Below are 41,516 nucleotides of genomic sequence, written 5' to 3' on the forward strand. Positions count from 1 at the left end.
CCGTCGGAAACCCGGCCGCTACCGCTCGCCCCGCTCAAATCCGGTGGCCGTCATGAATAATCCGGGCTAGGGCGTCGTCAGCAACGAGTTGAAGAGCATGTTCAGCGTCAGCTACCGCACGAGTAAACGATTCTGGCGTTCGACTGCGGAACCAGTTTTCGATTTCCGCAGGTGTGGGTTCTCGATCCTCGGTTTTCTTTAGATGAGCTATCCATTCGTATTTTTGGTCTTCAACGATGGCGTATGCCATCAGCCCTAATGTCCACGAATACACCGGCTCGGTGACCAATTGTCGGTGAGTATCTTGAGAGGTGTTTACTGCCATAATTGTCTTGGCCTGTATTGCTCTTGCGACCGAATCGACCGATTTGTGGTTATTCTACCGTAATTCAATCCTTAGGTTGTATAAATGCTCGCAGAGCCAGCGCAAAGCCTAAAGGGCCGCCTAAACTGAGCCTAAAACTTTTACCGCCAATTCCGCTAACCCATTGAAATAATTGGCGCGCCCTCCAGGATTCGAACCTGGGACCTACGGCTTAGAAGGCCGTCGCTCTATCCAACTGAGCTAAGGGCGCTCCGAGTGGCGTGCGCGCTTCTGTCTATATTGCACCCTGCGGAGAACGGGGCAAGAGGGCGCGGAATGGCGAGACTGTGACGGGAATGGCTTTTATTTGACGCCACCCGGGTTAGTCTATGCGGGCATTGGCGCGGGGAGCGAATAATTCTGATGAATTACCGAGACTTGGCGGCGGCCCTTATTGTGGCAACGGGCGTTATGGCGGTCGGCGGATTGAGCCGCGCGACCGCCGCAAATTCCGAGGCCGTGATGGCCTTTGAAGGGCACTGGAACGGCAGAGTCATTCTCGATTGCGCCGGGGTAACCGCGCCCATGGAGATCGTGATCCAAGGCGGTGACATGACTGGCCAGGTGATTGTGCGTGGCCAAGGAGAGGGCGACGGCACCTACACCATTTCCGGTTATATCGACCGGAAGGGGCGCATATCCGATGGGCGCCTGCGCGGGCCCGTCATCTTAAATATGCGCGGCAGCTTTTTAAATATGCGCGGCAGCTTTTCGGACCATGAGGGTAAGGGTCAATTTCAAGGGGCGGAATGCAGCGGCAGTTGGAAAGTTGCATTAGACGAGGCTGCGGCTGCGTCAACGCAGGATGAAATTGCCGCCGCACCGGCTTCTGCACCGGCGGATCAAGTATCTCCGGTGATAGACGCGCCGGGCGATATGACCACCGAACAGCCGGTTATCGAGCTTGCAGGACGGGTCAGCGACGCCTCGGCGATCGTCGAATTTACGGTAAATGGCGCCGCCGCGCCGCTGGAAGCGAACGGCAACTTTCGTCTTCAGCGCGGTGTGGCACTAGGACAAAGCGAGCTGGTGATCGCGGCGCTCGACGAATGGGGCAACCGTGCTGAGCGCCGTATCGTAGTCACGCGGCGCGCCCAGGGAGAATCCACCAACCGCGAGGCCAGCGCGGACAAGAACATCGTTACTGACAATGCTGCGCCAATGATATCCCTGCCCGAAAATTTGGAGACAGACGAGGCCGCGATCGACATTTGGGGCGGCGTCGTCGACGTCTCGCGCATTGTCGACCTTAGGATCGATGGACGTTCGGTGGCGATTGGTGCGGACGGCGCCTTTTCCATCCGCCGCGGCGTGCCGGTGGGGGTCAGCGAAATCCGAGTTACCGCGCTCGACGAATGGGGCAATGAAGCTGAGCAGCGCGTCCGTATCACCCGTCGCGCGCCGGTGAATATGGCGGTGGCCGACAGCCCGCCCAAAGAAAGCCAAATCGCCACGCTGGGCCAGCAGAATGATGATAAGCAAGCACCGCGTATCAATCTGCCGCCCAAGCTAGTAACGGAGGACCGGGAAATCGATATCGCGGGCAGTGTTTCCGACGATTCCGCGATCGTCGAAATGTTCGTCAATGAACGCCGCGTCACGCTTGGTTCGGATGGCAGTTTCCGCATCCGCGAGCGCCTCACGATCGGCATCAATAAGTTTGCGTTCAGAGCCACCGACGAATGGGGCAACAAGGCCGAGAAGCGTATCGACGTTGAGCGCAAGCAGCTTGATTTAGCGCTCGGCAGTTATCACGCCTTGGTTATCGGCAACAATGAATATCTAAACATGCCGAAATTAAAAACCGCGGTCGCCGATGCTGAAGCGGTTTCCCGCGTGCTGGAAGATCGCTACGGCTTTACGGTTACCACACTGATCAATGCCACGCGCTATGATGTGATTGGCGCCATGAGCGAACTCCGCGCCAATCTCGCTTACGATACCAACCTGTTGATTTATTACGCCGGCCACGGTGTCATCGATCCGGTGACCGAGCGCGGCTATTGGTTGCCGGTCGAAGCGGAGCAAAGCAATTCAGCGAATTGGGTGTCGAACGACGACATCACGGACATGCTCAAGGCGATACCGGCGCGCCACATATTGGTGATTGCCGATTCCTGCTACTCGGGCACGCTGGTCCGCGCCGCTTCGATCGATCTGGAGACCTGGGAAGATCGCCGCGACTGGCTGAAACGCGTCGTCGAGAAGCGCTCCCGGACGGCGCTGGCGTCGGGCGGATTGGAGCCGGTGGCGGATGCGGGGTCGGGTGGCCATTCGGTTTTTGCGGCGGCATTGCTTGGCGCGTTGCAGGAAAATACCGAGATCATCGAAGCGAATGAACTGTTCGCGCCGGTGCGCAAATCAGTGGTGCTGAACGCCAACCAAACCCCGATATACTCAGACATCCGCCTGGCCGGCCATGACGGCGGCGATTTCATCTTCGCCCCCAAATAACCCGCCGACCTCAGTCGGGCCAAATTGGCCTATTTTTCCGGACGCGACGCGTTTGCGTTCGACAGCACCCGGCCAGGAGTGCCACATTCGCGCCCGATGACTTCCACAAATTCAATGCCGCTTGGCGGCTCCCCCGTGCACGCCTCGCTTGGGTTGTCGCTGTTGATGTTGCTCGCGCTCGGGGCTCTCTGGGGCAGCATCACTGCAATGGCCAAGGTCATCACCATGGCGGGTGTGCCGGCACTGGGCTATGCGTTCTGGCAGACCTCTGGCGCGGCGGTTATTCTGTTGGCCGTTTGCCTGGCGCGCGGCCGGCCGCCCCCTATTAGCAAGGCGCATCTCCGCCACTATGTCGTCGTCGGAGCCCTGGGGAGTGCAATTCCGACGACCAATTTGTTTTATGCGCTGTCCAATCTGCCGACCGGGATCGTCGCGCTGGTGATTACCACTGTGCCGCTGTTTACCTATTTGCTTTCGCTTGCCGCCCGGTTAGAAGGCTTTGATTGGCGCCGTGCAATGGGTATTGGCCTTGGTTTCGCAGGCGCGTTGCTGGTGCTTCTGCCGGCCGGCAGCCTACCGCGCCCGGATATGATTCCTTTCGTCATTTTGGCTTTTTTGTCGCCGTTTTTCTATTCGCTCAATTCTGTCTATGCGATGAAATTTCATCCGCCTCAAATGGATTCGATGCATGTCGCCACCGGCATGATGATGACCTCCAGCCTGATGCTGTTGCCTGCGTCGCTCGCAACCGACACCTTTCATCCGCTGTGGCGGAGTTTCGCTTTAGCCGACGGCCTGATCCTGGTGCATATGGTTTTGGCGGCGCTCACCTTTCATATGTATTTTGTCCTGTTGCGTCGCGCCGGCCCGGTCTATTTCAGCCAAGTCGCCCTCATCGTCACGCTCGTGGCAGTCGGGTGGGGCGTGGTGCTGTTCGACGAGCGGCATAGTCTGTGGATATGGGCCGCATTGGCGTTGGTGTTTGCCGGCGTGGCCATGGTCAATTTGCGCCACAAATTCCAAGCTGCCAGAAACGGCGCAAAGCCCTAAAGGATTTTTGCCTGGCGCGGTGAGGCGCGGGGCTTTTCATTGCGAGCGAAAACGCCGAGCATTGCGGTGGGCGGCTCGATTCGTGCCGTCCGCTCCGGGGAGCCCGCGCTTTGAACGGAATTTTCTTCGCCCTCGTCCTCATTTCCTTCGCAACCGCGGCGGTGCGGCACCTGCCGTGGCTGGCCGGCGCTGAAGGCGGCGCGGTGCCGATGGACGTGTTGGGACAGGCGATGATCGCCTCGGCCAGCGACGCCGTCACTCTCGCCATCGGCTTGGTCGGCGTGATGGCGCTATTTCTCGGCTTGATGAAGGTCGCCGAACGCGGCGGCCTGTTGGTGATCATCGCCCGCCTAGTCCGCCCGATGATGGTGCGGCTTTTTCCCGAGGTGCCGCCCGAGCATCCGGCGATGGGCGCCATGATCCTCAATATGTCGGCTAATGCGCTGGGTCTCGGCAACGCTGCAACGCCCTTCGGCATCCGCGCGATGCAGCAGTTAGATAAATTGAACCCAGTTAAGGGCACGGCGAGCAACGCCATGATTCTCTTTCTCGCGATTAACACGTCGAGCGTAACTTTGCTGGCGACAGGAGTGATTGCGCTCCGCGCCGCCTCGGGCTCGGAAAATCCCGCCGGCATCGTGCCAACCACACTTGTCGCCACGATCTGCTCGACCGCCACAGCGATCATCGTCGCCAAGCTCTGCATCCGCTGGTTTCCGCCCGCCACAGCGGAACCGCCACAGGCGGGAAAAGCGGCCCTGGCGGAGGCTTCCACTACGGATGAATTTGATGACCTTGGTGGCGTGGCGGAGGGCCAGGAAATCGGCGACGGAGAGCAACTAGAGCGCGCCACCGCCCGCCCCTATCCTGCTTATGTCTCCTATTTGGTTCTCAGCGGGATCGCCGGCTTCATTCCGCTCACGGTTTTTTACGGCCGTGAAATCGCGCCCTGGATTATTCCCGGCCTGATGCTGTTGCTGCTCGGCTTCGGCATGGCGCGCCGGGTGCGCATCTATGAAGTGTTTGTCGAAGGTGCGCGCGAGGGCTTTCAGGTGGCGTTCCGGATCATTCCTTATCTCGTGGCGATCCTGGTGGCGGTCGGCATGTTCCGCGCGAGCGGCGCCTTGGAATACATCATCGCGCCGATCGGCAGAGTGACAGAGCATATCGGCATGCCTGCGGAAGCCCTTCCCATGGCGCTGTTGCGCCCGCTCTCAGGATCGGGCGCCTACGGTATTTTGGCGTCAATCATCAACGATCCAAATACCGGTCCGGACAGCTATACCGGCTATCTGGTCTCCACCCTTCAGGGCTCGACCGAAACCACGTTTTATGTGCTCGCGGTTTATTTTGGCGCGGTGCAAATCCGTCGCATCCGCTACGCGCTGATTCCCGCGCTATCCGCCGATTTGGTCGGCATAATCGCCGCGGTGGCTATCGTTTCACTGATGTATGGATGAATTATTTTCTAGTGCGGGAGCGAATTGCGCAATTCGTGCCGGCGCTGCAAGAGGCGACGGATGCGGATTGGCAGTGCGCCCTCATCGATGATATCGCGATCCGCCAATACTCGGATCAGGTCTTCAATAACGCGCACCAGCTCAAGGTCGGTTGCCGCCAATTGTTCGAGCGTTGCCGCAGAATCTTCCGCGTCCGCCTTTGCCATAATGTTCGCCTCTGAACTTGATCTCGACGGCTATTCTAACCCGATTGCCGAGGCGAGGGCGAGTCGCGGTTAAGGGATCTGTTGAGTTCGCCCAATTCGGCCAATTCGAACTTCAAGCTGCGACGGTCCGCTGCCCCGCCGCTGGCAACACGCAACTGCCGCTTCATGTCCTGTGTGATGCGTCTCAATACCGCGATGACCTCGCCCCGGTGTTTGTCGCTACCGAGCTCAAGAACGACCTCCTGATTCATCATGAGATCGGAATAGGCGGCATGATCGGTGCGCCCGAGTTTTGTTAATTCGGTGTCGAGCTCGCGCCAAGCCCCCTCCCACGCCGCATAGACGCTGGGGCGCGGGCGGCGGCCTTCGAGCGCTACCATGATGCGCACGAATTGCCACACAGAAATTCTCATCTCGCCTTTTTTTGCCATGTCGTCTTCTTTGGTTATCTTGCCTGAACGGACAGGATATCGCGGTTCCGCCGTACCCGCATTCGATATAATCTGACGCCTGGTTTTAATGGAGAAACGTTATGGATTTGGACAGCATATTCGCCGCCCTCGACCTACAGCCGGACTGCCGCCAAGGCGGCGATCGGGCGGTCTTTACGCCCATAGACGGCAGCGAAATCGCCCGCGTGACGAGCGATGACGCTGCCTCGGCCGCTCGCAAGGTCGCCGCCGCGGAAGCCGCCTTCGTTGCCTGGCGCGCGGTGCCGGCGCCGCGCCGCGGTGAATTAATCCGCTTGCTGGGCGAAGAATTGCGCACTCACAAGGAGGCGCTCGGGCGACTGGTGACGCTAGAGAGCGGCAAGATCCTTCAGGAAGGCATGGGCGAAGTGCAGGAGATGATCGATATTTGCGACTTCGCGGTCGGTCTGTCGCGCCAACTATACGGCCTAACCATCGCCTCGGAACGGCCCGGTCACCGGATGATGGAAACCTGGCACCCGCTCGGCGTCTGCGCCGTGATCAGCGCATTTAATTTTCCCGTCGCGGTGTGGTCATGGAATTTTGCTCTCGCCATCGTGTGTGGCGACCCGGTGGTGTGGAAGCCCTCGGAAAAGACGCCGCTCACCGCTCTTGCCTGCCAACGTCTGTTCGAACGCGCCGCCGGGCGCTTCGACGGCGAACTGCCAGAGAATCTGCTGCAGGTTCTGATCGGCGGCAAGGAAGTTGGCGCGGCGTTGGTGGATGACAAGCGGGTGGCCTTGGTGAGCGCTACGGGGAGCTGCGTGATGGGTCGGGAAGTAGCGCCCCGGGTCGCGGCGCGCTTCGGCCGCACGCTGTTGGAACTCGGTGGCAACAACGCCATGATCGTCGCACCAAGCGCAGATTTGGCGCTGGCCGAGCGGGCAGTCACCTTTAGTGCTGTCGGCACTGCCGGACAGCGCTGTACTTCGCTGCGCCGGCTGATCGCACAGGACAAAATCGCCGACGACTTGGTGGCGCGCTTAAAGGTGGTCTATGCCGGCGTTCCGATCGGCTCGCCGCTCGACGATGGCGTGTTGCTTGGACCGCTCATGGATGCGCGGGCCTTTGATGCCATGCAAGTGGCGTTGACGCGTGCGCGTAACGAAGGCGGCACGGTACCCGGTGGCGAACGGGTGCTCCAGGCGGACTATCCGCAGGGTTTTTACGTCACCCCGGCGATTGCCGAAATGCCAGGGCAAACGGCAATCGTCGCCGAGGAAACCTTCGCGCCAATTCTTTACGTCATGCGCTATGGCACTTTTGAAGAAGCGATTGCCATGCATAACGGGGTGCCACAGGGGCTATCGTCCTGCATCTTCACCAATGATATGCGCGAGGCGGAGCGCTTTCTGTCTTCGGAAGGCAGCGATTGCGGCATCGCCAATGTCAATATTGGCCCGAGCGGCGCCGAAATCGGTGGCGCCTTCGGCGGCGAGAAGGAAACGGGCGGCGGGCGCGAATCCGGTACCGAAGCCTGGAAGGGTTACATGCGCCGCGCCACCAATACCATCAACTACTCATCGGACCTACCGTTGGCGCAAGGCATCACATTCGGCAGCGGCTGAGAAACGGCGCCGGCCGCCCGATGTCGTCTTAGCCGGGCCGGCGCGCCTGCAGGCCATAGTCAGGTCCGGTATCTTCAACTATCGAACCCCAAGGCTTGTAATCGCTGGTTGATGATTTCCAAAAACCTGACGTACTCTATCCGCGCTTTTGGAGACCGAGCCTGGGCCCACATGGGGAATTCGCCCGACGTTATTCGGCGACAAGCGTTCGCCGGGCAAGAAGCTTCATCGTATCGACATAGCGCTTCTGCGGCCAGCCGCAGCCGCCCGTGAGCTGTTCCCAATTGCGCACGGAAAGCATTGTCCACAAAATGTCCGTTGCTTGGTTCGTGGAGTAGTCGGAAGTTAGCGTGCCGTCTTTCTTGAGCGCCTTTATTGCCGCTTCACAGCCCTCGCGAACAGCCTGCATACGATCGTTCCAGGCAATCGCCGCCGCATTATCAGTGTCTTGCATTGCAAGGAACGCTTTGGCGATGCCATGAATCTTCGGAATGTAGTTTCCCCACGCCTCGATAAACGCATTCAATCGCTCCACACCCGTTGACGCGGTTCGACTTGCAGCGAGCCCCTCATCGACGTTGTTGACCTCATCCAGATAGCGTGCGGTCGCGACGAGCAGCTCCGCACGCGTTGCAAAGTGCAAGTACACCGCCTGCCGGCTTATCCCTGCTTCCTTCGCAATATCACTCATGCGAACGCTTTTGCCGGGTTCAGCTTCGAGCAGCTTCCACGCGGCTTTCAAGATTTTTCCTCGGGTTTCGACATTTGAACTTGACATCATGTCAATGTAGCCCCATTTGACACGGTGTCAACTTTACACAGTGTCAAGCAGGAGAGAAAACAATGGCCATGAATGACGATATGAACAACCCCACTCGATCTAAGTCACCCACGCTCGTTCTCGGAGGGACCGGCAAGACCGGCCGCCGCGTTGTAGAGCGGCTCACACGTCGCGGCGTGCCGACACGTATCGCGTCTCGGGCCGGCGACCCGTCCTTCGACTGGGGCAATCGGCGTAGCTGGGACGCAATGCTCGAAGGCGCGACGGCAGCGTATGTCAACTATGCCCCCGACCTCGCCATCCAAGGCGCGACGGATGACATCCGCGTCTTTGTCGAAAAAGCCGTGGCGCATGGGGTCCAACGTCTGGTTCTCCTGTCCGGCCGCGGAGAACAGGAAGCACAACTATGCGAACGCATGGTCCAGGACTCGGGCATTGAGTGGACCGTCGTACGCGCAAGTTGGTTTAACCAAAATTTCTCCGAAGGCGCGTTTCTCGACATGGTATTGGCCGGCGAGATTACGTTACCCGCCGGAGAAGTCGGGGAGCCGTTTGTCGACGTTAACGATATAGCCGATGTCGCAGTCGCCGCGTTGACCGAGGACAGTCATGTCGGCCAAATCTACGAGGTCACCGGACCCCGACTCCTGAGCTTTGCGGACGCAGTGGAAGAGATTGCCCGAGCTAGCGGACGCGAGCTCCGATATAGCCAAATTCCGCAGGAGGCCTTTGCGGCGGGTATTGCCAAATCTGGCGCGCCCGATGACATTCAGTGGCTGCTGAATTACCTGTTTTCCACCGTGCTCGATGGTCGGAACGCCTTTGTGTGCGACGGCGTCCGTAGAGCGTTGGGGCGGGAGCCGAAAGACTTCGCAGAATATGCCCGCCAGATCGCTGATTCGGGCGTTTGGAAGGTGGCGGCATGAACGCGCTGATGCCCCTCGCCGGGACGATAGCGCTGCTCGGAGAGTACCGCCGAGTGACCGAGAGTCAGTTTTTCGACATTGGCGGGCTCGAAGCACAAATATCAACAAGTTCGGAGAATCTCGACCGACTTCAATCACCACACAAAGGAAAAACAGATGCCTGATGATTGGATTGTATATGCGTGTCTCGCTGCTGGCATCTGCAGCGGGCTTGTTGCCGGGGTCTTCCTGTCCTTTTCGGACTTTATCATGAGATCGCTTGTCGCTGCCCGCCCTGCCAGTGGCATCGAGGCAATGCAGATGATCAACAGGAAGGTAGTTCGAACGTGGTTCTTGGTGATGCTGTTGGGCATGGCCCCAGCTTCGGTCGCGCTCGCAGGCTATGCATATTTTAACCTGAGCGCCCCGACATCACTTCTGATTATCGCAGGCGCGGCGATATACTTGGTTTTCGTTGTTCTCGTAACGATGTTCTACAACGTTCCCATGAACAACCGTCTGAGTCACATGGACCCGTTCGCCGAGGAGAGCGTTAACTATTGGAAAATATACGGCGCGGTGTGGACGCGGTGGAATCACGCCCGAACGCTCGGGTCTCTGGCGTCAGCGCTGTGCTTCCTCTTTGCCAGCATCGCGCTGTCATGAAGTGGTTCTTTTGGACGTCCGTTTCGCGCGGCGAAGCAGATCCGCATAGCCGAGATCGGCCTGGGTTGGGCATCGCCATAGCCCGGCGCCGTGCCGCCAAACTCATGGGGGTCTGAGCGCCTGCCGCTTGCCGCGGGCAGCCTCTTCGGCGCACATTATGTAATTCTGAAAACCGGCGCGGGGACGCAAACGATATGAGCAGGCGGGCGATTTCCTTCTATAGCGAAGGCGTGAAATTACAGGGCGATCTATTCTTTCCCGACGGCGCGGGCGCCGATGATCGGCGCGCCGGCATTGTCCTTTGCCATGGCTATACCGGCGTCAAAGATCTGTTTTTACCGGACAATGCCGAGTGGTTGCGCCAAGCCGGCTACGCCGTACTTATCTTCGATTATAAGGGCTGGGGCGAGAGCGAAGGCGCGCGCCATCGCTTGGCGCCGTTCAGCCGCGTGGCCGATAGCCATGCCGCACTCAACTTCCTGGCCGCGCAGAAAGCGGTCGACGACAACCGTCTCGGCCTGTACGGCACGAGTTATGGCGGCGCCACCGTGATTTGGGCCGCCGCCCTGGACGCCCGCGTCGGCTGCGTCGTCAGTGTGGTTGGCGTCGGGCAAGGTGAGAAATGGATGCGCAGCGTGCGCCGTCCCGACGAGTGGATCGACCTGCTGGAACGCTCGGCGGCAGACCGCACTAGGCGAGCCCTGACCGGCGAATCAGAAATAATCGAGCGCGACGAAATATTGCTGCAGGACCGCGCCTCCGCGGAACTTTCAGCCGAAGCCCGGCGCGCCAACCCGGCGGCAATCAACACCCTGCCGCTCGAATTTGTCGATGAAACCTTGAGCTTTCACGCCGATTGGGTGGTCGACAAAATCGCCCCCCGGCCGCTTCTGCTGATCACGACGGATGACGACCGGCTGGTGCCGCCGGAGCAATCAGAAAACCTCTTCGCCCTTGCCGGCGAGCCAAAAAAACTCGTGACCCTGAACGGCTACGGCCATTACGACGTCTATACCGAGCCCGCTTTCAGCGAAGTGATGGCGGAAACCGGCGCCTGGTTCGCGACGCATCTTCCGGCTCGCGGATAGGCCAGCGAAGGCTCTCAGCGATGCCAAGCGGGAAGCGCTGGCCAATTAATCCCGTCGATTGCTGGCCTCTATGATCACGGTGGCGCGCGCGTCCAACTTTTGAGCGGCGCTATAATCGCCGAGCGCATCATAGATCAAGGCCAGATTGATCAAGCTGTTTACCACTTCCGGATGCTTGGGCCCGTATTTCTGAAGGCGAATATCAAGGGCACGGCGATAGAGCGGACGAGCCTCGGTGTAGTCCAATTCGGCCTCGTAGAGAGCGGCCAGATTGTCGAGCACTTCGGCATAGGCGACATCTTCGACGCTCATTTCCCGCCCTGCGATGGCAAGTGCTTCTTTGGCGTGAGGAATGGCTTCCTGAAAACGGCCCTGCGCGTAAAGCGAGGCCGAGCTGTTTAGCGCGCTTTCGAGATTATTTGAAGCGGCAAATGCTGAGCAGGAGAAGACAAGGGTAGCGGCGGCGAAGACGGCCGCAAAACGTGATGAAATCATGAAACTTTATCCCGGGCTGTTGACCCCCGCCGAGATTATCGTCCGACCAAATTAACTCCAATTGCTAAACAGTTTACTAACAGCGTCTACCAAAGCCGCTCCGACGCCAACGCCGCGCCTTCGGCCAACGCCTTAAGCTTGAGATCGCAAATCTTGGGATCGACTTTGCCGATGCCGGCGAAGGTGCCAAACCCGCAATCAACCCCGGCGATCACGCGTTCACGGCCGATGATTTCAGCGAACCGCTGGATGCGCTGAGCCACCAGTTCAGGATGTTCGACATAGTTCGACGTGCTGTCGATCAGTCCGGGGATAAGAATTTTGTCGTCGGGCAGACCAAACTCCTGAAGCACCGCCCACTCATGCGCGTGGCGCGGGTTGGCGGCCTCAACTGAAATCGCTGAAGGCTTGGCTTTGACGATAATATTCAAAATCTTTTCCAGCCCGATATCACAATGATGCGGACCCTCGTAATTTCCCCAGCAGATATGCATACGCACGGATTCGGCGGGAACATCCGACAACGCCTCGTTCAGCGCCTCGATGTTCTGTTCCGCTTGTTTGACAAATTCAGCGTCGGTCATATCGCTAAACGAGACATGGCGGCCCATGGCCAGGTCGGGGCAATCCACCTGAAGCAAAAATCCGGCGCGCACGATGGCGGTATATTCTTCTTTCATCGCGGCAGCCAAGGCGGCGAGATATTTCTCGTGGGTGGGGTAATAGTCATTGCTCTGGAATATCGCGATGACGCCTGGCGACGCGGCGTTGAGAAAGCCTTCCTGCGCTCCCGCCGCGTCCAGCGCGTCGCGGAAATTTTCCAGATCCGTTTCCAGCGCCAAAGTGTCGCCCACAGCCACCGGGCCGGTGCAGCGCGCGCGAACCACGCGGCGCACCGCTGCTGCCTGGCCCATACGCACGCGGTATTTTGGGAAACCGGCAAGATCGGCAAAATGGATCGGCGGGCTCTCCCCGGAGAAGCCGGTAAGACGGTCCTGGATATAGGTCGCATAGCCCGGCTTGCTGGCTTCGCCGTCGCTCACCACATCAATGCCGAGCGCAACCTGCTCGGCGACGACGTCGTGCACGGCACGGCGCATGCAGGCATCGTAGGCGGCATGGTCGTAAGGTTCGCCGGCATCTTTGGTGACGAGGAAATCCATCACGTCATCGGGACGCGGCAGACTGCCTACATGGGTGGTTAAAATTCTTTCAGTGCTGCGTCTCATACCGTTCCACCTGTTAATTCTAATTTTGCCCAACGGGGCGCGGCCAACATAGCGCAAGGCACAAGTCGTCGCCAACTCCCTAGCTAGGCATTTGACCCGTCCGTGGAACGCGATAGGTTGCGCCATGCAGGTGCGGCGTAAATTGATCGGTGGGAAAATTTGTTACGAAATCGTCGAGGCGTTTGATTATCGCGGAGAGGTCGAATATCGCTCCGTCGTCCAGCTCGGCACGGACTCAGACCCGCAGGAGGCGCTGCGCAAACACCAGACTTCGCTGATCGATGCCACCAGAGCCCTGAAGCGGTTGCAACCACTTCAGGACGCCGACCACGCTATCCGGCGAAAATGCGACACGTTGAAATCTCGCCTCAAGACCGAACAAGAGCGTATCGGTCTTTTGATCGACGCCATCGAACGGCTAGATGAAATCGGCGATAAGGAGCCGGAAACGGCGGAGCCCTAATCTCCGCTTAATCTCTGCCTAACCTCTATCTAGCCTCTGCCGACAAAAGGCATCTTGGTAGCCATGACAGTGAGAAACTGAACGTTGGCGTCGAGCGGCAGGCTGGCCATATACAAAATGGCGCGCGAGACGTTATCGACATCCATTACCGGCTCGTTGGCAATTTCGCCGTTCGCCTGTGGCACGCCCTGCGACATGCGCTGGGTCATCTCCGTCGAGGCATTGCCAATGTCGATCTGACCGCAGGCGATATCGTATTTGCGCCCGTCCAACGAAGTGCATTTTGTGAGGCCGGTGATGGCGTGTTTGGTGGCCGTGTAGGGCGCTGAGTTGGGCCGAGGTGTGGTGGCTGATACCGAGCCGTTATTGATGATTCGCCCGCCCATCGGCTGTTGGCTCTTCATCATGCGGAAGGCTTCTTGAGTGCAATAAAAAGCGCCGCTGAGGTTGGCGTTGACCACGGTCTGCCATTGTTCAGGGGTCAATTCCTCGAGGCCGATGCCGGGCGCGCCGGTGCCGGCATTGTTGAACAGCAGATCAAGGCGGCCAAAGCGCTCCTTGGCGGCAGCGAACAGCGCCGCGACCGACTTTGGGTCTCCGACATCGGTTTCCACCGCCAGTGCTCGCGCCGCATCAGCGCCGGCCGCCGCCAAAGTCTCCTCGAGGCGCGTCAGGCGGCGCCCAGCAAGCACCAGTGAATACCCCTCGCCAAGCAGCGCTAACGCGGCGTACTTGCCGATGCCGCTACCGGCGCCGGTGACAAGAGCGACTTTAGCTCCGGAATTCATGGCCCTTCTCTCCCTACACGCCAACCGTGAATGCTGTCGGCCTAATTAGCATGGTTGTGAATCAATCCGCCAGGGCCGCGCCGCGGCGGCGCACATGCAGCATCGTAAAGAGGGCGATCAGGACCACGCCAAGGAAAGGCAGGGCGATATAATTCATCACATGCCACCCGATCCATTCATGCAGCACACCCGATAGTAGGGCGGCGCACGCCACCGTGCCAAAAACCAAAAAATCGTTGGCTGCCTGGGTTTTGGCTTTTTCGGCAGGGCTATAGGCTTCGGTGACAAGCGTCGTGGCGCCAACAAACAAAAAACACCAGCCGACACCAAGCGCCATGCCGCCGACCCAAAAATAAGCGAGATCGACACCCGCCAAATTGATTACGACGCAGGCAGCGATCAGCACGGCGCCGGCGCTCATGATGCTGGTTGTGCCGAACCGCCGGATCAAATGGCCGGTGAAGAAAGCCGGCGCGAACATGGCGAAGACGTGCCACTGGATAACTTGCGCCGTGTCAAAAAATCCGTGCCCGGCGCCAAGCATGGCAAGCGGCGTGGCGGACATCAGGAGCGACATCAACATATAGCCGACCATGCCGCCCAGGGCCGCGACGATGAATACCGGCTGGCGCATGATTATGTGAAGTGGTCGCCCACCGCTGGCGCGTTCTGCCGCGGTGGGGCGGGGAATAACGATAAAGCGCAGGGTCAGCAGGCTGGCGACATAGAGAACCGCGACCATGACATAGACTCCGGCGAAGACATCGTCAGGAAGCAAATCCTTTGAATAATTAGCCAGCAACGGGCCGACGGATGCGATCACGCCGCCCGCCATCACAAGGGAGATGGCGCGGCTTTTGAAGGCTTCTTCCGCTGTGTCGGCGGCGGCAAACCGGTAATATTGGCCAAATCCGTTAAACGCGCCGACAAGCAAGCTCGCAGCGCAAAAAAGTACGAAATCGGAATCTCGGATGGCGATGACTGCAAGGGCGACACCCACCAGGCCAATACATAGACCAACCGTAAAGCCGTCACGTCGTCCGATGCGCTTCATAAGAAACGAGGCCGGCGCTGTTACCACCATCACCGCGACGAATTGCATGGCGAGTGGCAAGGTCGCCAGCGCCTTATCGTCTGAAAGATTGTGGCCAATCAGCGCGGCCGAGGTCACGATCGCCGACGTCGAGGTCATAAAAAAAGCTTGGCAAAGCGCCAACAACAACACATTGCGCCGGCGCGAAGCCCGCGACAAAACGACCGTGGCGTCATCCGCCGGGACGGTCAAACGATGGCGACCTGGCTGGGCCGGTGCACCCTATTGTGCCGCTTGGCCGGTCTTGGCGGGCGCCGGGACGAGCGGCGAAAGCTCAAACTTGGCTGCCGCCAGCCCGTCGGCAATGGTGCGCGCCAAATCTACCGCGTTGGGACCATCGCCATGCAAACAAATGCTGCGCGCGGTCATCGGGACCGCGTTGCCGTTCACACTGAGGACTTCGCCGCGCTCTAGAAAACGGGCGAGACGCTTTTTTGTATCGGCCAAGTCAGCACCATCGTTGGCGCGTTTGAGGATAAGTCCGCCGTCATCGTCATAGGACAGATCGAAATAAAGCTCGGTCACCACGTCGATCCCCATGTCAGCGGCGATGCGCGTCACGGCGTGTTTCTCGGCTGGCGCGGGAAAATAAATCATCGGCTGCGGGCAAACCTCGATCACGGCGCGAGCAAATGCTTCACTGAGCGGTTCACTGACACTTAACATCGAATACAGCGCGCCATGCGGCTTGACGTGGTGTAATTCCATGCCGTGCGCGAGCAAAATGGCCCGCAGGGCGCCCGCCTGATAGAGCGTATCAGCATAGATTTCGTCCGGCGAAAGCGCCATCGCGCGGCGCCCAAAACCGCGCAGATCCGGCAGGCCAGGATGGGCGCCAACAGCAACCCCATGTTGCCGGGCTAGGCGCACCGTCTCGACCATGATCATCGGATCACCAGCATGGAACCCGCAGGCCAGATTGGCGGTCGTGACATAGGGCATAAGCGCTTCGTCCGCACCCATGACCCAATTGCCAAAACTCTCGCCGCAATCAATATTTATGTCGAATGTCTGAGTCATGCTGGCCATTCCCGGTTAATGAAGAGCTCTGACGCCTCAAATAGCCCTTTATCCAGGCGCTGAGAAGGGCCTACCGCGAATTAATTTTGTTTTTATTGCAAAAATTTCGATTCATTGGCTGATATTTTTCTCAAGAGTCTGTATATAACCATTCCGGCCCGATTTTGATGTCCGGCCGCATGAACCACTCTCATACGATCAAATAAGAGAAAATATATGCCCCCGTCCTATCACAGGAAGCCGAAGCCGTCCCGCGAATACCAGAACAAGAAACGTAACTGTCTGAAATGCGGAGAGAAATTCCTTAGCGAATGGACCGGCGAGCGAATCTGCCCTAAATGCAAGCAAACTACCGAATGGCGCTCAGGCGCGGGCATCTCGGCGGCCTGACGGCAGAATTTCACGCTATTGCCGCAGCCTCAATATCTGCGGCCTTAGATATTTAACCAGCTTAGCGGTCTTAGCTTTCCCGAACATCGAAAAGTTGAAGCTAATATCAGACGTATTACGATCCTTTGAGTTGAGCCTTCGGCGGCTCGCGGGACTGTTCCCGCGCCTCGGCGCGCAGTTTTTCTGAAAAACCCATGATAAGCGCAGCGCTTCGCGCCCTACCGCCGCCGGTCAAAGCCGCTTTGTGGATGGGCGGCACGGTGCTTTCTTTTGCCCTGATGGGCGTCTGCGGGCGCGAATTGAGCGGCGAGTTAAGCACCTTCCAAACCCTATTCTGGCGCAGCCTGTCGGCTGGCGTTGCCATCCTCCCGTTGCTATTTTTTCAGGGCTGGGGCCACGTCCGGACGAAACGTCTGGGCGCACAAATTTGGCGCAACCTGTTCAATTTCGCCGGGCAATATGGCTGGTTTTACGCCGTTGGAGTGATTTCCCTAGCGGAAGTCTTTGCACTCGAATTCACGACGCCGATTTGGACCGCGGTGCTCGCCTTCCTGTTCCTCAAAGAACGATTGACGGCGCCACGTCTCGTGGCTATCGCGCTCGGCTTTGGCGGCATTTTGTTGATCACTCGGCCAGGTGTCGAAGCAATCCATCCCGCCGCCTTCGCTGTGCTCGGCGCGGCCGTCGCCTACGCCGCTTCCTACACGATGGTGAAAAGCCTGACGGACACGGAATCGCCGCTCACCATCCTGGTCTATATGACCGTCGTGCAACTTCCCCTTTCCCTCGCCTTTTCCGTTGACGGGTGGATTTGGCCAAGTTCCTCGTTGTGGCCGTGGATCGTCGCGGTAGGATTAAGCGGCCTGTGCGCGCATTACTGCATGGCGCGCGCCTTCCAACACGGCGATGCCATGCTGGTGGTGCCGCTTGATTTCCTACGCCTGCCGCTGATCGTTGCCGTCGGATTTTTCTTCTATGGCGAAGAGCTCAATCCCTGGGTACTGGGGGGCGCGGCGCTAGTATTCGCAGCAAATTTTCTCAATATCCGCTATGCTCGCTGAGCCCATCGAGCGCCTGTTGAATTGCGGTCAAGGGTGCCAGAAGTCCGGCTTGCCGCGCGCCGTCTCGCAAGCGCGCGAGTTCGCGCACGATCTCCTCGCCATGCTCGCCGCGGCCATAAGCGGCCAGGGCATGACCACGCGCGCTAAGAAATTCGGACCACGGCAACGGCTCCTCAGAGGCATAAGCCATTAGAGCGTCAGCATAGCGATCCACCTCGTGCCAATCTTCGCGCCGGAGCGCGACCTCGATGGCGCTACGGTAGAAGGCATAGTAATTGTGGCCGACACATCCTTTTGCCAATAGTGCCTCGCCGTCGCGTAGCGCGACCGCGGCTTCTTCGGCATCATTGCTGACCAAGGCCAATGTGCCGAGCACCCAAGCGGCGAGGAATCCGGCACCAGTTTGGTGCGCCAATTCCAAAGCTTGGTGCATCAAGTCAACGCTCTCATCGGCCGGCGCGCCGCGGGCATGGCGGATGCGCGCGATATAGATCAGCTGAAACGGCTTGAACCGGCTGGCGCCGAGCGATTCAGCCAATTCCAGACCGCGCCGGATGTGTGGCTCAGCGGCGGCAACATCGCCGCTTTCCACCAGCACGCGCCCGGCCGTCAGGCGGGCCACCATTTCGGCACGTTGGTGGCCAATGCGCTCGGCAGATGCGATGGCGTCCAGGGCATCTGCCAGAGCGCCGGAGACATCATTGAGATAAAACCGACCCCAGGCCACCATGTATTGATTGCCGACGGCGATGCGGCCATAGCCATGTTGATGGCAAAGATCGATGCAGCGGCGAAAATAATCGAGCGCGGTGATCATACGCCCACTCGAATAGAAAGCATCGCCGAGGCCGCTTAGAGCGCGCGCCTCATCCTCGGGAGAAGCCGCGAGCTGGGCGTGGGCAAGCGCCTGTTCATGCTCCTTCAAGCAGCCCTCAATCTCGCCAAGAGGAAAATACAAATTACCGCGATAGTAATGCACTTGCGAGCGTTCCAAATTCAGCGCTTCGGATTCAGCGATGGCTTGCGCTTGATCGAGCGCCTCAAATGCGCCGTCGAAATCATCGGTGACGCGCATTCCCGCCGCCAGGCCGATTAAGGCGCGGCAACGCGCCGGCCCATCCTGCGCGGCGTCTAGTGCGGCTCTGTAGATAGCAGTAGACTCGCCGGCATGTCCCATTTATCGAGTGCATTCGCCCTTCAGCATCAGCAGCGCATGGCTTTCAGCCGCTGCGCCTGCTAGGGCGAGGCCGCTTTGCACCAGCTCCAAGGCACTCTCAAAATGGAAGCGCCGGCTTTTCACGCGCGCCGCTTCGAGATAAGCGGCGGGTGCGCGGTCATCTCCAGCACGGCCAAGATGCTCGGCGTGAAGACTAAGATCGCGTGCGGTAAACCATTCGGCGGCAACCAGGTGAAGTTCGCTCCGATGCGAATGGAGAAGAGATGCATAGACGCTCTCCCAGATGAGCGCATGCGCAAAGATAAAATCCTCTCCAGCGGCACGCACCAGATGGTTTTTCACCAGTGCCGCGCAATCGTAACTCGGCATCTTGAGCAGACGGCGCAGGACATCCAGTGAAAATAGCTGGCCGAGTACCGTCGCGGCCTGGAGCGCTCGCTTGTCCTCCGGCGAGAGCAGATCGACGCGCGCCAGAACGATGCTCTGCACGGAACCGGGCACCGTCTCATGATCGCGGCCGATAGTGCTCCTGAGAAGCTGGTCGAGAAACAATGGATTGCCTTCGGCCCGGGCGACGCATTGTTTGGCGAAAGCCTCGGTGACATCTGTAAATCCCTCGGCGATCTGCATTGCCTCTTCGGTGCGAAACGGCATGAGATCGATGGTCGTAAAGGGCGATGCTCCGGCGCTGTAGCGCCATATCGAGTCCAGCGGGTCGCCCTCGATGCGCGAGCTCATCAGCAGAATAATGGGACGCTCACCAGCGAGGCGTGCCAGACTCGCGAGATGGTCGATCGTCCGGCCATGCGCCCAATGCACGTCCTCGACGATGAGCAAAAGCGGCCGCGTCCGTGCAGCACCAGCAAACAGGGCGGCAACGCATTCCTGCTTGCGGAGGTTGCGGTTCTCATTTTCCATGGCGTCAAAGATCACCCGCATTTCGGCGCTCTGCGGAATGTTCAAAAGGTCATAGAGAAAGATGCGCTCGCCAGCATCAACCAATCCTCCAGCAATTGCTTGTTCGACTGCGGCAGTTCGCGCCTCGCCGTCGGCCTCACTCGACAGATCCAATAATTCGCTAATTAGATCGGCGATTGGCTCTCGCCCCCTGCCCACTCCAAAATCTAGAATAAGACCGCGATACCTACTGAAGCCGTGGTCCGCCGCCACGGCAGCAAACTGGTCGACCAAGCGGCTTTTACCGATGCCGCCTTCGCCACGCAGGTACACCACCTGCCCCGTGCCACTTTCGGCCAAGGATTCGAGCACGCCGTGAAATTGCCTGAGTTCCGCTCGGCGACCGACGAAGGGCAGCGCTTCGCCGGGTAAATTGTCGCCGGCCAAACTGAGGGCGCGCCACAATCGCACTGGTTGTTCAAGACCGCGCACTTCCGTTTCACCGAGATCCTCAAGCGCGGCGCCGCGCGGCAAGGCGCTTTGCACTGCTGGAGAGATCACGGTTTCGCCCTCGCCAGCGAGGCCCATCAGCCGCGACGCTAAATTTACCGAATCGCCAAGCACGGTATATTCACTGTGGCTTTGACTGCCCAGGCCGCTTGCCATGACCTGGCCGCTGGCGACGCCGGCATGAACCCTGAGCGTCAAATTCATCTCGCCGCTCAAGCCGGCCATTGCGTCATGGATGGCGAGCGCCGCGCCAACCGCCCTCTCAGGATCGTTGCCATGGGCAATCGGCGCGCCAAAAAGTGCCATGACGGAATCGCCCATATGTTTGTCAATGGAGCCGCCGAAGGAATCGACAATGCCGTCCACGGTTTCGAAAAAGCGACTGAGAATGCGGTGGGTTTCTTCAGGATCCCGTTCGCTGCTGAATTTTGTAAAACCGGCGAGATCCGCGAACAGAACCGTCACCTGGCGGCGCTCCCCTGCCACGGGCGCAGGGTCCGCAGCAGGCAGAGGTTCGGCGGCAGACGGCATGAAATCTGAGGCTGTGGTAGGAGCGTTTAAGGCGGCGCCGCACCCGCCGCAAAACTCGTCCGCCGCCTCGTTTGCAAAACCGCACGCAGCACAGTTGCGTTCAAGCGGCTCACCGCATTTCGCGCAAAAGCGACGCCCGGCCTTATTCGCCGCCCCGCATTTACTGCAATCCATTTTTATTTCCTAATTCCCAGCACCATGACGTCATCATTAAAACTATGCGATCAGCCAGGCAATCGCGGCGGAGGATCGCGTATACCGGCAACTTTGAATACGTGACGGCATCACGAATAGTGCTCATGTCCTATTTGGTAGGCTGGTTAAGAAAAATATTGGTCCGGACAAATTATATTTTAGCGCCGACGCGCTCGATCACTGAGAAATAAATTCTGGACATCAAAAATAATGGAACGCACTATTCCCCCAGCGCGAATAAGGTTTGATAAAATTATATAGCGAAAATCGCGAAGTCGTGCGCTGGGGGTTTTGACTAGGGGAGGTTCCAATGGGCGATCCGGTAACAGCCTTAACAACCATTTTCACCGAGACCTATTACTGGATCACGGTGGTTTTGATGTTTCTGATTCACGCTGGGTTCTGCACCTACGAGGTCGGCGCATCCCGGCGGAAGAATGTTCTTCATACCTTGATGAAGAACACCATGTTGATACCGCTGGTAACGGTGACATTCTATCTCTTCGGCTGGTGGATCTATTTCGCTCTCCCCAATGTGCCATTCGCTTCCGGCGGGTTTTCAGACGCGCCCTGGGCTCTGCCGTGGGCCGCAGAAATGGGCCCGAACATGCAGGATCATTTATTTGGCGTGTTCTGGGCTGCCTTCCTTCTGTTCTCCTGGACCACGGCGTCAATTGTCTCCGGCGCGGTGATCGAGCGTATCAAGACCAGCGCTTTCCTCATCTTTGCCGTCCTCATCGGCTCCGTCACCTGGATTCTCGATGCCGCATGGGGCTGGCATCCGGGCGGCTGGATGGTGCAGATTTTGGGCTATCACGATGCCTATGCGTCCGGTGTCGTCCACGCGATCGCCGGCGGCTCGGCGCTCGCTATCGTCTTGGTACTCGGCCCGCGCATCGGTAAGTTTGGGCCGAACGGCGAGGTCCGCACGATCAAGCCACATAATCCCTGGCTGGTGACAGTTGGGCTGTTCCTTATATTCACTGGGTTCTGGGGCTTCTACGCGGCCTGCAATGCCCCGATCCTGGATCTTAGCGGCGATGGTTCGTTCTTCTCAGCGACCAACATTTATCTAATGCCGACGACGTTGTCCGGCATTACCTTGAATTTCCTATTGTCCTTCTCGGGCGGCCTGATGTCTGCCTATTTGGTCAGCAAAGGCAATCCCTTCTGGACTTATTCGGGCGGCCTGGGCGGCATTATCGCGGCTTCGGCGGGCAACGACCTTTACCATCCGATTCAGGCTTTTGTGATCGGCGGCGTCGGCGTTGTCTTCATGTACATCATTCATCATTGGGTTGAAAAGCGCTTCAAGATCGACGATGCCGTGGGCGCCATCGCGGTACATGGCTATGCCGGTTTCTTCGGCGTGGTCGCGGCCGGCTTCATGCTATGGGGTTATCCAGCAGCCGACCCGATGTACGGCGATTACAGTGCGCGCGAAGTCTCAATCGGTATGTTCAATACCGATGAAGGCAAACCGATGATCAACCCGCTCGGCAACTTCATCGGCGCAATCATCATGTTCTGGGTGCTCGGATTTATACCCTGCTACATCCTTGCCCGCGTGCTCAAAGCATTCAATATGCTGCGCGTTCCCGAGAAAGTGGAACTGGCGGGTCTGGATACGCACGATCTGGGAGATGCCTATCCTTATAATGCACCCCAGGAAACCGAGTTCGAATCCATCGAACGCACCTACGCCAAGGACTAAGGGAGGACACAATGTCTACAGGATTAAATTCTTACAGCAACCCGCAAGATATTGGGCCGTTGTATCCCGGCGTGGGCTTGGAATGGCTGATGGTGGTCGTCCTCGTGGCCCTGTGGCTACTCTGGCATATCTTCCAGATATCTTCGGAAGAAAGGGAATACCGCGAAGCGATCAAACTCTACGATCAAGTGGGTATGAAACGCGCGATGCATCACTCGACGGGTGAGATTGCCCGCGAGGATGAAATACATATCGGCGAATCATGACCCCGCCCCTACGAATGGGCAGAGTTTTCTAACCACCGTTTAATTCAAAATACGTGATCGCGGCAACGGGTTAGCGATCCGGCGACGCACTCGCCAATTGTTCAATCACCGAAGCCAAGGTTGCGTTCCGCCGCCAAGCGGCGATTGTCAACAAACTGCTGGTGGCACGGCCCGATATGGACCCATACTGGCTCTCCAGCACCGTTGCTCAAACCAAGCGGAATGTAGTTGGCAACCAATTCGTCGCCGCAGGCGTCACACATGCTCAGCCCACCGGTGTCCGGACTATATTCCGCCAGCACACGCGCCAAACCTTCTTCGCAAGCCAAGATCATTTCATTCAAACCGGGTGCTGTCATGGTCATCATCGTTGCCTCCGTGCGGTTCAGGAAATTTGTATAATTCAGCGTTGCACTGAGAATATATATTTTTTTAATACTGTATTAAGTGATGTCAATCACGTGTTTATATTAAAAATAGTATTGTTGCACACGATACTATATTTTTAATTACTTAACCTTAATTACTGCAAGCGAACTTTGCGGCGCTGATTTGTTCCATAAGCGACAACGGCATGTTGACGATGAAAACTTCATGTCGCACTTCGAAACTACTTGAATTCCTTCATTTTTTCCTTGAATAGACTTCCCAGCCCAGCCCTTTTAAACTCCTGATCCGTTACCGGATGGGGGCCTTGCCAAGGCCAAGGTAAGAAGAAGGAGAGCCGATGCAGATTGAGGAGTTTTTCGATCGTGGCAACATGATCGATCTCAGTTTCTTCAATTTCAGCAATGCCATCACCGCGGCGTATTTCGCCGACCCGGGTTTACGCATTCTCAAAGTGAATAAGAATTTCCGGTCTTTTTTTCCGGTGCTCGGAAATGTTTCGAACGCCTATTTCCCCGACGTTCTCGAACAGCTCGGGGTGGCATCCGAGGATATCCGCTCCTTCTCGGATAAACTTGAGGTTGATGGCCGCGTCCTCATTCCGCAGATATTGCTCGTGATCGATGGCGAGGAGCGCGTTTTTTCGCTGCTTTCAACACGCACGACGGACAATAATTTTTCCTATCTCAACGGCGTCCAGGGGCAGTTTGTCGACCGCACGGCGGAGTTCGAGCTCAGGAAAGAACGTGAGAAGCTGCTGGAAGAAAAACTTCGCGACAGCGAGATCATCGCCGAGAAAACCCGCGAGCTGGAAACCCTGGCCAATCGCTTGGCCAAATATCTCTCGCCGCAAATCTACAGCTCAATATTTGCTGATTCCTCCGGCACTAAAGAGAGTTTCGCGCGCAAAAGCCTCACCATCTTTTTCTCGGATATCGAGGGCTTTACCGCTATCAGCGACGGTATGGAACCTGAAAAACTAGCCTATCTGATCAACAGTTATCTCAGCGAAATGTCCAACATCGCCATCGAATTCGGCGGCACCATCGACAAATTTATAGGCGATGCCATCCTGATATTTTTCGGCGACCCCGAGACCGAGGGCGACCAGAAAGACGCCATCAAATGCGTTGAGATGGCGGTTCGTATGCGCGAGCGGATGGTCGAGTTGCAAAAGATCTATCAGGCTCAGGGAATTTCCAAGCCGCTCCGTGTGCGCATGGGGATCAATTCTGGCTTTTGCACGGTGGGCAATTTCGGCTCGGACCACCGGCTCGAATACACCGTTCTCGGCAGTCCGGTGAACCTAGCCGCCCGGCTGGAAGCGGCGGCTGAGCCAGACACCATTTATATTTCAGAATCCACCCGTCTGCTCATCGGCGATGTTGCGGATTGCACGTATGTCAGCGAAATCACCCCGAAAGGGTTCATTCGGCCAGTTCCGGTATATCGCCTCGACAACCTCAAGGGCGCAGACGCACCCGGCATGTCGATGAAGCATGTCGGCGAGCATGTCGAGGTCAATATTGAGGATAGTCGCAACATCCGGGAAGCGATAGAGGAACTAAAACGAATTCAGGAAGAAATCGAACGGCGGCTGCCTGAACCGGAGTAGCGCATCGCCGGCGCAGGCCTATGCCGGCAGGCGCGTCAGATAGACGTTGATCTGATCGTCATTGGTGGGCGCATGCGAGACGATATAAGAGGCGCCTTCGGCCGCGAAAAAGACCATGCCGCTATTGCCCGGCCCGTCCATGACGATGATTTCTGACCATATCTTTTCGCCGAGAATTTGCTGCGCCATGACGACATCGTAAATTTCGAACAGTTCACGCGTCGCCGCACCGAGCTCGACAATTTTGCCGTCGCGCGCCACGCGGAATACCGGATCGGGCTTGCGGTCGGGGAAATCCGCCACGGATTCGAAACGCCGCGTCTTATAGCGCGTGGCGACAGAGGAATAGATACCGACGCAAACCGGAAAAGCGTAAGCAAGAAAAATCGACAATATAGCCAGGCCCAAGCGGTCACTGAATTCCACCGCCAGCAAATCGAACGGGTTGCCAAGACCCCGCAGCCACGGCACCAGAAGTTGACCATAAAGATTGATCAAGGTGCCGACGACTAGGGCGACGACATATGTAGATCGGTCCCTCAGCTTCTCGCCGACGAGACGGCGAATCAGGCGAAAATCCATTTGGCCAACCTCATAAGTAGCGTAGGACCCATCAAATGATGTGAGTCGAACCTACCCATATATTGGCTCAAAAAAATTGTGAATTCAAATTCGAGTGAACCAAGTCACAGGCGGCCGTAAGCAAAATCAAGATTTTTAAAAAATCCTAATTCCTGAATATTAGCCTCGACGGATGTATCTCCCGACGTTTGGGTTGATGTACGCCCGCCCACCTCCACAACCATCCTCCCGATTTGACGATGCGCGCAGGCTGTCAGTCGGCGCGGGATTCGATGATGTCAATATTATCACAGGGCGGCGATGGAGTTGAGCTAGCGCTCCGCCTGCCAGATCTCGGTCAACGCGCGGCGATCCATCTTACCGCGCGCCGTCTTGGGCAGAGATTCGCGAAAGATGATCTCGCGTGGCAACTTGGCTGGAGCTAGCTTGGCGCGGCAATGATCCAATATTTCCTCGGTCGAGAGTTCGGCACCGGGGAGCCGCACGGCGAAGACGACAACGGCCTCTCCATGAATATCGTCGGGCACGCCAATTGCTGCGGCTTCAGCAATGCCCGGCATTTCCATCACGGTATTGTTAATCTCGACTGGCGAAATATTGACGCCGCCGCGGATAATGACTTCCTTGCTGCGTCCGGTGAGATAGAGATAACCATCACTATCGAGATGGCCGAGGTCGCCCGTGCGGATGCGGCCCTTGGCATGAGTCTCAATCTTGCCGCCGGGCGTGAGATAGAGATATTCCGCGTTTTCTCCGCGCCCGACCTCTACGGCGCCGGTCTCGCCCTCGAGTAGGTTGGCGCCGTTGGCATCGACGATCTTCAGATTTTGATAGGCGAGCGGCTTGCCCACACTGCCAAAACGACGGCTGTGTTCGTCGCTTCCTGCGATCCACATCATCTCGCTCGCGCCGAAGCCCTGGGCGATGGGAATGCGGTATCGCTCTTCGAAGGCGGTCCAATCCTTGCGTAGGAGCGGCGCAGAACTGGAAAAAATATAGCGTAGGTTCGGCAGATCTTTAGCCGTCACAGCATGGGGGCGGTTGTTGAGCATGTTGATAGTTGTGGGATTGCCGGCGGCGATAGTGGCGCCGTAGTCACGGAGCCAATCAAAATACCGGCTTTGTGAAAATTTGCGTGCGAGAAGAAGCGTGGCGCCTTGGCATAGCGGTCCGAGAGCGCTCAGCACCTGCGCCGACACCCAGTTATAGGAGCGGAAATCAAGTACCCGATCTTCCGCCGTCAGGCCAAACGCAGTCGCCGTGGGCACGACATTGGCGATCAGCTCCGCGTAGCTGCAAACGATGCCTTTGGGTGCGGCCTCGGTTCCGGATGTGTAGAAAATCGAAGCCACATCCGAAGGTAAGTTGACGGGCGGGATATCACCGTCACCCGAACATCCCGCGATTTCGGCGAAGAAGCCGCTACCGCCGGCCGCACGCCAATCGCCGAGCGCTTGCCATTCACCGGAATTCTGTTCGACAAGGCTGGCAATATCAAGGCCGTCTTCAAAGAGTAGCAGGCGTGCGTCGACGGCGGCGAGGATATCGCTGAAATGGGCGCGGTTCATTTCGATATTGATGGTGCAAATGGTGGCGCCATAGGCCAGCACACCAAAATACACCGCGAGATGCTCAAGCGAATTCCCGGCTAAAAGCGCCACCCGGTCATTGGCCATGATATTTCGCGCGGCCAGAAATTGAGCGATTTGGCGGGACACATGATACATCGCGCCATGGCTAATCGATTTTCCTTGATCGATGCTTTCAATAAATATTTTGTCGGGAAAACGCCGATTGTTCTCTTCGAGCCAGGCAAGAAACCCCGCCCCGCTGCTATCACCGCCTGTGCCGTGCTGTGCATGCCTGATTGTCATACGCGCGAGATTACTACAAAGACTTCGGACTGCCATAATTTGGCGGAGTTTGGCGGATGGCGATGTTTGGAGAAACGACGGGCTAACTAATCCGGAAACGGCGTGAGCCAGTTAGATTCACCGCGAGGGGCGCGTCATCAAGTGCCCTCTTCGTATTTCTGGGCGCTTGAGATAGGTTACGTAGCTTGACTAGGTAAAATGCCAATCCATCAAAATTATTATTGGTATTTATTAATTTAATACAAAACGAACTGCTGGAGAGCGCCTTGAGGCGCTCTCCACCGCGAGGAGTGAGGCACATGAAGGACGAAGTAACGAGCGGCGATCGAATTGATAATTCGAAGAGCATGTCTCTGATCGTGACTAAGGGCACACTGGATTGGGGCTATCCGCCGCTTATCCTCGCGACCACTGCGGCCGCGATGGGACTCAACGTTTCGATGTTCTTCACCTTCTATGGCCTCAACCTGCTGCACAAGAAACTCGACCTGGGCGTCTCCACACTCGGCAATCCGGGCATGAAAATGCCGATGATGGGCATGCATTTGGGATTGCCCAACATGATGAGCATGCTGCCCGGCGCCGACGGCGTGGTCACGGGCATGATGAAGAAATTGATCGATAAGAAAGGCGTGGCGTCGATCGAGGAATTGCGGGACGCCGCGGTCGAATCCGACGTCAAAATGATCGCCTGCCAGATGAGCATGGACCTATTCGAATACGAGCTCGACGATCTGATCGACGGGCCGGAACTGGGCGGTGCCGCAACCTATATCGAAACCGCGCTCAAATCCGATATCAATCTATTCATTTGAGCCTGTCGGCTATTCGCCGGCATATCGGAGACCCTCCAATGGCCGACCAAACCCTCAACGCCAAGGGCCTCAACTGCCCGCTACCGGTTCTCAAGGCTAAAAAAGCGCTCGGCAGCATCCCCACCGGCGGCACCCTGGAAGTCCTTGCGACTGACCCGGGCGCGGTAAAGGATTTCGCCGCCTTCTGCCGCCAAACGGGCAACCAACTGCTCGAATCGAACGAAGACGGCGGAGTCTTCTCGTTCCTGATCCGGCGCACTGCCTGACCAGGCCTGCAACATATACTGCACCAGCTTTTATTTCGCGTTGGCCGGGCGATAAAACACAGCATAGGCCTGCAAAGTTGAAATAGGTCCGAGCATCTGGCGCGCCGAATCTGGTGCGGGACTGTTTTGCTAGATGGTGCCCCTAAGAAATGTGCAATGCTCCTCAACTAAACTCCGCAACCGACAAGGGGTGATTCCTGTAGGAGCAGCGGGTGGCGTGCTGTTGGCAGCTGAGTGTGTTATTTGCCGTACATCGCGGATGTCGACATCCAACCACGAGCCGAAGACCAAACCCTTTAGACACCAGCTCTTTTCACGCCGGCTCTCAGCGGTTATGTTGCGCCGCCTGTCCGTGCAGGGCAGGCACCGCAATCTGCGAATCACCAACTGGAAATCATACGGAGGCTCCCAATGGCTCAAGCCAGCGCACGGCACATATTGGTTGAAAGCGAAGCTCTTTGCGAAGAGCTCAAGACGAAAATCGCCGGCGGCGAGGACTTCGCCGAAGTGGCGCTCGAACATTCGACCTGCCCGTCCAGCAGCAAGGGCGGCGAACTCGGCGAATTTGGCCCGGGCCAGATGGTCAAGGAATTCGACACTGTCGTGTTTTCTGCGCCGGTGAATGAAGTTCAGGGGCCGGTGAAAACTCAGTTCGGCTACCACTTGCTTGAGGTCACCAGCCGCACAGATTAAGAACCCTCGGACTGGCCTTTAGCCGAACGCTCCGAGGATGGCAACGCCGCCCACCGTCAACCCGACGCCAGCCCACTGCAGCGGCGACACCGGCTCGCGCAGAAAAACGCGCGCGAGCAACACGGTGACAGCGGTATACGCGACGCTGGCGACTATGGCGTATTCGCCGTGCGCTGTATCGATGCCAAAAAACAGAAACAGGTGGCCAAGTGTATCGAGCACACCGAATGCCACCAGCACCGGCCAGGCGCGAAACGGGAAGCGCGCCCGGTCTCGACGCCGACCAAACACCACAATCATAAGCACGAAGGCGCCCGTTAGGCGCACCACTAAGACAGTCTGCAATGCGCCGTACATTTGAATGGCGTTGTCCGCCGCGGTGAGCGAGGCCGCAAAAATACTGGCGGCGGCAAGCGAAAAAATGATCGTTCTGCGGATGGCGGCGGGGGTATATTCTTTTGCCTCACTGTTTCCGCCGTTGGCCGAGACAGTTCGCGCCACCAGCCAGATGCCGGCCAAGGTGATAACCATCGCGGCCCAAATTATCGGCCCCGGCCGGGCGCCGAGCGCAACGGATATCGGCACCGCCACCGCCGGATAACTCGCGACCATGGGCGCAGCGAGTGATAGCGGCCCATGCGTGACGGCATAGAAAAACAACATCGCGCCGATCGTCGTGCCTGCGCCGATGGCCAGTAGCCAGTGCAAGCCGTCCAGCCGCCAATCTATCGCCTCCCCCATCACAAGCATGATGGCAGCGATCAGGACGGCGCCAACTGCCATCACCGCGAATGTCGCCGCCATTGCACCAACTGAACGGCCGGCAAGACGCGCAAAGTAATCCGAGAATCCCCAAACAACCGCACAGCCCGCCCCCCAAAAGACGGCGCTCTCTAACATCGATTGGAACTCAACGCGTCATGCCGCTAAAAGCGTGCTGATTGGCGGAGCAGGAGATGGAAGGCGGATGCATGGCGCGCCGGAGTATGGTTTGCGGACCAGATGAAGTCGAGGCGAAAGGCGACAGAATTCAGCAAGTTAGGCCCCTGCCCTTGCACAACCCGCGTGCCGCAGAGCCCCTGCGCATCGCAAGCCTACTGTCAGACAAACTGAACGTGATTCAGATAAGTGTTGCCCAAATAAAACAGCCGTCTCACCGACCTCAGAGGGGCGTCCCACCGAAAAGCCGGGCACGCAGCTCCTTGTTTTGGCGCGCGGCCTCGACAAGTTCCTGATCGGAATCATTGGCTCTAAAACACGCACTCACGCCGCGCTTGCGGGCTTCAAGAGATGGTTCATCTTTAACGCATTGCTCCATCGCGAGCGGGCATCGCGCCATAAAACTACAGCCTGGCGGGATGCCGATCGGGCTTGGCGGCTCACCCTCAAGCAGACATTCTTCGGCGTTATAACGGCGTTCTTCAATTGTCGGCACTGCGCTCAACAAGGCGCGCGTGTAGGGATGACCAGGATCGAAGAAGACGCTGTGATTGTCGGCCAGTTCAACCACCTTGCCTAGATACATCACGGCAATTCGCGTGCAGGCACGGCGCACCATCGCGAGATCGTGCGAGATGAAGATATAGGTAAAGCCGTGCTCCTGTTGCAGCCGCTCAAACGTCTCCAACAAGCGCGATTGCTCCACCTGATCAAGCGCCGATAGCGTTTCGTCAAGAATCAGGAGTTGCGGCTCCAGTACCAGTGCACGGGCAAGGTTGATGCGCTGTCTTTGCCCTGCGCTCAAACCCACCAAAAGGTCGCCGTACAGCGAATCCGACAAGCCGACTTCCGCCATGACGGCACGGACCCGGTCTCGAATCTCCTTGGAGTTCAACCCACCGTGAATAATCAGGGGTTCGGCAATCGTGCGGCCCACGGCCAGATGCGGTGGCAAGGCATTATAGGGGTCTTGTAAAAGAAGCTGGAAGCGACGCCGCAGCCCAATAATATCGCGCCGCTTCATCTTAGAAAGATCTGCATCTTCGTACCAGATCGTTCCTCTTTCCGGCGCCTCCACCCAACTCAGCAGGCGCGAAAGAGTCGATTTACCGCAGCCCGATTCACCGACGATGCCAAAATTTTCGCCAGCGTGCACATCGAACGTGACGCCGCGTACGGCTTCCACATCGTTGTATCCGAAGAATCGTTTTGGATCTTTCACGCGATAGGTCTTGTATACGTCTTCGACGCGCAGGATCACTTTCTCATCCCGCACCGCCTCTTCCGGTATAAATTTTTCCTCTGTCTCCCAAATTCGAGGTATCTGGGAAAGCAACTGCTTAGTGTAATCGACGGAAGGTGCCGAAATAATCTTGGCGGGCGTGCTGCGTTCAACAATTTCGCCATGATTTAGAACAATAATGTCGTCGGCAATTTCGCGAACAACCGCGAGAGAAGACGACACAAAAATGATCGCTGTGCCAAAATCTTCGCGCAGTTCGTGCATGAGCCGAATGATCTGGGCAGCAATTGTCACATCAAGCGGCTGGGTTACATTGTCCGCGATGAGAAACGTAGGGTTCGTAATCAACGCGTCTACGATCAGCGCACGCTGCATCATGCCGCCAGAGTACTGAAACGGAAACTCGTGAAACCGTTCCTCAGGTCGCGGTAAGCGCACCGCCTTCATCATCTCGATGGTGCGGCGTTTTGCTTCTGCTTTGCTGACACCCGGCTCGACGGCTCTTAGTTTCTCGACGATCTGATGACCAACAGGAATAGTGGGATCTAGCGCGCTGCCCGGGTTGTTGCCGATATAGCCGATTTCACGTCCACGGATCGATTCGATCTCGCTCCGGCTCTCGCCGATCAATTCCCGGCCTCGATAGATGACTTTTCCCGAAGTAAACACCAGCGGCGGATCTATTGCACCAATCACCGCACGCGAAAGTACTGTCTTGCCGGATCCGCTCTCTCCGATAATGCCAAGCGCCTGGCGTTCGATGAGGTCAAAGGAGACGTTGCGCAGCACCGGAGTTGATTTCCCACCACGCACGAGGTCGACGGAGACGTCTTCGACCCGGAGTAGGATTGGCTCGCTCACGATTAGATTACTCCCGCGAAAATCTTATTTCGTGCCCGCTCCAGTGCAGAACCCATCACATTGATGCTGAGCAGCGCAATGATCAGCAAGAGACCCGGCATCGTCGGGATCCACCAATTGTTGATGATGTATTTGGTGCCGTCCGAGATGATGTTGCCGAAGGTTGGCGTGGGAGGCTGAATACCGATCCCGATAAAACCGAAGAGCGCCTCAAATATCATCATGCGCGCGACATCGAGCACGGCCACAAAGGCAATCGGCGGCAGGATATTGGGCGCAATCATAATCAACATTATTCTAATGTCGGACGCGCCCAGGATCTTTGCACCGCGCACATATTCTCGTTCTCGTTCCGCCAGTGCGACGCTGCGCACGACGCGTGCGTAGATTGGCCAGCCGGCCAGCACCAGTACAGCAATGATGGTACCCGCGCTCGGCCGCGTTACGCCCAAAATCGTGATCGCCAGCACAATGAGGGGCACCGAAAGCTGCGCATCGGTCACGCGCATGAGAATCGTGTCAACCCATTTGCCCCAATAGCCCGAGATGATGCCGAGCGTACAACCCAGAATGAACATCAAGAACACACTGGCCACGCCAATGCCGAGGGCGTTACGCAGCCCGATTAACGACCGAAGCAGCAGATCGCGCCCGAGTTGATCGGTGCCGGCCAAATGGGCAAGCGTTCCACCCTCCATGAAAAACGGCGGGGTGAACCTCGCGCGTACATTTATCTTCGTTGCTGATAAATCGGTGGCTTCTGGCAGGATAACTGCTGCAAGGACAAGAACAAGAAAAGTACCCAATCCGAATTGGAACCCGCGCATGCGCCAGGCGAGTTGAAACATCCGCCGTGTCGTGCCGACGCCGCGTTTTTTGCCACTAGCAACCACTGTCAAATCTTCCGTCGCCACGTCAGTACTTAAGCCTTCTATCGATATATGTCGCGATTAGATCAACAAATATGTTGACCGAAACGAGGGTTCCTGCGGCCAATATCGCGACCCCTTGGATAATTGGAAAATCGCGCTGCAGGACAGCCTGAATCGTAAGTTTACCGACACCCGGATAGTCGAAGATATACTCGGTCACAAACACACCACCGAGCAGTAGCCCGCCGATTTGTACGCCGAAGAGATTGAGCATCGGAATTGATGAATTGCGGACAATGTGCCGCCAAACTATTTGCCGCCATGGCAGGCCGCGCAATCGACCGCCATCGACAAAGCCTTGCTGCAGGTTTCCGGCAATGGCTACAGAGAGCCCGCGAATGATTATCGGCGCCAGCTCCACCGCGAGCACAATCGCCGGCAATATCGTGTAGCTAAAACCTTTGTAGCCAATAGCGGGGAGCAAATTTGCTCGTGTGGATACCAGCAGAATCAATACAAGCGCCAGCCAAAAATTTGGCAGAGACACAAACAGCGAACTCGTAAAGAAGGCGATCCTATCTTGCCATTTTTCGGGTTTCAGGCCGCCAGCGATTCCGAGCGGCACCGCGACGAATAGAGTAAACAACAGACCGAGACCAGCTAGCTGCAATGTATAGGGCAAACCGTCGCCGATTAATTTGATCACATGTGCGCGCCGGGTTTTGAGGGATTCCTCGCGCTCCCGTTCACCTTCCTCGGTGACTCGCCCGCCTTGTTTCGACTGCGCCGTGGGTGCTGCACCGCCTGATTCGCCAAGCAGATAGGATTGACCGAGATCGCCATTGAATAAGTCGACGATGTAGCGGCCATACTGCTCGTGAATGGGGTCTCTGAGGCCGAGTTCCGCCGCCTTTTGCTCCAGCACGGCCTCGCTGACGTTGGCGCCCAACATCATGCGAACAGGATCTCCCGGAATGATCCGCAACAGCGTGAAGATCAAAAAAGAAACCAAGAAGACGACAACAACGCCTTGGGCGAGCCGCCGCAGCAGGAACGTGAGTATAAAGGCCATATTCTATTGTCTGGAAAAGACGTGGGGAGCCGCACCGCAGGACGGTGCGGCTCCCAATTGCCTTAGAGCGCTGACCAAGTGGCCTTGGAAAGATCCATCGGGCCGTTTGGATAAATATAAAGGTCTTTCAACCCCTTATTGTGTGCGTGGATAAGCACCGACGTAAACAATCCGAAACTCGGCATTTGCTTGGCGAGAGCCGGCATCAGCTTGGTTTGAATAGCCGCTTTACGAGCAGCTGGATCGCCGATGGATTGTTGCAAATCGATAACGCCGTCGAGTTCGTCGTTGACGCAGTTGCTCAAGATTTGGCCATCGGAGTGCCACATCGGCCGAACCACCAGATTAGGCTCGGGCGAACCGGTCATCCAACCCGTATCAGCAAGCTGTGTACCGGTCGGACCCTTGTCGAATACTTTGTCGAGCCATGCTGCGACTTCCATCACGGTGAATGTGACGGGAAATCCCTGTTCTTGCAGCATCGCCGTCATGACTTCGCCGTATTCCTTGGTCTTGGGGTAGAAGCCAACCGAGGTCAGATACTCGATGTCGGGCAAACCATCGCCCTTCGGATAACCTGCTTCCGCCAATAGTTCCTGACAGCGTGCGGGGTCATATTCCGGAGATCCAGGAATATCGTCGGTATAGCCGAATTTAACTGGCGACAACTGGCCATTCGACTTGTGTCCGGCCGGACCCATGATTTCAAGGATCAGTTCGCGGTCGATGGCATGGCAGGCGGCGTGACGGATCCGCACATCGTCAAATGGCGGCTTTTGACAGCGGAAATGCAGGTATTTGTTTTCCGTAGAGATCGTCCGCACGACGTCGACATCTTCAGTGAGGAGCGTTTCGTACTGTTCTGGCTCGATCCGCTCGATCAGATCGGCTTCACCGCCAAGCAGGCTCAACAAACGCGTGTTCGCGTCGCCCACAAAGGTTGAGATGTATTCCTCAATCTCTGGCTTGCCGAAGTGATATTTGTCATAGGCCTCAAGGCGAGTGGTAGGACCGTCCCGACCAACGAACTTATAGTAGCTCGTTCCGTTCGGGCGTTCGCCGATCGCATTATTTTTAATATCGTCGGCAGACATGATCGGCAGGAAGCCCGCCAGAAAATAAAACAGCGAACCAGGATAGGCGCCGTCGGCGGCGCGCAAACGGACGGTCCGAGAATCAACGACTTCGGCTTCCGCCTGACCTGGATACCATGTGCCCGCCGGACGTTCCGGGTTGGACGCGTATTCGATCGTCGCTTTCACATCTTCCGGACCGAATTTTTGGCCAGCATGGAAATATACGTCGTCACGCAGGGTGTATTCGATGGTCTTCTCATCGATGACCCGGTGCCCGATCGCCAAATCAAATTGAATTTCTTCCGGGTCGGACTGGGTCATCGGCGTCTGAATCAGTTTTCCAAACACATGATGTTCGAAATAAATCTGAGCCAAAATTGTGTGCGATGTAACATCCCAACTTGCCGTCAACGGTTCGGTTTGAAGATAAGTGATGTTTTTGCGCCCTTGTGCGAGGGCTTTCTTGAAATAGGGTGCCTTGCCAACAAGTGCGGTTGCGGCGCCTGCGGCGGCAGCAGTTTTGAGAAACGTCCGGCGTGTCGTTTTGGTCATAAATCTTCTCCCAATGACGGTCCGGGCTCTGTATTGACCCGTGACGTCGTCTGAATTCACTCGCCCAGCGGCTTACGCAGTCCAAAATCAGGAAATACTGGTCGAGTCTCCCAACGAGCAAAATAATTGATGCCGAAGCGCGGCAGACGCCACGCAAGATCAGTATCAGAGGTTAAGACAGAATATTACAAGTGACAAATGTATTATTGCGTCGCTTGACTCCCCCACAATATTTACACCTTTTTTTCGTATTATTGACCGTCTTACAATCACACTTATTCGCTGTATTAATATATCGCGACTAAAACCCCCGACTTGATGCGAAGACCAGAATTCAATCGTCAATCGCGCGCATCCTGCAGGATCATGTCTGACGCCTTTTCACCGATCATGATGGTTGGAGCATTGGTATTTGCGCTCGTCACGATTGGCATGACCGAGGCATCCACAACGCGCAGGTTCTCAACTCCAATGACACGCAATCGCGGGTCGACCACAGCCATTTCGTCCGTACCCATTTTGCACGTGCCCACAGGATGGTAGGTCGGCAGAGTGTGGCTTCGAATAAAACCCTCCATATCTGCGTCGCTCTGCATATCGACATCACTCTTGGGCAGCGCTATGCCCTCGAAATGCTTTTGGAAAGCTGGAGCGTCGACAATCCTTCGTACGATGCGGCAACCGTCGATCATGCGTCTCAGATCGTCTTCGTCCTCTAGCAGGCGAGAATTAATCTTGGGCGGCTCATTCGGATCTGAGGCGCGCAGGCAAATGTCGCTTCGACTGCTTGGCCGGCAGACGTTTACCGGAATCGTCACTGCCGGGCGCTTCATCATCGACAACCCCTCCGGCCCAAAATCATATCCCACCGGTGTGAAATGCAGTTGGATGTCTGGCCGGGTCTCCGTTTCGGGGCGGGTGCGCAGGAATGCCACGGCATGCGAAATTGAATTTGCCGCCGCGCCCTTGCCGCGCAACAGCCAATTGGAGAGGTGCTTAACGTAATAATAGGGCGTGAGTTCCATGTTGTAGGTGGAGATATTTACATAGGCCGCAACCCAGACCACAGGATGCTCCTGGAGGTTTTGCCCGACGCCCGCGCTGTGGTGAACAATTTCGATGCCCATCTCGCGTAAATGGGCCTCTGGGCCAATACCCGAACGCAGCAAGACCGTGGGCGACGCGATAGCGCCACAGGCGACAATCACTTCACCCGCGGTGCGTTCTTCTTGAACCTGGCCGTCCCGCAGGAAGCGGATACCGACGGCCCTCTTGCCTTCGAATATAACTTTGTCTGCTTTCGCACCCGTGACAACCGTCAGGTTTGCACGCGCGCGCGCCGGTTTTAGATAAGCCTGTGCGGTGCTATTTCGCCGGCCGAAACGGATCGTGCCCTGACTGGGGCCAACGCCCTCTTGCGTTTCACCGTTTACGTCGGCGTTGAACGGAATGCCGGCCTGCTGTGCCGCTTCCAGAAATACAGCCGTGAGCGGATGTGGTGAAGGCGTATCGGTAACTTCGAGCGGGCCGTCGGCACCATGATATTCGCTCGGGCCGAGCGGGTTTTTTTCCATTCGAATGAAGTAAGGCAGCACATCGCGGTAACTCCAGTCCGTACGATTGCCCATCAGCCGGGCCCACTCGTCATAATCTTCGTGCTGGCCACGCAGATAGACCATGCCGTTGATCGAGCTACTGCCGCCCAACACTTTGCCGCCGGGCCACATGTCGATTCTTCCGTTCAGCGAGGGGTCGGGTTCGCACATGTACTGCCAATTAAATTTCGGATTGTTGATCGCCTTGACCTCGCCGCCAGGCACTCGAATCTGCGGCGAATTGTCTTTGCCACCGGCTTCCAAAAGCAGCACATTGTTCTTCGGATCCGCTGAAAGACGGTAGGCTAGAACGCAACCAGCTGATCCGGCGCCAACGATGATGTAGTCCCACGCCATGCATTCCTCCTGGTTTGGTGGCAGAAATTTTTTGCAGTGACAGCATCGTACCAATTCTGCATCGCATCAATTACCTGTGGAACGATTCGTGACGGCCAGTGTACAGACAAGCGACCGAATCATGCTCATCGCGGACTGAACGGCTATAGTGCAGCCATTGAAAAACTGGAGATGTCATGAAACTTCCTAATTTAGGTGAGCTCGAACAAGCAGCGGAACTAGTCCACCAAACCCTAACGCCAACGGCGCAAATAAGCTGGCCATTGCTAAGCCTGCGTGCCGGTGCGGAAGTCTGGGTCAAACATGAGAATCACACGCCGATTGGTGCCTTCAAGGTGCGTGGTGGCCTGGTATATATTGACGCACTCAAGCGCCAAGGACATACCAACCGGGTGGTTGCTGCGACACGCGGCAACCATGGTCAAAGCATCGCTTTTGCTGCAGCGCGCGCCGGACTGAGTTCAACGGTTGTTGTCCCGAAGGGCAATGCTGTTGGTAAGAATGCGGCGATGCAGGCATTTGGTGCGGAATTGATCGAACACGGCGTCGATTTCCAGGAAGCCTACGAACACGCCCTGACTCTCGCCGACGGCGAAGGCGTGACATTCATCCCCTCCTTCGACATGGGTTTGGTGAAAGGTGTCGGGAGCTATGCACTGGAGTTTTTTCACGCCGTGCCCGACCTGCACACAATCTATGTGCCAATCGGTCTTGGCTCAGGCGCTTGCGGCACGATTGCGGCGCGTGAGGCGCTTGGCCTGAAAACCCAAATCGTCGGTGTCGTCAGTGAAAACGCCGCGGCCTACGCGCTGTCGTTCGAGGCCGGCAAACTGATCAGCACCAACAGCTCCTTTTCAATTGCCGACGGTCTGGATTGCCGGGTCCCGGCTGCCGACGCGCTGGAGATTATTCGCACAGGGGTTGAGCGAATTGTCACCGTCAGCGACGATGAAATCTTGGCGGCTATGGCGCATTATTTAACCGACACACACAATCTTGCCGAAGGTGCTGGCGCCGCACCCCTGGCCGCGTTGCTACAAGAGCAAGCACAAATGGCAAGAAAAAAAGTCGGCCTCATTCTCTCTGGTGGCAATGCCGACCCTGCCCTGATAGAGCGCTCTCTGCATCACGCCGCTTTGAAAGGCTGAACCAAGTTGAGGCGGACAGAGGCCATAAGTAGACGTGGCAGCTGCACAATCCGATTTCGCTATTTCATCGGTTGTATTGCAACATCTCACCGCAGTTCAGGTGACGCCTGAGATTGAAATGATTGTGAATCGAGGCGTTGGCTGAAGCGAAGTTTTTGTGGATCTTGTCGTCTTTTATTTTCGCCATCAAGCGGGTTTGGTCTGCCGGACCCTTCCGGCGTGCCTTATTTTTTTTAGCGCGGACGGCTTTTAAATGATCTCGACGTTCACATACTGTCGAACATTTTATCGACGTCGTCCTGGCTGATGCCTTCGCCTTCTAGGGCGGGGCCGGCGAGTAGATCGGCATCTCCTTCGGGCGTTGCATTTGCTTCGGGATCGTCAAACTCGGCGCCGAGCAACCCCTGCAGTGTCTCCAAATGCTCTTCGATCAAACGCAATGTCAACATTACCTTGCTGATGCGTTGTCCCGTTAAATCTTGAAATGCGCAGGATTCGAAGATGCGTTGGCAGGATTTTTGAACGATCTCGCGAAACTCTTCATCGATTTGTTCGGGCATCGCGTCGGTAATCGCTTCGGCCGATTCCATGATGGCGTTCGACGCGACTTCCGTGGTTTTGACAATTTCGTGCATTTCCTCGATGGCGCGTGGCAAGTTGTCGCGTTTCAAGGCTCCCGGCCGCAGTTCGGCGATTTGCGCGCGCGCCTGCACGATGTCACGCGCCAGGCCCCATACCTCTTGATAGAGTGAATCAACTTTGCCGCGCAATTTTTCGGGAACCATTAGAACTCTCCGATAACGGCTGCAACCTTCGAACGCAATGTGACGGCGTTGAAAGGTTTGACGATGTAGTTATTCACGCCGGCCTTCTTCGCCGCAATTACGTTTTCGGTCTTGGATTCGGCAGTGATCATTATGAATGGCAATGGCTTGAGGTGCTCGTCGGCTCGCACTTCGCGCAGGAGTTCGAAACCAGTCATCGGCTCCATGTTCCAGTCGGAAATCACCAAATCGTACTTTTTCTCGCGCAACGCCTTCAGCGCCTGGCTACCGTCGGAAGCCTCGTCAATATTCTTAAAGCCGATCTCCACGAGCAAATTCTTGATGATTCTGAGCATCGTCTTGTAATCGTCGACGATGAGAATCTCCATCGTTTCCTTATTTACGGCCATAGGTTTAGTCCTCACTTTTCGAAAGCGCGTATTAATCTCCAAACGTGCGCTGCACGCTCGACCGCAGGGCATATACCAAACTACGCAGAGCACGAGACATCAGAGATACGCCAGGCGGGTAAACGAACGCTTAATTTTGGAATTTGAATTCCTATCGCTATTGCGGTGGGTTGCCGACATCCACAGATTTTGACTTCGGCTGCAGAATGTGCCGCAAATTTTAGAGAACTATTAATCTGTTTCGCTCATTGTGTGCGCGACATTGATGCTGCGCTGGCATCCCACCCGGAACCCATCACACGCAACAGAGACACACCTCATGGATGATTTGCTAGGCGAATTTCTCGCGGAAGCCCTTGAAGGGATCGAGGTTCTCGATGCCGAACTGGTAACCCTCGAACAGAACCCCAATGACCCTGCCCTACTGGGCAGCATCTTTCGGGTGCTTCATACGTTAAAGGGGACATCGGGTTTCTTGGATCTACCGCGCCTCGAATCGGTGGCCCATGCCGGTGAGAACATTCTCGGCAAATTTCGTGACGGCGAACTGGAAGTGACGCCAGCCGCAGTAACGCTAATTCTTGAATCCATCGACGCCATTAAGGTGTTGGTCACGGCGATTGGCGAATTCGGCACTGAGCCGCAAGGCGACGATGCCGTGCTGATCGCCAAGCTAAACGCCTGGGCTGAAGGAAGTGGTGAAATTGCGGCACCGGGCGACGACGACGCGCAGGCCATAGGGAAGCCCGCCGCCGACGAAGCCGAAGTCAACGCGGCGTTGGCACTACCGATTGAGGACGACGCTGATATTTATAAAAGCATCGGCGGCCTTTCGACGATGGACGCCATATTCGATTGCCTTTATCGCAAAGTAATGGCTGACGAGCGGCTGCAGCCGATTTACAGCAAGGGCGATATAGACGTTCTGCAACTAGTGCATTGCGCTTATGCGTGCGAAGCGATCGGTGGCCCGAAGGCAGACACAAACTATAACTTGGCCACGGTTCACGCCGATTTGGTTAACGCCGGCCTGGATGATGAGCACTTCGATGCCGTGTCTGCCTATTTGACCATTGCCCTGCAAGAACTGGAATTGCCGGCCAACGCGTCCGCGAGAATTACCGAGATTTTCGCCGCGAGCAGCGAGATTGTCTTACGCGGGAGCACTGCTCTACCGGCTACAGATAAAAGCGAAAGAGCCCCGATGGGTATGCCGGCAGCAGACGAAAACGCAGAAGACGAGGCACCGCAAAATAGCGGGCAGGCTGCGACGAAAGCCGCAGCTTCCGTTGCCGTGCAGACCATCCGTGTGAATGTGGATGTGCTCGAAAGTCTGATGACCGTGGTTAGCGAGCTTGTCCTTACGCGTAACCAGCTGATGCAAATTCTGCGCGACCAGCGAAAGAGCGAGTTCGACGGCCCGCTGCTACGGCTCAATCAGGTAACTTCGGAGCTGCAGGAAAGTGTTATGCAAACGCGCATGCAGCCGATCGGAAACGCATGGGGCAAGCTGCCGCGCATCGTTCGCGACCTCTCTCAAGAACTCCACAAAAA

At 56.9% G+C, this 41,516-nt stretch carries 40 protein-coding genes and 1 tRNA gene; 18 read left to right on the forward strand and 23 right to left on the reverse strand.

Annotated features, from left to right (window positions below; genetic code table 11):
• Window positions 1-34: 34 nt before the first annotated feature.
• Together O3A94_13460 and O3A94_13465 are read right to left on the reverse strand one after the other, a co-directional pair.
• Entirely contained in the window at window positions 35-325 is a 291-nt protein-coding gene (locus tag O3A94_13460; protein ID MDA1357259.1) for a hypothetical protein, read from the reverse strand.
• Window positions 326-498: 173 nt separating this feature from the next.
• Window positions 499-575 (reverse strand) — tRNA-Arg (locus O3A94_13465).
• A 152-nt stretch (window positions 576-727) separates the two neighbouring features.
• On the opposite strand from O3A94_13465, the gene O3A94_13470 reads away from it, so the two are divergent.
• From O3A94_13470 to O3A94_13480, 3 genes are all read left to right on the forward strand, one after another.
• Window positions 728-2,818 (forward strand): caspase family protein, encoded by a 2,091-nt coding sequence (locus O3A94_13470; GenBank protein MDA1357260.1) that lies wholly within the window; start codon window positions 728-730, stop codon window positions 2,816-2,818.
• Between the two features lie 135 nt (window positions 2,819-2,953).
• Window positions 2,954-3,868 carry a DMT family transporter gene (locus O3A94_13475; protein MDA1357261.1) on the forward strand — a complete coding sequence of 305 codons (915 nt, stop codon included), beginning with the start codon at window positions 2,954-2,956 and terminating at the stop codon, window positions 3,866-3,868.
• A 110-nt stretch (window positions 3,869-3,978) separates the two neighbouring features.
• The gene (locus O3A94_13480; GenBank protein ID MDA1357262.1) at window positions 3,979-5,328 is read left to right on the forward strand and encodes a spore maturation protein; all 1,350 of its coding nucleotides are present in this window, start codon (window positions 3,979-3,981) and stop codon (window positions 5,326-5,328) included.
• An 8-nt stretch (window positions 5,329-5,336) separates the two neighbouring features.
• On the opposite strand, the gene O3A94_13485 is transcribed toward O3A94_13480, so the two are convergent.
• Both O3A94_13485 and O3A94_13490 read right to left on the reverse strand, forming a co-directional pair.
• Window positions 5,337-5,534: a hypothetical protein gene (locus O3A94_13485; GenBank protein ID MDA1357263.1), complete on the reverse strand. Its 198-nt coding sequence runs from the start codon at window positions 5,532-5,534 to the stop codon at window positions 5,337-5,339.
• Window positions 5,535-5,569: 35 nt separating this feature from the next.
• Window positions 5,570-5,965 carry a hypothetical protein gene (locus tag O3A94_13490; GenBank protein MDA1357264.1) on the reverse strand — a complete coding sequence of 132 codons (396 nt, stop codon included), beginning with the start codon at window positions 5,963-5,965 and terminating at the stop codon, window positions 5,570-5,572.
• A gap of 101 nt (window positions 5,966-6,066) precedes the next feature.
• Between O3A94_13490 and O3A94_13495 the strand changes: the two genes are divergently transcribed.
• Window positions 6,067-7,572, forward strand: coding sequence for an aldehyde dehydrogenase family protein (locus tag O3A94_13495; protein MDA1357265.1), 1,506 nt, complete (start codon window positions 6,067-6,069; stop codon window positions 7,570-7,572).
• A gap of 190 nt (window positions 7,573-7,762) precedes the next feature.
• On the opposite strand, the gene O3A94_13500 is transcribed toward O3A94_13495, so the two are convergent.
• Window positions 7,763-8,350, reverse strand: coding sequence for a TetR/AcrR family transcriptional regulator (locus tag O3A94_13500; GenBank protein ID MDA1357266.1), 588 nt, complete (start codon window positions 8,348-8,350; stop codon window positions 7,763-7,765).
• 65 nt (window positions 8,351-8,415) lie between these two features.
• Between O3A94_13500 and O3A94_13505 the strand changes: the two genes are divergently transcribed.
• The 4 genes from O3A94_13505 (at window position 8,416) to O3A94_13520 (ending at window position 11,012) form a co-directional block, all read left to right on the forward strand.
• Window positions 8,416-9,279, forward strand: a complete 864-nt coding sequence (locus tag O3A94_13505) for an NAD(P)H-binding protein (protein ID MDA1357267.1) — start codon at window positions 8,416-8,418, stop codon at window positions 9,277-9,279.
• Window positions 9,276-9,443 carry a hypothetical protein gene (locus O3A94_13510; GenBank protein ID MDA1357268.1) on the forward strand — a complete coding sequence of 56 codons (168 nt, stop codon included), beginning with the start codon at window positions 9,276-9,278 and terminating at the stop codon, window positions 9,441-9,443. Before O3A94_13505 ends, O3A94_13510 begins: the two co-directional genes overlap by 4 nt.
• Window positions 9,436-9,924, forward strand: a complete 489-nt coding sequence (locus O3A94_13515; protein MDA1357269.1) for a DUF1772 domain-containing protein — start codon at window positions 9,436-9,438, stop codon at window positions 9,922-9,924. The genes O3A94_13510 and O3A94_13515 overlap by 8 nt, the downstream gene beginning before the upstream one ends.
• 194 nt (window positions 9,925-10,118) lie before the next feature.
• Window positions 10,119-11,012 (forward strand): alpha/beta hydrolase, encoded by an 894-nt coding sequence (locus O3A94_13520; protein MDA1357270.1) that lies wholly within the window; start codon window positions 10,119-10,121, stop codon window positions 11,010-11,012.
• 45 nt (window positions 11,013-11,057) lie between these two features.
• On the opposite strand, the gene O3A94_13525 is transcribed toward O3A94_13520, so the two are convergent.
• Window positions 11,058-11,507, reverse strand: coding sequence for a tetratricopeptide repeat protein (locus O3A94_13525; protein ID MDA1357271.1), 450 nt, complete (start codon window positions 11,505-11,507; stop codon window positions 11,058-11,060).
• Window positions 11,508-11,593: 86 nt separating this feature from the next.
• Window positions 11,594-12,736 carry a cobalamin-independent methionine synthase II family protein gene (locus O3A94_13530; protein ID MDA1357272.1) on the reverse strand — a complete coding sequence of 381 codons (1,143 nt, stop codon included), beginning with the start codon at window positions 12,734-12,736 and terminating at the stop codon, window positions 11,594-11,596.
• A gap of 124 nt (window positions 12,737-12,860) precedes the next feature.
• Between O3A94_13530 and O3A94_13535 the strand changes: the two genes are divergently transcribed.
• Window positions 12,861-13,199 carry a hypothetical protein gene (locus O3A94_13535; protein MDA1357273.1) on the forward strand — a complete coding sequence of 113 codons (339 nt, stop codon included), beginning with the start codon at window positions 12,861-12,863 and terminating at the stop codon, window positions 13,197-13,199.
• Between the two features lie 29 nt (window positions 13,200-13,228).
• On the opposite strand, the gene O3A94_13540 is transcribed toward O3A94_13535, so the two are convergent.
• The 3 genes from O3A94_13540 to O3A94_13550 form a co-directional block, all read right to left on the reverse strand.
• Window positions 13,229-13,987 carry an SDR family NAD(P)-dependent oxidoreductase gene (locus O3A94_13540; GenBank protein MDA1357274.1) on the reverse strand — a complete coding sequence of 253 codons (759 nt, stop codon included), beginning with the start codon at window positions 13,985-13,987 and terminating at the stop codon, window positions 13,229-13,231.
• Window positions 13,988-14,048: 61 nt separating this feature from the next.
• Window positions 14,049-15,212, reverse strand: a complete 1,164-nt coding sequence (locus O3A94_13545) for an MFS transporter (GenBank protein MDA1357275.1) — start codon at window positions 15,210-15,212, stop codon at window positions 14,049-14,051.
• A 90-nt stretch (window positions 15,213-15,302) separates the two neighbouring features.
• Entirely contained in the window at window positions 15,303-16,100 is a 798-nt protein-coding gene (locus O3A94_13550) for a LamB/YcsF family protein (GenBank protein MDA1357276.1), read from the reverse strand.
• Between the two features lie 584 nt (window positions 16,101-16,684).
• Between O3A94_13550 and O3A94_13555 the strand changes: the two genes are divergently transcribed.
• Window positions 16,685-17,551 carry a DMT family transporter gene (locus O3A94_13555; protein MDA1357277.1) on the forward strand — a complete coding sequence of 289 codons (867 nt, stop codon included), beginning with the start codon at window positions 16,685-16,687 and terminating at the stop codon, window positions 17,549-17,551.
• On the opposite strand, the gene O3A94_13560 is transcribed toward O3A94_13555, so the two are convergent.
• Both O3A94_13560 and O3A94_13565 read right to left on the reverse strand, forming a co-directional pair.
• Window positions 17,529-18,728: a tetratricopeptide repeat protein gene (locus O3A94_13560; protein MDA1357278.1), complete on the reverse strand. Its 1,200-nt coding sequence runs from the start codon at window positions 18,726-18,728 to the stop codon at window positions 17,529-17,531. The genes O3A94_13555 and O3A94_13560 overlap by 23 nt on opposite strands.
• Complete coding sequence (locus O3A94_13565; GenBank protein ID MDA1357279.1) at window positions 18,729-20,600, reverse strand: AAA family ATPase; 1,872 nt, start codon at window positions 20,598-20,600, stop codon at window positions 18,729-18,731.
• Window positions 20,601-21,171: 571 nt separating this feature from the next.
• Between O3A94_13565 and O3A94_13570 the strand changes: the two genes are divergently transcribed.
• A complete protein-coding gene (locus tag O3A94_13570) occupies window positions 21,172-22,575 on the forward strand; it encodes an ammonium transporter (protein MDA1357280.1) in 1,404 nt (467 codons plus the stop codon).
• A gap of 11 nt (window positions 22,576-22,586) precedes the next feature.
• Window positions 22,587-22,841, forward strand: coding sequence for a hypothetical protein (locus tag O3A94_13575; GenBank protein ID MDA1357281.1), 255 nt, complete (start codon window positions 22,587-22,589; stop codon window positions 22,839-22,841).
• Between the two features lie 101 nt (window positions 22,842-22,942).
• Here O3A94_13575 and O3A94_13580 read toward each other — a convergent pair whose 3' ends face one another.
• Window positions 22,943-23,209 (reverse strand): hypothetical protein, encoded by a 267-nt coding sequence (locus O3A94_13580; protein MDA1357282.1) that lies wholly within the window; start codon window positions 23,207-23,209, stop codon window positions 22,943-22,945.
• A gap of 359 nt (window positions 23,210-23,568) precedes the next feature.
• Between O3A94_13580 and O3A94_13585 the strand changes: the two genes are divergently transcribed.
• The gene (locus tag O3A94_13585) at window positions 23,569-24,843 is read left to right on the forward strand and encodes an adenylate/guanylate cyclase domain-containing protein (protein ID MDA1357283.1); all 1,275 of its coding nucleotides are present in this window, start codon (window positions 23,569-23,571) and stop codon (window positions 24,841-24,843) included.
• Window positions 24,844-24,861: 18 nt separating this feature from the next.
• On the opposite strand, the gene O3A94_13590 is transcribed toward O3A94_13585, so the two are convergent.
• Both O3A94_13590 and O3A94_13595 read right to left on the reverse strand, forming a co-directional pair.
• The gene (locus O3A94_13590; GenBank protein ID MDA1357284.1) at window positions 24,862-25,425 is read right to left on the reverse strand and encodes a hypothetical protein; all 564 of its coding nucleotides are present in this window, start codon (window positions 25,423-25,425) and stop codon (window positions 24,862-24,864) included.
• Window positions 25,426-25,736: 311 nt separating this feature from the next.
• Window positions 25,737-27,299 carry a class I adenylate-forming enzyme family protein gene (locus O3A94_13595; GenBank protein MDA1357285.1) on the reverse strand — a complete coding sequence of 521 codons (1,563 nt, stop codon included), beginning with the start codon at window positions 27,297-27,299 and terminating at the stop codon, window positions 25,737-25,739.
• A gap of 299 nt (window positions 27,300-27,598) precedes the next feature.
• Here O3A94_13595 and O3A94_13600 point away from each other — a divergent pair, with 299 nt between their 5' ends.
• The 3 genes from O3A94_13600 (at window position 27,599) to O3A94_13610 (ending at window position 29,073) form a co-directional block, all read left to right on the forward strand.
• Window positions 27,599-28,114, forward strand: a complete 516-nt coding sequence (locus O3A94_13600; protein MDA1357286.1) for a DsrE/DsrF/DrsH-like family protein — start codon at window positions 27,599-27,601, stop codon at window positions 28,112-28,114.
• A 38-nt stretch (window positions 28,115-28,152) separates the two neighbouring features.
• Complete coding sequence (locus O3A94_13605; protein MDA1357287.1) at window positions 28,153-28,380, forward strand: sulfurtransferase TusA family protein; 228 nt, start codon at window positions 28,153-28,155, stop codon at window positions 28,378-28,380.
• Between the two features lie 411 nt (window positions 28,381-28,791).
• Entirely contained in the window at window positions 28,792-29,073 is a 282-nt protein-coding gene (locus tag O3A94_13610) for a peptidylprolyl isomerase (protein MDA1357288.1), read from the forward strand.
• Between the two features lie 18 nt (window positions 29,074-29,091).
• Here the strand turns inward: O3A94_13610 and O3A94_13615 are convergent, their stop codons facing one another.
• The 6 genes from O3A94_13615 to O3A94_13640 form a co-directional block, all read right to left on the reverse strand.
• Window positions 29,092-29,973: a DMT family transporter gene (locus tag O3A94_13615; GenBank protein MDA1357289.1), complete on the reverse strand. Its 882-nt coding sequence runs from the start codon at window positions 29,971-29,973 to the stop codon at window positions 29,092-29,094.
• 262 nt (window positions 29,974-30,235) lie between these two features.
• Window positions 30,236-32,116, reverse strand: a complete 1,881-nt coding sequence (locus O3A94_13620) for an ABC transporter ATP-binding protein (protein MDA1357290.1) — start codon at window positions 32,114-32,116, stop codon at window positions 30,236-30,238.
• A 2-nt stretch (window positions 32,117-32,118) separates the two neighbouring features.
• Window positions 32,119-33,030, reverse strand: coding sequence for an ABC transporter permease (locus O3A94_13625; protein MDA1357291.1), 912 nt, complete (start codon window positions 33,028-33,030; stop codon window positions 32,119-32,121).
• A gap of 1 nt (window position 33,031) precedes the next feature.
• Complete coding sequence (locus O3A94_13630; protein MDA1357292.1) at window positions 33,032-34,060, reverse strand: ABC transporter permease; 1,029 nt, start codon at window positions 34,058-34,060, stop codon at window positions 33,032-33,034.
• Window positions 34,061-34,122: 62 nt separating this feature from the next.
• On the reverse strand, window positions 34,123-35,688 hold the full coding sequence (locus O3A94_13635; protein ID MDA1357293.1) for an ABC transporter substrate-binding protein: 1,566 nt from the start codon (window positions 35,686-35,688) through the stop codon (window positions 34,123-34,125).
• A 341-nt stretch (window positions 35,689-36,029) separates the two neighbouring features.
• Window positions 36,030-37,640: a GMC family oxidoreductase N-terminal domain-containing protein gene (locus O3A94_13640; GenBank protein ID MDA1357294.1), complete on the reverse strand. Its 1,611-nt coding sequence runs from the start codon at window positions 37,638-37,640 to the stop codon at window positions 36,030-36,032.
• Between the two features lie 176 nt (window positions 37,641-37,816).
• Between O3A94_13640 and O3A94_13645 the strand changes: the two genes are divergently transcribed.
• The gene (locus O3A94_13645) at window positions 37,817-38,788 is read left to right on the forward strand and encodes a threonine dehydratase (GenBank protein ID MDA1357295.1); all 972 of its coding nucleotides are present in this window, start codon (window positions 37,817-37,819) and stop codon (window positions 38,786-38,788) included.
• A 266-nt stretch (window positions 38,789-39,054) separates the two neighbouring features.
• Here the strand turns inward: O3A94_13645 and O3A94_13650 are convergent, their stop codons facing one another.
• Both O3A94_13650 and O3A94_13655 read right to left on the reverse strand, forming a co-directional pair.
• Window positions 39,055-39,573 carry a chemotaxis protein CheZ gene (locus tag O3A94_13650; GenBank protein ID MDA1357296.1) on the reverse strand — a complete coding sequence of 173 codons (519 nt, stop codon included), beginning with the start codon at window positions 39,571-39,573 and terminating at the stop codon, window positions 39,055-39,057.
• Window positions 39,573-39,962, reverse strand: coding sequence for a response regulator (locus O3A94_13655; GenBank protein MDA1357297.1), 390 nt, complete (start codon window positions 39,960-39,962; stop codon window positions 39,573-39,575). The genes O3A94_13650 and O3A94_13655 overlap by 1 nt, the downstream gene beginning before the upstream one ends.
• Before the next feature lie 319 nt (window positions 39,963-40,281).
• Here O3A94_13655 and O3A94_13660 point away from each other — a divergent pair.
• Window positions 40,282-41,516, forward strand: a 1,235-nt coding sequence (locus tag O3A94_13660) for an Hpt domain-containing protein (protein ID MDA1357298.1), incomplete at its 3' end; no start/stop codon positions are given.

This window comes from Pseudomonadota bacterium, assembly GCA_027624955.1.
Lineage (GTDB): Bacteria > Pseudomonadota > Alphaproteobacteria > UBA828 > UBA828 > PTKB01.

Bases quoted from the DNA above. Each gene is read 5' to 3' on its own strand.
- O3A94_13460 (MDA1357259.1), bottom strand. From the start codon at position 325: ATGGCAGTAAACACCTCTCAAGATACTCACCGACAATTGGTCACCGAG.
- O3A94_13470 (MDA1357260.1), top strand. From the start codon at position 728: ATGAATTACCGAGACTTGGCGGCGGCCCTTATTGTGGCAACGGGCGTT.
- O3A94_13485 (MDA1357263.1), bottom strand. From the start codon at position 5,534: ATGGCAAAGGCGGACGCGGAAGATTCTGCGGCAACGCTCGAACAATTG.
- O3A94_13490 (MDA1357264.1), bottom strand. From the start codon at position 5,965: ATGGCAAAAAAAGGCGAGATGAGAATTTCTGTGTGGCAATTCGTGCGC.
- O3A94_13495 (MDA1357265.1), top strand. From the start codon at position 6,067: ATGGATTTGGACAGCATATTCGCCGCCCTCGACCTACAGCCGGACTGC.
- O3A94_13500 (MDA1357266.1), bottom strand. From the start codon at position 8,350: ATGTCAAGTTCAAATGTCGAAACCCGAGGAAAAATCTTGAAAGCCGCG.
- O3A94_13505 (MDA1357267.1), top strand. From the start codon at position 8,416: ATGGCCATGAATGACGATATGAACAACCCCACTCGATCTAAGTCACCC.
- O3A94_13510 (MDA1357268.1), top strand. From the start codon at position 9,276: ATGAACGCGCTGATGCCCCTCGCCGGGACGATAGCGCTGCTCGGAGAG.
- O3A94_13515 (MDA1357269.1), top strand. From the start codon at position 9,436: ATGCCTGATGATTGGATTGTATATGCGTGTCTCGCTGCTGGCATCTGC.
- O3A94_13520 (MDA1357270.1), top strand. From the start codon at position 10,119: ATGAGCAGGCGGGCGATTTCCTTCTATAGCGAAGGCGTGAAATTACAG.
- O3A94_13525 (MDA1357271.1), bottom strand. From the start codon at position 11,507: ATGATTTCATCACGTTTTGCGGCCGTCTTCGCCGCCGCTACCCTTGTC.
- O3A94_13530 (MDA1357272.1), bottom strand. From the start codon at position 12,736: ATGAGACGCAGCACTGAAAGAATTTTAACCACCCATGTAGGCAGTCTG.
- O3A94_13535 (MDA1357273.1), top strand. From the start codon at position 12,861: ATGCAGGTGCGGCGTAAATTGATCGGTGGGAAAATTTGTTACGAAATC.
- O3A94_13540 (MDA1357274.1), bottom strand. From the start codon at position 13,987: ATGAATTCCGGAGCTAAAGTCGCTCTTGTCACCGGCGCCGGTAGCGGC.
- O3A94_13550 (MDA1357276.1), bottom strand. From the start codon at position 16,100: ATGACTCAGACATTCGACATAAATATTGATTGCGGCGAGAGTTTTGGC.
- O3A94_13555 (MDA1357277.1), top strand. From the start codon at position 16,685: ATGATAAGCGCAGCGCTTCGCGCCCTACCGCCGCCGGTCAAAGCCGCT.
- O3A94_13560 (MDA1357278.1), bottom strand. From the start codon at position 18,728: ATGGGACATGCCGGCGAGTCTACTGCTATCTACAGAGCCGCACTAGAC.
- O3A94_13570 (MDA1357280.1), top strand. From the start codon at position 21,172: ATGGGCGATCCGGTAACAGCCTTAACAACCATTTTCACCGAGACCTAT.
- O3A94_13575 (MDA1357281.1), top strand. From the start codon at position 22,587: ATGTCTACAGGATTAAATTCTTACAGCAACCCGCAAGATATTGGGCCG.
- O3A94_13580 (MDA1357282.1), bottom strand. From the start codon at position 23,209: ATGATGACCATGACAGCACCCGGTTTGAATGAAATGATCTTGGCTTGC.
- O3A94_13585 (MDA1357283.1), top strand. From the start codon at position 23,569: ATGCAGATTGAGGAGTTTTTCGATCGTGGCAACATGATCGATCTCAGT.
- O3A94_13590 (MDA1357284.1), bottom strand. From the start codon at position 25,425: ATGGATTTTCGCCTGATTCGCCGTCTCGTCGGCGAGAAGCTGAGGGAC.
- O3A94_13595 (MDA1357285.1), bottom strand. From the start codon at position 27,299: ATGACAATCAGGCATGCACAGCACGGCACAGGCGGTGATAGCAGCGGG.
- O3A94_13600 (MDA1357286.1), top strand. From the start codon at position 27,599: ATGAAGGACGAAGTAACGAGCGGCGATCGAATTGATAATTCGAAGAGC.
- O3A94_13605 (MDA1357287.1), top strand. From the start codon at position 28,153: ATGGCCGACCAAACCCTCAACGCCAAGGGCCTCAACTGCCCGCTACCG.
- O3A94_13610 (MDA1357288.1), top strand. From the start codon at position 28,792: ATGGCTCAAGCCAGCGCACGGCACATATTGGTTGAAAGCGAAGCTCTT.
- O3A94_13615 (MDA1357289.1), bottom strand. From the start codon at position 29,973: ATGTTAGAGAGCGCCGTCTTTTGGGGGGCGGGCTGTGCGGTTGTTTGG.
- O3A94_13630 (MDA1357292.1), bottom strand. From the start codon at position 34,060: ATGGCCTTTATACTCACGTTCCTGCTGCGGCGGCTCGCCCAAGGCGTT.
- O3A94_13635 (MDA1357293.1), bottom strand. From the start codon at position 35,688: ATGACCAAAACGACACGCCGGACGTTTCTCAAAACTGCTGCCGCCGCA.
- O3A94_13640 (MDA1357294.1), bottom strand. From the start codon at position 37,640: ATGGCGTGGGACTACATCATCGTTGGCGCCGGATCAGCTGGTTGCGTT.
- O3A94_13645 (MDA1357295.1), top strand. From the start codon at position 37,817: ATGAAACTTCCTAATTTAGGTGAGCTCGAACAAGCAGCGGAACTAGTC.
- O3A94_13650 (MDA1357296.1), bottom strand. From the start codon at position 39,573: ATGGTTCCCGAAAAATTGCGCGGCAAAGTTGATTCACTCTATCAAGAG.
- O3A94_13655 (MDA1357297.1), bottom strand. From the start codon at position 39,962: ATGGCCGTAAATAAGGAAACGATGGAGATTCTCATCGTCGACGATTAC.